Genomic DNA, 56207 nt, shown 5'->3' on the forward strand with positions numbered 1-56207 from the left:
CACCGAAATCGGCCATAACTGCCGGGGCGCCAAGATCAACGGGCGCATCGTGCCGCTCAACTACAGCCTGCAAACCGGTGAACAGGTCGAGATCATCACCAGCAAGCACGGCACGCCGAGTCGCGACTGGCTGAACCCGAACCTGGGCTACATCACCACCTCGCGTGCGCGGGCAAAGATCGTTCATTGGTTCAAATTGCAGGCCCGCGACCAGAACGTCGCGGCCGGTAAAACCTTGCTCGAGCGCGAACTGGCACGCCTGGGCTTGCCGCAGGTGGACTTCGACAAGCTGGCCGAAAAGGCCAATATGAAGATCGCCGAAGACATGTTCGCCGCCCTCGGTGCCGGCGATTTGCGCCTGGCGCAGCTGGTCAACCTGGCGCAGCAACTGGTCGAGCCGGAGCGCGGCAGCGAACAGCTGGAACTGATCCCGCGCAAAGCCACCGGTTACAAACCGGGCAAACGCGGGGACATCCAGATTCAGGGCGTGGGCAACCTGATGACGCAAATCGCGGGCTGCTGCCAGCCGTTGCCGGGCGATGCCATCGTCGGCTACATCACTCAGGGCCGTGGCGTGAGCATTCACCGCCAGGATTGCGCCTCGGTGCTGCAGCTCGGCGGGCGCGAGCCTGAGCGAATCATCCAGGTCAGCTGGGGCCCGGTGCCGGTGCTCACCTATCCGGTGGACATCATCATTCGTGCCTACGACCGTTCCGGTTTGCTGCGCGACGTGTCGCAAGTGCTGCTCAACGAGCGGATCAACGTGCTGGCGGTCAACACCCGCTCGAACAAAGAGGACAACACCGCGTTGATGTCCCTGACCATCGAGATCCCGGGCCTGGACGCGCTGGGTCGGTTGCTGGGGCGGATTTCCCAGTTGCCGAACATCATTGAGACGCGGCGTAATCGCACGCCATGAACATCTGGGTGAACGCGGACTAAAATGTGGGAGGGCTTTTGTGTGAGCGGGCTTGCTCGCGAATGCGGTGGATCAGTCAATACATCGGGTGACTGATCCACCGCATTCGCGAGCAAGCCCGCTCCCACATTTAATCTTCAGCGTTCCCACTTCAGCGGAAAGAGACTGATGTATTCACTTGAAGACCTGCTGCACCTGATGAGCCGCCTGCGCGACCCGCAATACGGTTGCCCGTGGGACATCAAGCAAACCTACGCGACCATCGTGCCGCACACCCTCGAAGAAGCCTACGAAGTCGCCGACGCCATCGAGCGCGGCGACTTTGACCACCTGCAAGGTGAACTCGGCGACCTGTTGTTCCAAGTGGTGTATTACAGCCAACTGGCGCGCGAAGAAGGGCGGTTTGAGTTCGCCGGGGTGATCGACAGCATCACGCGCAAGCTGATCCGTCGCCATCCCCATGTGTTCCCTACCGGCGATTTGTACGCGCCGTTGGATATCCCGCAGCTCAGCGAAGAGCAGGTCAAGGAACGCTGGGAACAGATCAAGGCCGAGGAACGCGCGCAGAAGTCCAGCGCCCCCGAGCAACTGTCCCTGCTCGATGATGTGCCCACTGCCTTGCCGTCCCTGTCGCGGGCCGCCAAGTTGCAAAAGCGCGCCAGCCAGGTCGGCTTCGACTGGCCATCCGCCTTGCCGGTGGTCGACAACGTGCGCGAAGAGCTGGATGAAGTGCTTGAAGCCATGGCCGATAACGACGCGGCGGCCATCGCCGATGAAGTCGGTGACCTGCTGTTTGCAGCGGTCAACCTGGCCCGTCACCTCAAGGTCGACCCGGAAGCTGCGTTGCGTGGCGCCAATGCCAAGTTCGAACGACGTTTCCGATTTATCGAACAGGCATTGCGCGACACGCACCAACCCATAGAAGATTGCACCCTCGAAACGTTGGACGCCCTGTGGGGTGAAGCCAAGCGTCAGGAAAAGAACATGTCCAGCTGCGGTTGAGCGGCTGCCTAAGTGAGTAAGCACCATGAGCATTTCCCTTCGCGACCAGTTGCTCAAAGCAGGGCTGGTCAACCAGAAGCAGGCCAAGCAGGTCGGCAAAGAGAAGCAGAAACAGCAGCGCCTGGTCCACAAGGGTCAGGTCGAAGCCGATGACACCCAGGCGCGCCAGGCCCAGGAAGCCAAGGCCGAGAAGATCAAGCGCGATCAGGAGCTGAACCGTCAGCAACAGGAAAAAGCCGAGGCCAAGGCCCGCACCGCTCAGGTCAAGCAACTGATCGAAACCTCGCGCCTGCCCAAGCTCACCACTGAGGACTACTACAACTTCGTGGATGACAAGAAGGTCAAGCGCCTGTCGGTCAACACGTTGATGCGCAACAAGCTGAGCAACGGTTCCCTGGCGATCGTGCACCACGGTGGCGGTTACGAAGTGATCCCGCGCGAAGCCGCGCTGAAAATTCAGGAGCGCGCGCCGGAGCGCATTATCCAGTTGAACATCCTCACCGAAAGCCAGGTGCCGGATGAAGATGATCCGTACGCCGCCTACCAGATCCCCGACGATCTGATGTGGTAAGGCTTTAGAACACGTTGTGGCGAGCGGGCTTGCCCGCGTTGGGGTGCGAAGCGCCCCCAAAGTCGCAAACCCCATAACACAAACCCCGCTCAAAAGGCGGGGTTTGTGTTTTAGCGCGTAGCGTCAGCCCATCACCAATCCACTGCGTAACTCACGCTGAAGGTACGACCTTCGGCATTCGGGTACGGCGCACGGGCGTTGGCCTGGGCGAACATGTTCTGGTAGTTGCGGTTGGTGAGGTTGTACACCGCACCTTCAAGACGACCGACCGGCAACCTGACCGAACCGAGTAAATCGGCCAGGGTGTAGCCTTTGATGTCGCGGCCGTTGTTGTCCTTGAACGCAGCGTCGTAGTCATCCAGGCGCATGCCCTGCAAGCGCAGGCTGTAGTCGCCATGGTCATAACCGACAAAGGCCGTGGTTTTGGCCGGGGAGATGCGCGTGGCGGGCAGGTCGATCCATTGGCCGTTCTGGCGGGTTTCGCCTTTGGCGTAAGCGTAAGTACCGCCGACCGACCATTGGTCAGTGACGTTGTACGTCAGAGTGGTTTCGACGCCGCGCACGCGCTCTTTCTGATTGACGAGGCGCAGCACACGGTCATTGGCGTCGTAGAACTGCGTGACGTCCGAGGTGTTTTCATACGCCGTGACGTTGGCCAGCCACTTGTCCCAGGTGCCACGCCAGCCCAGCTCGTAGCTGTCGACTTTGAGTGCCTGGGCATTCAGGTTTTGAATGTCGTACTTGCTGTTCACATCCCGCAGGAAGCGTTGGATGTCCGGCAGCGAAAAGCCCTGGCTGAAGTTGAAGAACACATCCTGGTTTTCGCTCAGGTGATAAACCGCACCGAGGTTGTAGAGGGTGTCATCGTATTTGAGCGTGCCGCCCGGCAGTGTGGCGCGATTGCCGGTCTGCACGATTTCGCCATAGGCGATGCTGTCGGAAACCTCGCTTTCGATCCATTCACGACGTACACCGCCGCGCAGGGTCCAGTCATCGATGTCGTAGGACAGCTGACCGAAGATGGCTTTGGTGGTGGTCGCGATGTCGGGGCCGAGTTCGAAGGTGGTACCGGTCTTGGTGTAGTTCAGCCCATTGACCTGGTACTGGTCGCCACGCTGGCGTGAAGTTTCATGATCGTAGTCAGCGCCCCAGACAAGGTTGCCGGTCGCCGGGCCGATGTCCGGCATTTGCGTATCGATGGCTGCACGCAGGCCATACACATCCTGCACGCTGTTGTTGTCGGACACGCCGGCGCGGCCCCGGGACAAATCCGGGAAGAACAGTGCGTCGGCACGCCGCCAGTAACTTTCAACCTGCAAACCCTGGCCGTAGAAGTCCTTGTCGGCGTAGTTAAGGTTGACCGCCTGGTTGTGGGTGAACGGTTGGTCGTCCAGGTCCAGGCCTTTGACGGCGACGGCGGTGTCGGTGATGCGGGGGTTCTTGGTGTAACGGGTGTCTTGCTCGTCCTTGTAGTCTTGCAGCGACAGGCTGATCTTTTTGTCGTCATCCAGCTCATAGCCGAAGCGCCCTTGCAGGTCGTAGGTGTCGGTGTCCATGTTGCTGCCCTGGGACGTGTCCTGGGGAATGCGTTTGCCGTTGCCGTCGAACTGGTCATTACGTTGCACGGTGTTGCCCGAGAGGTACCAATCCACCGGGCCATTGCGCCCGGTGGCGCTTTGGAAGGCGTCGTAGGAAAACCCCTTGTGGCTGAAATTATTGCCGGCGGTCATGCCGATCTTGCTGCTGAAGGCCAGGTCTTCACCTTTGTTGCGCTTGGTGATGATGTTGATGATGCCGCCTGAGGCGCCTGCGCCGTAGACACTGCTGGCGCCGGAAATGACTTCAATGCGCTCGATACTTTCCGGTGCCACGCTGTTGAGCTGGCGGAAGTTGTCGCGCGTTGCGTTCTGGGACACGCCGTCGATCAGGATCAGCGTGTTGCGCCCGCGCAGTGTCTGGCCGAAGTTGCTCATGCCGCCGCTGGAAGGGGCAATGCCCGGTACCAATTGGCCGAGGATATCCGCAACCCGGCGGCCCGTGCCTGCCTGCTGGCGAATCTGTTCTTCGTTGATCACCTGCACTGAGCCTGGAATCTGCGCAATGCTGGTTTCATTGCGTGTGGCCGAGACCACGGTGGCCTGTAGCTGCAGGTTGGCGGGCGCGTCCTGAGTGGCTTCGGTCTGATCGGCCCAGGCCGGGACGCTTATCGACCCGAGTAGCGGTAGCAGCACTGCCAGTTGCGATTTGTTCATGAACTTGCCTTTGAGTTATTAGAAGTATTGACAGAAAAGCGCGATGTCTCAGGTGTTCGGGTGAACGAACGGATGGCGCGGATGCCCACGGCGGCCAGGGCGTACGTCAGTGCGACGAGCCAGAAGCTCTGCGCCAGGCCGACTATTCCCATGCCGATACCGCCGATCAGCGCCCCGCACAGCGCGCCGGCTTTGGCGGCGCTGTTGCCCAGGCCGAGGGCAAACCCTTGCTGGCTGGGTGCAACCGTGTTGGCAATCAGGGTGTAGGCCACGGGCAACAATGCCCCTTGCCACACGCCCCACAGCAGCCGACTGGCGAGAAACCCCAGCCATTCGCTGGCCAGAGCCGTGAAGGCGAGGGTCAAGGCGCAGGCCCACGTGACCCATTCGATAACGCGCAGGGTGTGCGCAGGTTGATGCCGGTCAAACAGGCGGCCCCACAGCGGCGCGGACAGTGCCAGGGTCAGTGCGCTGGCGGCATAGCTGGCGCCGATCAACCACGCAGGCGCGTGCAGCACATCGGCGACGTAGAGGGCGTAAAACGGTTGAGGCATCATCTTGGCGGCTTGAATCAAGACGATGATGCCGAGCATCGCGCCGAGCCAGCCCTTGGGAAGAGCGCCGGGTTTGGCGGTGTTGAGTGGTCGCGATCGTGGCGCATCGCTGGGCAGGAACGCGCTGATCAGCGCGCACACCAGGCAGACGGCGGTAGCGCTGTAGCACAGCAGTGCGAAACCTGAAACGTCCATCAGCCAACCGCCAAGCACCGGCCCGGCCAGCGAGCCCACGGCGGTGGCCGATTGCAGCCGAGCCAGAATGTGCCCGCGCCCGCCCTCACCGCAGCAGGCCAGTGCATACGCTTGCGCCGCCGCGATAAAACCGGCCAGCGCACCTTGCGCCACGCGAATAGCCACCAGCAGCCACGGGTCGTAAGTGATAGCCGCCAGCGCCTGGCACACCGCCAGCGCCAGCAATGCGCGGATGATCATCGGCTTGTGGCCGGTACGGTCACCGAGTCGCCCCCACATTGGCGTGAGGACCATCGCCGCCATCATCGGCCCGGCATACACCAGCGATGACAGCAGGCCGGTGTAGTGGGCATTGTCGGCGCCAAGCAGCTTCTGGATTTGCAGCGGCCAGAAGGGGCCGCTCATTTCCATGGCCCCCATCGACACCAACTGAATCACTACCAGCAGCCGCAGCGCCGTGTTGTTAGCCTGCATCGGCGGCGGCGCTCAGCGGGTTTGGCAGACGCCCGACGATATCGGCGTGGCTCTCCAGCAGGCGCATGCGCATAAACGACTTGGCCGGCCAGTCCTGCTCCAGCAGGGCTTCGCGTTCGGTCGCCCAGCGCTGGGGTTCGACGTCGCTGCGCAGATCGTCGAAACATTGGCTGACCTGCGTCGACAGTTCATGCCAGAGCAATGCCTGGGGGATATCGAAGTGGCGCGCGCCGAGCAACACCAGTTCACCCAAGTGGCACATGAAGACGGTGTGCAGCAGCTTGTCGCGCACGAAGCCTGCGTCGTCGTACAGGGTCATCTTCGGGTCGTGCAGTTCGATGTCCAGGCCGTGGGCGTGCAGGGTTTTGCGGTCGATGCGGATATCACCGAAATCGCGCAACAGCAGGCGGCTCAATTGCCCTTCTGCGCCCATGACCATGAAGGAATTTTGCTGATGCGCCTCGAACGCCACGCCATAACGCAGATACATGCCCAACAGGGCGGGCACGGCGATGGCTGCGTAGTCGCGGAAAAAGGCGAGCATGGCCTGGCCGTCGTCCTGACCCTGGCTCAGGCGAACCCATTGCCTCAGCAACGGCTGCCCGTGCTGGTCGATGGCAAACAGGCTGCCAACGGGCACCGCCATTTCGCCGGGTTGGAGCAGGCTCTGCGGGTTGTCGCGGTACAACACGGCCAGATGGCGTGAGTGTTCATCATTGGCGGGTTGCGGCTTGAAGTGCACGCCGATCCGCTCGGGAACGATGCTGAGGAGTTTCTGAATCTCAGGCTCGCGCTCCAGGATCGTCAACAGCAGATGGCTGATTCTCGGGCCCATGCGCGCCGAACGCGGCGACACCGTGCGCTGCACACTGGTCAGCCGCAGTGAAACCGGAAGTTTGACCATCGGTGCATCGCAGCGGCCTTCCGGCAACACGGTTCTGAAGGACATGGTGGGGTGAGCGGTAAACGCGACGATATCGGTGAGCACCAGCAACTTGTCGCCGATTTCATTGGCGAACAGCTGCGGAAGTTCCTGGCGTGCTTGCCAGGGGTGAGCGGGCAGAGGCAAGTAATCGCCGGCCTCAAGTCCTTGGGCGGTCAGTGCAGCGCTCAGTTGTTGAGCGGCTTGCGGGAAGTGGTTCTGCCACCAAGGCCAGTAATCAGCGGTACCGGCCAATGCTTCAACGTGCGCGTACTGGCGATGCAGCGCACACAGTACGACGGGGAAGCGTGCTTCAAATTCGGGAGAGAAGTTGATGACCTGGTCCGTGGCCAACCCCAGCTTGGTCTTGTAGTTGGGGTGCCATGGATGACCCAGCGTGCCCCACTGCTCAAGCACGGAGGTGGGGTTGGTCACGTCGGGATCGTTTTTGAGATGGCTCAGCAGGTTGTGCTGATGTGCCGGGGCCATGGCGGCCTGCAGCTTGAGCGTCCATTGCTCGTGAAAGGCAAGGCACAAGGTGTCGTTGACGAAGCTGTCGTCGATCTCGGTGTTGAGCCGGTTCAGCACTTGCGGGTCTGCCGATGATTCAAGTGCGCTGTTGAGCAGCGTCAACAGTTGCGACGGGAACTGAATCTTCTGTTCGGGCTGATCATCACGCAGGAGTGTGACGCCGCCGCGCAGGTCCCAGCTCGCCATGCGGCCAGGACGCAGGTGATGGAAGCGCAGGCGGGTGTGGTCAGGCAGGGTCAGCCAGCACTGGCCGTGTTCGTCATAGGTGCGCGTGTCAGGGTCCAGCAGGCCTTCGCGGAACAGCGCCTGAATCAATCGTTGAAAGCTGCGCTCGGCGGCAGGTGCCAGGGTGCTGATCAGAGCATCAAGGGTGATGTGGTTAGCCTGGAACTGCGGGGTGGCGAGTGCTTCGCCCCAACGCTCAAGCAACGACTTTTCCGGCGTACTGTGGTTACCGTGCATCAAATCGAATTCCTTATCCATGAGCCCTGTTGGAAGGTGGCGAATGGTATCGAGAACTATTACCAAATGTCTATTTGTTGTTACGAAATTTGCCGAACCGTTTATTCAGGACGGGCCGGGCGGACTTTTCGGCAGTGAGCTGGCGGTCATGCAAGCGTGTAAGTGTGGGCTGGAGGTGCCTGGAGCAGGCTAATTGACCGAGAAAGATGGGGTTGTAGCGCGGGTCTTCAAACTACGTAAGATGTGTCAGTTTTTTATATTTTTTGCGTAGACGCTTCGGAACGCGGGGGATTGTAAACGAGAAACCCCGCTCACATGGCGGGGTTTTCGGGTGTAGGCGGCCCGGCTGCGGGGACCGGGCGTCTACGCGATTTCAAAGTTTCAGGAGCTTGGTGCCTGGCGTTTCATTTCGAGAGTTTCGAGCTCGTTTTTATAATTGTGGGCTTCGTTCTCGTCATGGAACATGCCGACCAGTTGGTCTTGTTGATGGACATCCCAGATGTGAATCCCATGGCCCAGTGCTTCGTGGGACATGTGTGCATCGTCGCGTTCAGTTACTTTTACAGTCATCTGCTTGCTCCAATCTCTGGTTGATCTGCGGCAAGTCGTCGCAGGCCTTTGTTATATGTTTTGTTAGCTTGCTAAGTAAACCGACTTTTCGCACAACTATTCTTTGCAAGAAACGCAACAGTGCTGCAGGCCGCGTAAACCGTGGTTTGGGGCCGCAGGATGTTGAGTTTTATGACAAAGGTTTCATGTTTGAGTGGGTCTTTTATCTCGTGTTGAGGCTGCTGACGCCTTCGCGAGCAAGCCCGCTCCCACACATGACCGAGCTCCAACATGAGCACGCGGTCGAATGTGGGAGCGGGCTTGCTCGCGAAGGCGGCAGAAGCTTTAACATAGAATCTGCAGACGAAAAAAAGCCCCGCATTCAGCGAGGCTCTTTTTTGACTCATCAGCCCATCAGCTACCTTTGACAGACTTACCGTCAACGGTGCCGTCCAGCAGCATGATGTTGTATTCCTTGCCGTCGGTTTCCACCTGACGCAGGGCAACCAGAATGCCGTCCCAGTCTTTGGCAAACCACATCTGGGTGATGCGCTTGCTTTGCGACGGGTCGCGCACACGCTCAACCTTGATCGCGTCAATGGTGCCGGCTTTGGTCTGGACCTTTTCCGGGCCGATCACGCGGAAGTCGTAGGTGTCGACGTCGGTCCCTTCAGCCACGCGATAGCTCATGCTTTTTTTGCCGGCGGCGACGTCGCGTTGCAAGGCAAGCTGGTATGTCGACTTGTCGAGCATGCCGCTTTCAAGGGTGACGTTCACCGGGTCTTTGTTTTCAAAGCCCGTGATTTTTTTGGTTGCCTGATCGAAATCCAGGTTGATCTTCTTCGCCTTGCCCAGACCGCCGCGTTCGAAGGAGTAGCTCTTCGGTTGCAGGGCGTCCTTGTCGAACAGGATTACGCTGGTTTCGGTGAGGCTGGCGATCATCATGGAAGCCTTGAAATTCAAGGTCCAGGTGCCATCACTGTTCTTGGTCAGGCTGCGTTCGGCCGAACCACTCATGGGCAACTGTTTCCAGTCGGCGGTGTAGCTGGCGGAGAAAGGGTGAAGGTCTGCTGCTTGCACGGCTGGCAAGGCGAACAGCGCAAAAGCGAAGAGCAAGGCGCGACGCATAAAATCTCCTAGGTTCGAATCAAGTGGCCGCTGGCCGCGAGTAACTGACCGTCCAATAATGCACCCTGTTCGCAGAGAATCAACCGGCCCTCGGCGAACCAGCGAACAGCCAGTGGGTAAATCTTGTGTTCCTGGGCGTGAACCCGTTGCGCAAGTGTCTGCGCCGAATCTGCAGACTCTACCGGAACCACTGCCTGTACGACCAGAGGCCCGCCGTCGAGTTCCTCGGTCACAAAGTGCACGCTGCAGCCATGCTCGCTGTCGCCAGCGTCTAGCGCGCGCTGGTGCGTGTGCAAACCTTTGTATTTGGGCAGCAGGGAAGGGTGGATATTGAGCAGGCGCCCTTCGTAGTGCCGCACGAAATCAGCGCTGAGGATGCGCATGAAACCGGCAAGTACTACAAGTTTTGGCTTGAAGGCGTCTATGAGTTCGATCAAGGCGCTGTCGAAGGCCTCGCGGCCCTCGAAAGCCTTGTGATCCAGCGAGCGGGTGTCGATGCCCGCGCCCCTGGCGCGTTGCAGGCCGTAGGCGTCGCTGCGGTTGGAAATCACCGCAGCGATGCGCACCGGGCTGTCGCCGGTACGCGTGCTGTCGATCAGGGCCTGCAAGTTACTGCCGGTGCCGGAAAGCAGCACCACGACATCACAGGTCGCAGACATTAATGAGCCTTGAGGTTTTTCAGTTCAACCTGAGCTGCGCCTTCCGGAGCAGTCGCGATCTGGCCGATGACCCAAGGCTGCTCGCCTGCTTCACGCAGTACGTTCAGCGCGGTGTCCACGTGCTCTTGAGCCACGCAGATGACCATGCCCACGCCGCAGTTCAGCACGCGGTGCATTTCGGTTTCGTTGACGTTGCCTTTTTCTTGCAGCCAGTCGAACACGGCAGGGCGCGTCCAGCTTGCTACGTCAACAATCGCCTGGGCGCCTTTTGGCAGCACGCGCGGGATGTTGTCCAGCAGGCCGCCGCCGGTGATGTGGGCCATGGCTTTGACTGCGCCAGTGTCCTTGATCAGCTTGAGCAGTGGCTTGACGTAGATGCGCGTCGGGGCCATCAACAGGTCGGTCAGCGGCTTGCCGTCGAGCTGGATGGTTTCGATGTCGGCGCCGGACACTTCGATGATCTTGCGGATCAGCGAGTAACCGTTGGAGTGCGGGCCGGAGGATGGCAGCGCGAGCAGGGCGTCACCGGCAGCGACTTTGGAGCCGTCGATGATTTCGGATTTTTCTACAACACCAACGCAGAAGCCGGCCAGGTCGTAGTCTTCGCCTTCGTACATGCCTGGCATTTCAGCGGTTTCACCGCCAACCAGCGAGCAACCCGACAGTTCGCAGCCAGCGCCGATGCCAGTCACAACCTGGGTTGCGGTCTCGACGTTGAGCTTGCCGGTGGCGTAGTAGTCAAGGAAGAACAACGGCTCGGCGCCGCACACCACCAGGTCGTTGACGCACATGGCGACCAGGTCGATGCCGATGCTGTCGTGCTTGTTCAGGTTCAGCGCCAGACGCAGCTTGGTGCCCACGCCGTCGGTGCCGGAGACCAGAACCGGCTGTTTGTAGCCGGCCGGGATTTCGCAGAGGGCGCCAAAACCGCCCAGGCCGCCCATGACTTCGGGGCGCGCAGTGCGCTTGGCGACGCTCTTGATGCGTTCGACCAATGCTTCACCGGCGTCGATGTCTACACCGGCGTCCTTGTAGCTCAGGGAGGGTTGCTTGCTCATGATCCAGGCCTTTAGGGGGGATTTCTGGGTAACGACCGAGCTGGCGGGGCTTTCATTGAAGAGGCTCAGCCGTTGACGGTCTGCGAAGGCGCGCGATTTTATCAGGCTTGAGGGGCAGCGGCCATCCTCGGGCCGACGGGCAGGGCCATATAGGTTAAAAAAATGCTGATTGGGTCTGCCATGGCACCCATTAAGGTATAGCCTTGAATCCGCTATCGTTATGACAGTATGAAAACTTACCAGGACCCCGTGAATGTTTTACCGGTCGCTGCTGTCACAGCCTTGCCAAGCCGAGTTCACGCGGTCTGTTCCAGCCGCTAAATTTGTCGTTCGGGAATCTTCCATGCGTCTGTGTAAATTCTTTTTTGTAGGCTGCTTGTCCTTTGTCAGCCTGGCGAGTCATGCCGAAACCCTCAATGGCCTCTATCAAGTGCTTGAACCGGTCAGCAGCCAGTCGCCCCAAGAGCGCGACCAAGCCACCCAGCATGCCGTGCAAACCCTGGTGATTCGCCTGACGGGCGACGCCAAGGCCGCCGAGGGGCCAGGCCTGGCGGCAATCCGCAAAGACCCGCAACAAATCATCAGCCAATACGGCTACGACGCCGGACCACCGGAAAGCCTGCAAGTGGATTTCGACCCCGTCAGCACCGACCGCGCGTTGCGCGAAGCGGGCTTGTCCATTTGGGGCAGCAATCGGCCATCGATCCTCGGCTGGTGGCTGAACGATTCCACCGAAGGCAGCAGCTTGATCGGTGACGGCCAGGCGGTTGCCCAAGCCCTGCGTCGCGCAGCCCAGCACCGTGGTTTGCCGTTGCGCTTGCCGCTGGGCGACTTGCAGGAGCAGGTTGTGGCCACTGCGCCTAATCTTGAAAGCGCAGATGCCACGCCACTGCGCGCCGCTTCCGAGCGCTACGGCGCCGACGCCTTGCTCGCGGTTCACGCTCGCCAGGAAGGCAGCCAATGGCAGGCCAAATGGCGCCTGTGGTTGGGCGACAAGAGCGAGCAGGGCACTGCGCAAGGTGCCGACACCGGCGCGGTCGCTGACGCGGTGATGCTGGCGGTCAGCCAAAAACTGGCGCCGCGTTTTGCGGTCAAACCGGGCGTCACCACTGAACAATTGCTCGAAGTACAGGGCATGACCCTGGAGCGCTATGCCGCGCTGGGTCATCTGCTGGAGCCGTTTGGCGGTCAGCCGCAGCGCGTGGATGGCAATCGGATTGTGTATCGCGTCAACGGCAGCGCCGATCAGTTACGCACTCAGTTGAGCCTGGCCAAGCTGACGGAGGTGCCTGCAGGTGAGGCGCCTGCTCAGCCACCGGTAGCGGACGGCACTCAGCCGCCTGCCGCTCCCGAGCCTCAGGCGCAACTGCGTTTTCGCTGGTAAGTAAGAAGTGAGTGGTCTTCCTTCTATATATAGAAGTGGGCAATAGATAATCAGAAGGAGTGGTATATGGCGGATACGCGTCGTTGGGTGTGGCTTGGCGGGATTGTCCTGCTGTGCGTGTTTGTGTTCTTGCTGCATTCGATCCTGACGCCGTTTCTGGTGGCGTTGCTGCTCGCTTATCTGTTCGATCCCGTAGTGGATCGCCTGGAGAAAGCCGGCCTGTCACGCACCTGGGGCGTGGTGGCGGTGTTTGCCCTGTTTACCATGATCATCACTGCGCTGGTGTTGGTGTTGGTGCCGATGTTGGCCAAGCAGCTGTTCCGTCTGTATGAACTGGCGCCGCAGATGCTTGATTGGTTGCAGCACACGGCCATGCCGTGGGCCCAGGCCAAGTTGGGGCTGGCGGATGGTTTTTGGAAGTTCGACAAGGTCAAGGCGGCCATCAGCGAGCACATGGGCCAGACCACCGATATTGTCGGTGTGGTGCTCAGTCAAGCCACGGCGTCCAGCCTGGCGTTGATTGGCTGGCTGACCAACCTGGTGCTGATTCCGGTGGTGGCGTTCTACCTGTTGCGCGACTGGGACATCATGATGGCCAAGATCCGCAGCCTGCTGCCGCGCGACCGTGAGGAGCAAGTCGTCTCGCTGGCGGAGGAGTGCCACGAGGTGCTCGGCGCGTTCGTGAGGGGTCAATTGCTGGTGATGCTGGCGCTGGGGATTATCTATGCCGCAGGCTTGATGGCGATTGGGCTGGAGCTGGGTCTATTGATCGGCTTGATCGCAGGCTTGGCCGCTATCGTGCCGTACATGGGGTTCGTGATTGGTATTGGCGCCGCGTTGGTGGCGGGGCTGTTCCAGTTTGGCGGCGACCTGTACCCGATGCTCGGGATTGTCGCGGTGTTCATGGTGGGCCAGGCGCTGGAAGGCATGGTGCTCACGCCGTTGCTGGTCGGCGACCGGATTGGCCTGCACCCGGTGGCGGTGATCTTTGCGATCCTGGCTGGCGGCGAGCTGTTCGGTTTTACCGGCATCTTGCTGGCTCTGCCGGTGGCGGCGGTGATCATGGTGCTGCTGCGCCATCTGCATGATCTGTACAAGCATTCGGATGCGTACGCCGGGGTCGAAGACCCCAAACTGTAACCTTTGCATCACAAACCCGGCTCCGGCCGGGTTTGTCGTTTCTGGGGCAGGCGGCAAGGCTATTTGCGCAAATCGCCCCAAGTAACGCAAACCTTTGATTTTGCTTGCGGTCTGTTGCATTGTGCGCCCAGCGTCACGGGTATAAACTTTGCAAACTTTACACAGAGGCCACCAACGGCTCGTTTGGAGCCGTTCAGTCAGCATGAAACCGATTCAGCTGCCCTTGGGTGTGCGTCTGCGTGACGACGCCACCTTCATCAATTACTACCCAGGCGCCAATGCCGCTGCACTCGGCTATGTCGAGCGGCTCTGCGAAGCCGACGCCGGGTGGACTGAAAGCCTGATCTATCTGTGGGGCAAGCACGGCGTGGGGCGTACCCACCTGTTACAGGCAGCATGCCTGCGCTTTGAGCAGATGGGTGAACGGGCGGTTTACCTACCGCTGGCCGAGTTGATGGATCGCGGTATCGGAATTTTCGACCACCTCGAACAATACGAACTGGTCTGCCTTGATGACCTGCAAGTCATCGCCGGCAAGGCGGAGTGGGAAGAGGCGCTGTTTCACCTGTTCAATCGCCTGCGCGACAGCGGCCGACGTTTGTTGATTGCCGCTTCCACCTCGCCGCGCGAGCTGCCGGTGAAGCTGGCTGACCTCAAGTCGCGCCTGACCCTGGCACTGATCTTCCAGATGCGCCCCTTGTCTGACGAAGACAAATTGCGCGCCCTGCAATTGCGCGCGTCCCGTCGCGGCCTGCACCTGACTGACGAAGTCGGGCACTTTATCCTCACACGTGGCACCCGCAGCATGAGCGCGTTGTTCGACTTGCTCGAACAGCTCGATCAGGCCTCGTTGCAGGCCCAGCGCAAGCTCACCATTCCCTTCCTGAAAGAAACTCTCGGCTGGTAGCCAGCCCAGTCAAACCGGGGCTTTCGGCAAATTTCAGGTGCCAGAAAGCCTGCGTTTGGGCCGGTATTGCCACGCAAATGCCATCAATGGGGAGTTAAGGGCTTAGATGTCATCGTTCAAACCAGAAGTCACATAGATCACGATTGAATTTGCAAATCGATCTGATAGTGGGCATAGTCTCGGCTTCTTTACATACCAGCCACGGTCGTGCCCATGCTAAATCGCTTCGCACCCCTCGTGCCTCTCGCACTTGTAACCCTTTTGTTTGGTTGCGCCTCCCACCCTCAGCAGGTGGTCGAGCAGCAAAAAAGCCAACAACAATCCCAAGCCAAATTCGTTGCATCGCAGTCTTCCTCTGTTTATCAGGAAGCTCTTTACAATGAAGAACGGGCAACCGAAAAAGAATTGGTCAACTTTGCTGGTCGCAAGCCTTACCAGCTTCCCGTTCTGGCTGACAGCATTCTTGAACGCGGCATGTCCCTGATCGGTACCCGTTACCGTTTCGGCGGTACCTCTGAAGCCGGTTTCGACTGCAGTGGCTTTATCGGCTACCTGTTTCGTGAAGAAGCCGGCATGAACCTGCCGCGCTCGACCCGCGAAATGATCAACGTGGATGCACCGTTGGTCGCACGCAACAACCTCAAGCCCGGTGATCTGCTTTTCTTCAGTACAGCAGGCCGTGGCCGTGTCAGCCACGCCGGTATCTACTTGGGCGATAACCAGTTTATCCACTCCAGCAGCCGTCGCAGTGGTGGTGTTCGCGTCGACAACCTGGGTGACAGTTACTGGAGCAAAACCTTCATTGAAGCCAAGCGCGCACTCGCCATGGCCCCGACGACGGTTACCGCTAGTAAGTAAAGTTAAAGTGATACTTGAAGTTTGATGTGTAAGCGCTAGAATCCCTGGATATTGTTGGAATCCGTTCGCGCGAGCTTTGCTTGCGCGTTCTGGTTTTCAGCCTTCGGCAGCGAAAGCCGCATCCAGACCAGGATTGTTCTGCACATGTCGAACTCGGCCCGCCTCATTCTTCTCGTTTGCGCCGCGCTCCTCAGCGCCTGCTCAAGCCGTCCGCCGCCGCCCGCTGCTCCCGTAGCAGTGAAGCCCAAGCCGGTGTTCAACTATTCCGTCCAAAACTATTCGCCTGCGGCTGAAGACGTGCTCTTTCGCGCGCTGGGCCTGGTCGGCACGCCGTATCGTTGGGGCGGCAATACGCCGGACTCCGGGTTTGATTGCAGCGGCCTGATCGGTTTTGTGTTCCGCGACGCCGCCGGGATCTCCCTGCCGCGTACCACCCGTGAACTGATCGTGATGCGTGCGCAAGACGTCAGCGAGCAAAACCTGCAAACCGGTGACTTGCTGTTTTTTGCCACGGGTGGCGGTTCTCGTGTGAGCCACGCCGGGATCTACGTGGGCGAAGGCCGCTTTGTGCATGCGCCGCAGACGGGCGGTACGGTGAAGCTGGACACCTTGTCCAAGGCGTATTGGCAGAATGCCTACCTGAGCGCCAAGCGCGTGTTGCCGGCCAATCTGGCGCGCAACCCGTAAAGGCACACAGAGACCAGTGTGGGAGCTGGCTTGCCTGCGATGCAGTCAACTCGGTGTCTCAGTTGCACTGCGGCGATGCTATCGCAGGCAAGCCAGCTCCCACATTTGCTTTGTGTTGTGCTTGAAATCGGCTACTTAGCCGCCGACACCCGCCACACCTTATTCCCCACATCATCTGCCACCAGCAAATCCCCCTGCTGATCAATCACAACGCCCACCGGCCGGCCCATGGCTTTCTCGTCCTTGTCGAGGAACCCGGTCAGCACATCCACCGGCTGCCCTTTAGGCTGGCCACCTTCGAACGGCACGAAAATCACCTTGTAGCCACTGTGCGGCTTGCGGTTCCACGAACCGTGCTGGCCGATAAACGCGCCGTTGCTGAACTGCGCAGGGAGTTTGCTGCCCTCGGCGAACGTCAGGCCCAGCGATGCGGTATGCGGGCCCACGGCGTAATCCGGCGCAATCGCCTTGGCCACCAGGTCCGGGCTCTGCGGGTTTACCCGCACATCCACGTGCTGCCCGTAGTAACTGAATGGCCAGCCATAGAACGCGCCATCCTTGACCGAGGTGATGTAGTCCGGAACCAGGTCGCTGCCGATCTCGTCGCGCTCATTCACTGCGGTCCACAGCTTGCCGCTTTGTGGTTCCCAGGCCATGCCGTTGGGGTTACGCAGGCCTGAGGCGAAAATGCGGTGCTGGCCCGTGGCACGGTCCACTTCCCAGATCGCCGCCCGACCTTCTTCGGCCGCCAGGCCGTTCTCGCCAACGTTGCTGTTGGAGCCAACGCTCACGTACAGCTTACTGCCGTCCTTGCTCGCCACCACGTTTTTGGTCCAGTGGTGGTTGATGCTGCCACCTGGCAAGTCGACGACCTTTGTACCGGCCTGCTTGATCACGGTTTCGCCCGGTTGGTAGGGAAAACGCAGCAGCTTGTCCGAATCCGCCACATACAGGTCATTGCCCACCAGGGTCATGCCGAAGGGCGAGTTCAGATTTTCCAGAAACACCGTGCGCGTTTCGGCCACACCATCGTGGTCGGCATCGCGCAGCAGCGTGATGCGGTTCGGGCTGGGTACGCCCGCGCCGGCACGGCCCATAACCTTTTCCATTACCCAGCCGCGTATGCCTGCGGAATCATCCGGCTTGGGCGGTGCATTGGTTTCGGCCACCAGCACATCGCCGTTGGGCAGCACATACAACCAGCGCGGGTGATCGAGCCCTTCGGCAAACGCAGCCACCTGGGTGCCTGCGGCGGCGGTCGGCTTCATGCCATCAGGCCAGCCAATTGCCGGGGCGATGTTCACGGTGGGGATCAGGGTTTTGTTCGGCTCCGGCAATTTGGGCGAAGGCCCGGTGCCGTCGGACACCTGCAAGGTAGAGCTTTCACCGCAGGCGGCGAGGGTGCCGGCGACCATGATCAGTAAGGCAAGTCTTGTTTTATGCATGGTTTTCTCCTGAATACCTGTAAGGGTAGAGGAGTGCGGCAGTGGGATGGTTCAAGTGCAAGGCCAGCTTTAATTGACGCTCCACCCCCAACCCACTAACCTTCGCGGCTTGTTCCAGGTGCTCTGTGGCCCGTGGGTCGACAGAGTGAAACAGGGAAGCCGGTGAGTGAGCGCACTTGTACACAGTGCTGCCGCAACTCCGGCGCTGCCCCCGCAACGGTAAATGAGTGAAAACGGTGCTTTTTGCCACTGTATCGCACGCGATATGGGAAGGCGCATCGTCGGTTGCCCTCTCCACGAGAGCGCCACTCATGAGCCCGGAGACCGGCCTGGATCATCCAACAGCATCACGGTGGGCGATGCTTGGCTGTCTGTTTTTGTCTTTTTCCTGCCCGCCGTTTTTGTCCAGCCCCAACGGAGAGCTGCCATGACTGATTCCCCCGACCGCGAAGAACGCCACCTGGCGCGCATGCTGCGCAAAAAAGCCGTGATCGACGAGCGCATCGCCAATTCCCCCAACGAGTGCGGATTGTTGCTGGTGCTCACCGGTAACGGCAAAGGCAAGAGCAGCTCGGCGTTTGGCATGCTCGCCCGCGCCATGGGCCACGGCATGCAGTGCGGCGTGGTGCAGTTCATCAAGGGCCGCCACAGCACCGGTGAAGAGATGTTCTTCCGTCGCTTCCCCGAACAAGTACGTTTCCATGTGATGGGCGAAGGCTTTACCTGGGAAACCCAGGACCGCCAGCGCGACATCGCCGCCGCCGAAGCCGCGTGGGTCGTGTCCCGCGAACTGCTGCAAGACCCCGCCATCGGCATGGTAGTGCTGGACGAGTTGAACATCGCCCTCAAGCACGGCTACCTCGACCTCGACCAGGTGCTCAGCGACCTGCAAGCCCGCCCGCCGATGCAACACGTGGTGGTCACCGGCCGTGGCGCCAAACCTGAGCTGATTGAGCTGGGCGACACCGTCACCGAAATGGGCATGCTCAAGCACGCGTTCCAAGCCGGGATCAAGGCACAGAAGGGCGTCGAACTTTGAATCAGCCCCGTCATTGCCCGGCTGTCCTGATCGCCGCACCGGCGTCCGGCCAGGGCAAAACCACCGTCACCGCCGCACTCGCGCGCTTGCACCGCAACCTGGGGCGCAAGGTGCGCGTGTTCAAATGCGGGCCGGACTTTCTCGACCCCATGATTCACGAGCGCGCCAGCGGTGCGCCGGTGTATCAATTGGACATGTGGATGGTCGGCGAACAGGAAAGCCGCCGCTTGCTGTGGGAAGCCGCAGGCGAGGCCGACCTGATATTGATCGAGGGCGTGATGGGCCTGTTCGACGGCACGCCGTCCAGTGCTGACCTGGCGCGCCACTTCGGCGTGCCGGTACTCGGCGTGATCGACGGCACGGCCATGGCTCAGACCTTTGGCGCGCTGGCCCTGGGCCTGGCGCGTTATCAACCCGACTTGCCGTTCGCCGGCGTGCTGGCCAACCGCGTCGGCACCCTGCGCCACGCGCAACTGCTGGAAGGCAGCCTCACTGAAGGCTTGCGCTGGTACGGCGCATTGTCTCGAGAAACCGGGATCGAATTGCCCAGCCGTCATCTGGGCCTGGTGCAAGCCAGCGAGCTAAATGACCTCGACATGCGCCTGGACGCCGCCGCTCAAGCGCTGGGCAGCAGTTGCGAAGTCGCCGTGCCGCCGCCGGTGACCTTTGCCGTACCGGAAGTGATCAAGGCCGAGCCGTTGCTCACGGGCGTGCGCATTGCTGTGGCCCGCGACGAGGCCTTCGCCTTCACCTACGGCGCCAGCCTCGACCTGTTGCGGGCAATGGGCGCCGAGTTGCACTTCTTCTCGCCGATCCACGACCGCGAGTTGCCCGACGCCGACAGCCTCTATCTGCCCGGTGGTTACCCGGAACTGCACCACACGGCGCTGTCGGAAAATACCCCGATGCTCGATGCGATTCGCGCCCATCACGCCGCCGGCAAACCGTTGTTGGCCGAGTGTGGTGGCATGCTCTATCTGCTCGATTCGCTCACCGATGTCGACGGTACCCGCGCCGAGCTGGTTGGCCTGCTGCAAGGCGATGCGGTGATGCAGAAAAAACTGGCGGCCCTGGCGCTGCAAAGCGTCGAGCTGCCGGAAGGTGTATTGCGTGGCCACACCTATCACCATTCGCTGACCAGCACCGAGTGGGAGCCGATTGCCCGTGGCGTGAGCCCGAATGGCGGGCGCGGTGCCGAATCGGTTTATCGGCAGGGGCGGATGACGGCTTCCTATGTGCACTTTTATTTTCCGTCGAATCCGGCTGCTGTGGCCGCATTGTTTGCGCCTGATCGGGAGGCCGCCATCGCAGGCCAGCCAGCTCCCACACTGGAGGGTGTTTCAACTCGGTCAACTGTGGGAGCGGGCTTGCCCGCGATAGGGCCATGACCGACAACGCCTTCCCTCAAGCCGACCGCGACGCCGTCTACCGCGCCATCGCCGAACGCCGCGACATGCGCCACTTCACCGGTGGCACCGTCGCTCCCGAGTTGTTGCACCGCCTGCTCCAGGCTGCCCACCAGGCGCCCAGTGTCGGATTGATGCAGCCCTGGCGCTTCATTCGCATCAGCGACCGACAACTGCGTGGGAAAATTCAGCAGTTGGTGGAGGAAGAGCGCATCCGCACCGCCGAAGCCCTCGGCGAGCGCTCCGACGCGTTTATGAAGCTCAAGGTCGAAGGCATTCATGACTGCGCCGAAGTGTTGGTAGCGGCGCTGATGGATGATCGCGAGCGTCATATCTTTGGTCGTCGCACCTTGCCGGAAATGGACATGGCTTCACTGTCCTGTGCGATCCAGAATCTGTGGCTGGCGGCGCGCGTCGAAGGCCTTGGCATGGGCTGGGTCTCGCTGTTCGAGCCTCAGGCCCTGGCCGACTTGCTGGGCTTGCCACCCGGCGCAAAACCCCTGGCGGTGTTGTGTCTGGGACCGGTAGAGGCGTTCTACCCGGCACCGATGTTGCAGCTCGAAGGCTGGACCGATCCACGGCCGCTGAGTGACATGTTGTATGAAAATGTGTGGGGAGTGAGTCAATGAGTGTGGCCTTGCTGTGTGTCGCGGCAGTGGCGCTGGACGCGTTGCTGGGCGAGCCCAAGCGCTGGCATCCGCTGGTGGCGTTCGGCAATTTCGCCGGGCGCATCGAGAAACGTTTCAATGCCGGCGGCCGTGGCTGGCGCAGCCATGGCGTGACCGCGTGGTTCATCGCTGTCGTGCCGCTGACATTGCTGGCCACCGCCTTGTCGTGGGCGCCGTACATCGGCTGGGTGCTGGAAATTCTGGCGTTGTACTGCGCCCTCGGCATGCGCAGCCTGGGTGAACACGTGATCCCGGTGGCCCAGGCCCTGCGCAGCGGCGACCTGGACGAAGCGCGCAAACGCGTGAGCTATTTGGTCAGCCGCCAGACCACTGAATTGGATAGCACCGAAGTTGCCCGCGCCGCCACCGAATCAGTGTTGGAGAACGGCAGCGATGCGGTGGTTGCCGCGCTGTTCTGGTTTGTGGTCGCCGGTGTGCCGGGCGTGGTGCTCTATCGCCTGAGCAATACCCTTGACGCCATGTGGGGCTATCGCAACGAACGCTTCGAACGCTTCGGCTGGGCAGCGGCCAAAATCGACGATGTGCTGAACTACATTCCTGCACGTCTGGTGGCGTTGACCTACGCGGTATTGGGCAACACCCGACTGGCACTCAAATGCTGGCGCACCCAGGGCCCGACATGGGACAGCCCGAATGCCGGGCCGGTGATGGCGGCGGGCGCCGGTGCACTGGGAGTCGAACTGGGCGGCGCGGCGATTTATCACGGCGAGTTGCATCAGCGCCCGCAACTGGGAGAAGGCCCGGCAGCCGATGCCGATGCCATCGACCGAGGCTGGCAACTGGTGCAGCGCGGCGTATGGTTATGGCTGCTGATCCTTTGTGCAGGGGCGCAATTTTATGCTTGAACACGGTGGCCGGCTGCGCAAGGCGGCGATGCAGTACGGGATTGCCGAGGCCGACTGGCTCGACCTGTCCAGCGGCCTGGCGCCATGGCCGTGGCCGATCCCCGAAATCCCTCTACGCGCCTGGGCGCGGTTGCCGGAAACCGATGATGGCCTGGAGAAAGCCGCCAGCGAATATTACGGCGCCGCCCATGTGTTGCCGGTGCCAGGTTCCCAGGCCGCGATTCAGCTGTTGCCGCGCCTGCGTCGCACCGGCAAGGTCGGCGTGTTGTCGCCGTGCTATGCCGAGCATGCCGAAGCCTGGCGCCGTGCCGGGTACGTGGTGCGTGAGGTGCAGGAACAGGAAGTCGACTTCTTCCTCGACGGCCTCGACGTGCTGGTGGTGGTCAACCCCAACAACCCCACGGGGTTGAGCCTGGCGCCGCAGCGCCTGCTCGATTGGCACTCGCGGCTGGCGCAGCGCGGCGGCTGGCTGGTGGTGGACGAAGCGTTTATGGACGTCACTCCACAACTGAGCCTGGCGAGCCACGCCCATCAAGTCGGGCTGATTGTGCTGCGTTCCTTCGGTAAGTTCTTCGGCCTGGCCGGTGTGCGCCTGGGCTTCGTGCTGGCCGAGCGCAGGTTGCTCAAATTGCTCGCCGAGCAGGTCGGGCCATGGGCCGTCAGCGGGCCGACGCGGGTAATCGGCCAGGCGTGCTTGCGCGATACCGCTGGGCACACACGCCAACGTCTTCGCTGCATCGAAGCCGGCCAGCGTTTGTTTGAGCTGCTCGAGCGCCACGGCTTTCAACCCCACGGTGGCTGCGCCTTGTTTCAATGGCTGATCACCCCTCACGCCGAACGGCTGCACGAATTCATGGCCCAGCGCGGCATTCTGTTGCGCTTGTTTATCCATGACAGCAGTGTGCGTTTTGGTTTGCCCGACACCGAGGCGCAGTGGCTGCGAGTCGATGAAGCGCTGGCCGCCTACAAGGAAGTCTCATGACTACGTTGATGGTGCAGGGCACCACTTCCGATGCCGGCAAAAGTACCTTGGTCACTGCGTTGTGCCGTTGGCTGGTGCGCCAGGGTGTGGCGGTCGTGCCGTTCAAACCACAGAACATGGCGCTCAACAGCGCAGTCACCGCCGAGGGCGGCGAAATCGGTCGCGCCCAGGCCGTGCAGGCCCAGGCCGCTAACCTGGCGCCGCACACCGACATGAACCCGGTGCTGCTCAAGCCCAACAGCGACACCGGCTCCCAAGTGATCATCCACGGCCGTGCCGTCACCAGCATGAATGCGGTGGCCTATCACGACTACAAAGCCATCGCGATGCAGGCGGTGCTGGCTTCCCACGCGCGGTTAAGCGAAGCGTATCCGGTGGTGATGGTAGAAGGCGCGGGCTCCCCGGCGGAGATCAACCTACGCGCCAATGACATCGCCAATATGGGCTTTGCCGAGGCGGTGGATTGCCCGGTGTTGTTGATCGCCGATATCAACCGTGGCGGTGTGTTTGCCCATTTGGTCGGCACCCTTGAGTTGCTGTCGCCCACTGAGCAGGCGCGGGTCAAGGGGTTCATCATTAACCGCTTTCGCGGCGATATCGCACTGCTGCAACCGGGGCTGGATTGGCTGGAAGCGCGCACCGGCAAACCGGTGGTGGGTGTGTTGCCGTATGTGATGGACCTGCATCTGGAGGCTGAAGACGGTATCGACAGACGTCAGATCGACAAGGCGGCGCAGGTGCTCAAGGTGGTAGTGCCGGTGTTGCCGCGTATCAGCAACCACACCGATTTTGACCCGCTGCGTTTGCATCCGCAGGTGGATCTGCAGTTTGTCGGGCCGGGGCAGGCGATCCCTGCGGCGGACCTGATTATTTTGCCGGGCTCGAAAAGTGTGCGCAGTGATTTGGCGTATTTGCGCGCCAATGGGTGGGACACCGCCGTGGCGCGGCATTTGCGTTATGGCGGCAAGTTGCTGGGTATTTGCGGCGGCTTGCAGATGCTCGGCGAGCAGGTGCATGACCCTCTCGGGCTGGAGGGGCCTTGCGGGTCCAGTGAAGGGTTGGGGCTGTTGGCGTTCAGCACGACCCTTGAAGAAGAGAAGCAACTGCGCAATGTGCGCGGGCGGTTATTGCTTGAAGATGCCGAGGTCAGTGGGTATGAGATTCATGCCGGTGTGACGTCTGGCGATGCGTTGTCCCGAGCTGCGGTGTTGCTGGACGATGGCCGCAGCGACGGTGCTCAGAGTGCGGATGGGCAGATTTTTGGGACTTATCTGCATGGTTTGTTTGAGACGCCTGCGGCGTGCAGTGCTTTGTTGCGCTGGGCTGGGTTACAGGATGTGCAGGAGGTGGATTACCACGCTCTGCGCGAGCGGGATATTGAGCGGTTGGCGGATTTGGTAGAGCACCACCTCGATACCACTTTGTTGCGCACGTTATGTGGAATCTGATGGCCAAGTGTGGGAGCTGGGTTGCGGTGGGCATATCCGTTGCTGCGGTAACGGCGGCTGATGGTTCCGCTCTTACAGCGGGTCACTTTTGGAAAGGCCGGAAGCCGGCCCAGCCAAAAGTAACCAAAAGGCCTTCGCCCCACCACTCGGTGCCTCGCTTAGGCTCGGCATGCCCTCACTCCGGCCATCGTGGTTTACGGGGCGTCTCGGATCAAAATCAAAAGCAAGATCACAAGCACGGCGGCCTGAGAGCCGACCTGAGTGGTTGGATCAAAAGCAGATTGTGTGGGAGCTGGCTTGCCTGCGATGGCCGCGCCCCGTTTTCAGCTGACACCCCACAGTCGGCAGTCCCCGCCTCAGGCTCTGATCTCGCCGATAAAGGAACCTGCACATGCTTCAATTAATTCTCGGCGGTGCCCGTTCCGGGAAGAGCCGTCTTGCCGAAAAGCTCGCCAGCGACAGCGGTTTGCCGGTCGTTTACATCGCTACCAGCCAGCCGCTGGATGGGGAGATGAATGAGCGCGTCGCTCTGCATCGTCAGCGTCGGCCTGACGCTTGGGGGTTGATTGAGGAGCCTGTCGAACTGGCGCGGGTGCTGCGTGAAAACGCCGCGGCGGATCGCTGCCTGTTGGTGGATTGCCTGACCCTCTGGCTCACCAATCTGTTGATGCTGGAAGACCCGGCGCGCCTGGCGTTGGAGCGGGATCAGTTGTTGGAAAGCCTGGCGTCGCTGCCGGGTGAAATCATTTTTGTCAGCAACGAAACCGGTCTCGGTGTCGTGCCGCTGGGCGAATTGACTCGCCGCTATGTGGATGAAGCCGGTTGGCTGCATCAAGCCCTGGCCGAGCGGTGTCAGCGTGTTGTCCTGACGGTTGCCGGCCTGCCCCTGACATTGAAAGGTATCGCGTTATGACTGACTCCTGGTGGTTCAACCCTTGCAAAACCATTGATGTTTCGGCGCATGAACACGCACTGGCGCGTCAGCAGCAATTGACTAAACCGGCTGGCTCCCTCGGCCAGCTGGAAGCGCTGGCGGTGCAATTGGCCGGCTTGCAAGGCCAGGTCAAGCCGTCGGTGGATCAGCTGTGGATCGCGATTTTTGCCGGTGACCACGGCGTGGTGGCGGAGGGCGTGTCGGCGTTCCCGCAGGAAGTGACCGGGCAGATGCTGCATAACTTTGTCAGCGGCGGCGCGGCCATCAGCGTGTTGGCGCGGCAGTTGGGTGCGCAACTGGAAGTGGTCGACCTCGGCACGGTCACGCCGTCGCTGGATTTGCCGGGCGTGCGTCACCTGAATATCGGGGCGGGCACGGCCAATTTTGTTCACGGCCCGGCGATGACTGGGTCTCAGGGGCAGCTGGCGCTGCAAGCGGGCCGGGACAGCGTGCTGCGTGCGCGTGAATCCGGCGCGCAGTTATTTATCGGTGGCGAGATGGGCATCGGCAACACCACGGCGGCGAGCGCGCTGGCGTGTGCCTTGCTCGATTGCCAAGTGAGTGACCTCACAGGCCCCGGCACGGGCCTGAATGCCGAAGGCGTCAGCCGCAAAGTGGCGGTGATCGAGCGCGCATTGGCACGGCATGCCGGGCAACGTGATGACGTGCTGCAAACCCTGTTCAACCTAGGCGGTTTTGAAATTGCTGCACTGGTCGGCGCCTACCTGGCCTGTGCCCAGGAAGGCATCGCCGTGCTGGTGGATGGTTTTATCTGCACCGTCGCCGCACTGGTCGCCACGCGCCTGAACCCGGCGTCGCGCGAATGGCTGCTGTTTGGCCATCGGGGTGCCGAGCCGGGCCATCGTCATGTGCTGCAACACCTCGACGCCCAGCCGCTGCTCGAACTCGGCCTGCGCCTGGGCGAAGGCAGTGGCGCGGCGCTGGCGGTGCCCATGCTGCGCCTGGCCTGTGCATTGCACGGGCAGATGGCGACGTTCGCCGAAGCCGCCGTTGCAGATCGCCCGGCATGACCTTGCGTCTGGACCTGCTGCGCCATGGCGAAACCGAGTTGGGTGGCGGCTTGCGCGGCAGCCTCGATGATGCGTTGACCGCCAAGGGTTGGGAGCAGATGCGCGCCGCCGTGGTGGAGCAGGGGCCATGGGACCGGTTGGTCAGCTCGCCGTTGCAGCGCTGCGCACTGTTTGCGCAGGAATTGGGTGCACGGCTCGACGTGCCGGTCAGCCTCGAAAAAGACCTGCAAGAATTACACTTCGGTGCCTGGGAAGGGCAGAGCGCAGCCGCGCTGATGGAAACCGACGCTGAAGGGCTTGGCCTGTTTTGGGCCGACCCCTACAGCTTCACGCCGCCCGATGGCGAGCCTGTCAGCGATTTTTCCGAGCGTGTTTTGGGCGCCGTCTCACGCCTGCATCAGGCGTATGCCGGCGAGCGGGTGTTGCTGATCAGCCACGGTGGCGTGATGCGTCTGCTGTTGGCACGCGCGCGGAGTTTACCCCGGGAGCAATTGCTGAATGTCGAAGTCGGGCACGGCAGCCTGTTCAGCTTGCAGGTCGAGGCCTGCGGCGCGTTAAAGGAAGGAGTCTGAGGATGCTGCCGTTCTTGATTGCCCTGCAATTTCTCAGCAGCCTGCCCATCAAGTTGCCGGGCATGCCGCAGCCCCAGGAAATCGGCCGTTCGTTGCTGTTTTACCCGCTGGTGGGCGTGCTGTTCGGGCTGCTGTTATGGGGCCTCAACACGCTGTTGATGGGCGCACCGCTGTTGCTGCATGCCGCGTTGTTACTGACGGCCTGGGTGCTGCTCAGTGGCGGTTTGCACCTGGACGGCCTGGCCGACAGTGCCGATGCCTGGCTCGGCGGCTTCGGCGACCGCGAACGCACGCTGACCATCATGAAAGACCCGCGCAGCGGCCCGATTGCAGTGGTTACGTTGGGCCTGGTGTTGCTGCTCAAGTTCACGGCGTTGGTGGCGCTGATTGAGCAGCACAATGGTGCGGCGCTGATCCTCGCGCCACTGATCGGGCGCGCTTCAATGCTCGCGCTGTTTCTCACCACGCGCTACGTGCGCGCGGGCGGTTTGGGTCAGGCGTTGTCGGATCACTTACCAAGAGTTGTCGGCCAGCAGGTGCTGATCCTCAGTGGCCTGGCGTGCATTTTGATCGGCGGTTTCAACGGAGGCATCGCCGTGTTGCTCGCTGCCGTGTGTTTTGTGTGGCTGCGCCAGTTGATGGTCAATCGGTTGGGCGGCACCACCGGCGACACCGCGGGCGCCCTGTTGGAGCTGCTGGAAACGGCGGTTCTGGTCGGTCTGGCGCTGTAACGCTTGCTTGCAATTCCATAATTCCGGGTATATACACGCTCAATGCTAGCCTCCCAATGTTTATGCACCAACCTGCGACGTGCCGCCCGTGGCGTCAGCAGGCATTACGACGGCGCTCTCGACGGCTTCGGGATCAACGTTGCCCAGTATTCTCTGCTGTGCAATCTGCAGCGTCTCGACCAACCGAGTATTTCCAGCCTGGCCGACGCCATGGGTCTGGATCGCAGCACCCTGGGTCGTAATTTGCGCGTACTCGAAGGCGAAGGCCTGGTGCGGTTGGTTGAGGGTGATGACCTGCGTAACCGTTTGGTGCAATTGACTGAAGCGGGCGAAGAGCGCCTGACTGCAGCTCTACCGGCGTGGGAAGCGGCACAACAAAAATTGATCGATCGACTGGGCGCGGAAAAACGCGAAACCCTATTGGCCTTGCTGGACGAACTCGCCTGAACGCGGGTTTGTTCGACTACAAGCGGGTATATACCCGCGAGCGGAGAATAACAAATGACCTCGATGTGGCGCGCCAGTGGCTGGGTTCTTGTGGGGAGTGCGCTGATCCTGGCGTTGTCGCTGGGTGTGCGGCATGGCTTCGGCCTGTTTCTGGCGCCGATGAGCAGCGAATTTGGCTGGGGCCGTGAGACGTTCGCCTTTGCGATTGCCTTGCAGAACCTGATCTGGGGCCTGGCGCAGCCGTTTACCGGCGCCCTGGCGGACCGTTTCGGCGCGGCCAAAGCAGTGTTTGTCGGCGGGGTGCTGTATGCCGTCGGTCTGGTGCTGATGGGCATGTCTGATTCGGCGTGGTCGCTGTCGCTCAGCGCGGGGTTGCTGATTGGTATCGGCCTGTCGGGCACCTCGTTCTCGGTCATTCTAGGGGTCGTCGGCCGCGCCGTGGCGCCGGAAAAACGCAGCATGGCCATGGGCATCGCCAGCGCCGCCGGTTCTTTTGGCCAGTTCGCCATGGTGCCGGGCACTTTGGGCCTGATCAGTTGGCTCGGCTGGTCAGCCGCCTTGCTGATGCTGGGCCTGATGGTGGCGCTGATCTTGCCGCTGGTGGCGATGCTCAAGGACAAACCGCTGCCGGTCATGGTCGGGCAGCAAACCCTGCGCGAAGCGCTGAAGGAGGCAGGTTCCCACTCCGGGTTCTGGCTGTTGGCGTTCGGCTTTTTCGTGTGTGGTTTCCAGGTGGTGTTTATCGGTGTGCACTTGCCCGCGTATCTGGTAGACCAGCATCTGCCGGCAAGAGTTGGCACCACGGTGCTGGCCTTGATCGGCCTGTTTAACGTGTTCGGCACCTACACCGCCGGCTGGCTCGGCGGGCGCATGTCCAAACCGCGTTTGCTCACGGCGTTGTACCTGCTGCGCGCGGTGGTGATCGTATTGTTCCTGTGGGCACCGGTGACAGAAATCACGGCTTACCTGTTCGGCATGGCCATGGGCTTCCTGTGGCTGTCCACCGTGCCACTGACCAACGGTACGGTCGCGACGCTGTTTGGTGTGCGAAACCTCTCGATGCTCGGTGGGATTGTGTTCCTGTTCCACCAGTTGGGTTCGTTCCTTGGCGGTTGGTTGGGCGGGGTGGTCTATGATCGAACCGGCAACTACGATTTGATCTGGCAAGTAGCCGTGCTGTTGAGTGTGCTGGCGGCGGCCCTGAATTGGCCTGTGCGCGAGCGGCCGGTGGCACGCTTGCAGGCGCAGATGGAGGCGGCATGAGTATAGCGGTGCGGTGTTTGGCGCTGGCAGCAGGGCTGGTCCTGTTGCTGCTTGCCTGGTGGGGTTGGCAACACGGTGGCCTTGCGTTGATGCAACTGGGTATGTCGATCTGTTAACTTCATGAACTGAAGAATTTCAAGGACCTTCAACATGCAGATGCGCTGGCTCGCTGTACCCGTCCTGATGGCCATTGGCAGTGTTGCGATGGCTGCCAACTGCCCACCGTTGCTTGAGGGCCAATTGCCCAAGCTTCGCGCCAAGGAATCCATCGACCTGTGCCAGCGCTTTGCCGGCAAACCGCTGGTGATCGTCAATACCGCCAGCTTCTGCGGGTTTGCTCCGCAGTTCAAAGGCCTCGAAGCCTTGTATCAGCGTTATAAAGGCCAGGGGCTGGAAGTGATCGGCGTACCGTCCGACGACTTCAAGCAGGAAGCCAAAACCGGCGAGGAAACCGCCAAGGTGTGTTACGTCAATTACGGCGTGACCTTCACCATGACCGAGCCACAGAAGGTCAAGGGGCCGGATGCGGTGAACCTGTTCAAAGTGTTGGCGCAGCAGGCCAGCGCGCCGAAGTGGAATTTCTATAAGTATGTAGTGGATCGCCAAGGCAACGTGATTGCCAATTTCTCCAGCCTGACCAAGCCGGACAGCCCGGAATTGATCAAGGCGGTGGAACAAGCGCTGGCGTCCAAACCCTGATTGGCGCGCACTAAAAAGCCCCGCCTCCTTTGCAGGAGAGCGGGGCTTTTTTATCGGTTTACATCAGAACTTGTACGTCACGCCCAGGCCGAAACCGTTGGCGCTGTTTTCGTACTTCGACGCGTAGGTCTGGCCCAGCGCGTTCTGCTTGTTAACCTTCACTGGCTCTTCCTTGAGGTAGGAGTAAGCCAGGTCGACGGTCATGTTATCCATCACCGCATAGCCCAGGCCGACACTGAAGATGGTCCGGTCGCCGGTAGGAATGCGCGGCGAACGATCAGTGTTGTTGGTCGGCGACTGGTCGAAAGTCAGACCGGTACGCAGCACCACTTGCTTGGTGACCTGATACGAAGTACCCAGCGCGTAAGCCCAGGTGTCGTGCCAGTCTTGCGGTTCCGAGATGCGGCCGACGATCTGAGGTGCGAGCGCACCGCCCGCACGGGTCACGCCTTCGTTGTTGACGGTGATGTCTTTCAGGCGGCTCCAGCGCGTCCAGGTCGCACCACCGTAAACCTTCCACGCATCGCTCAGGTCTTGAGTGACCGACGCGTCCCAGGATTCAGGGGTGTCAACTTTCAGCGAGGCGTCATAGCGACCGGCACCCAGGTAGGCCGCTGGAACGCCAGTGCCAGGGGTGACGTCGGTGTGGCCTTCGAGTTTGTATTTAACTTTCGAGTGGTAGGTCAGGCCGACGCGGGTGGTGTCAGTGGCTTGCACCAGGATACCAGCGTTGAAGCCAAGGGCTGTGTCGTCGCCTTTGACTTTGATTTTGTTGTCACCGGTGCCCGCCAGGCCAGGCAGTGGCAGCAGGCCCAGGTTTGGCTGCGATTCCAGCGTGCCGGTGATGCGGTTGATGGTCGGGCCAAAACCGATCGACACCTTGTCATTGAAGGCGTAGCTGATAGTCGGCTGGAACGTGATGACCGCCACTTCGCTCTTGTTGCCAAAAGCCCGACCCTGGAAGCCGCGTTCGTAGTCAGTCTTCAGGCCGAACGGTGCGTAAACACCAAAGCCGACAGCCCACTGATCATTGAGTTTATTGGTGTAGAAACCAAACGGAACAGCGGTGAACGGCACCATGTCGCCTTTGTTGCTGCCGCGTGAGCGACCGCTGGCGTCTTTGATGTCGGTGGACGCGTCAATGGCTGCGACACCACCGGTGATTTGCTGGCCGTCAAGGCGAGCCATACCGGCAGGGTTACCATAAACGGTGCTGGCGTTATCGGCAGAAGAAGAGCGGCCGGCGAAACCCGTACCCATGCCGGCGACGTCTTGTTCGTTAAGGGCGAAGCCGCTTGCGAACAGTTGGGAAGATGCCATGGCAACGGCGAGGCTAAGTGTGGTCTTGAGCATTACTTTTTTCATTATTAGAACTCCGTGGTGATCACCGCTGCGGAAAGTAACAATAATTTTAAGTTCGCGCTATAGGCTGTAATGCAGGAGATAGAGCCTTTTTGTAGGACAATCAGACCAGATTCACCGTGTTTAGCCGAATCTTGCAGGATGCCTGATCAACAAGTGACCTGATTCATGGGTGAAACACAGGTTTTCCAGGCGTGGGTGAAATCCCGCAGCCGTCCTTGAGGGTGAAATATTTCTTTCCAGATACGTGCCATGGCCAGCACGTCGCCGGGCGGCGGTAGCGCAGGGCGCTGTTGCTCGACCAGAAGCCATGCGATGGCCGTGGCGTAGCGCAAGTTAACCGTGAGTTCCAGCTGGGGCGCGCTGAGGAAAGCATGTTGGCTGGCCAGCCCGCGCACCAGGCTGGCGCGCTCGGGGTCCAGCGCCAGGTAGTTGTCCCAGAGGGCGCGGTGGCGGGGTTCGGTGATGCTGTAAAGGCCATGACCGCGCCGGTCATGCAAAGCGGAGCCTAATTCCGACTGGCTGGCAGCGATGCCCAGCAGCAGGGATTCCGCTGTCTGGTTATGGCAACCGAAGTACAGCAACGTCGGCCTGATCACATAACGACACAATTCACTGGCGGCGATACCCATACAAGCCTCGGTCCATGAAAGTGGTCGACGGTGCCCGAGAGGGAGGGCTTGGCAGCTGTGAATCGGATCTCAGGCCCGTCGCAAGCGGATCACGCCGCTTCAGTTGAAGTGTAGTGTCATATTTGTGATGTAAAGGACTGTTTTTAAAACATCTTCTTCATTCAGTTATAACGTTTATATCTATTTGAACTTAGTAAAGTCGTGCCAGACTCGAATTTCAGGCAATAAAAAACCCTGTGTTTTAAACAGGGTTTTTTGTGTTTCAGCGACTCGGGTCGATCAGGCAACCAGTGCCTGACGGGTACGCTCGATCACGGCCTGCAGCGGCTCTGCGCTGGAGTATTGATCGGGGTACAGGCGTTCGCTGTGACGAGCGATGCCGTGTTCGTTGACCAGTGTGAAGCTGAAGCAGCCTTTGCGAGCGGCCATGATCAGGCAGTTCATTGGGGCAAAAGCGCTGGTGAGGGTGCGAATGGCATCCTGAGTGTGGATAGTTGACATAATTATGGGTGTTCCTACAAATGACACGGTTAAGAACCGTGCAACGTTAAAACGTTCCAGTGACGTTGATCACCATTGATCGAACGAAGAACCCGACTGGAACAAAGCAGCCAGTTTGAAGCGCTAATAAGTTAGGCGCGCTTGGGCTGGCAGGTAGGTACTTAGGAGGGCAGGCAACACAACAGGGGCAAAGGTTCTGGGCCCGGGGTGAAGATCCTGATCAATTTGCAGGCTGGTTCGGTCAGAGTATTGAGACTTCGCGACACCCTTTGCGTGTTCAAAGGCAGTGTCGTCGCAAGTGATACCTGGAAACCATCTAGGTGGTCGATCCCGTGTTGTTCAGGGGAGTTGTTCGACCAGAATTGACTTTCAGCTTGGTACTAACGCGGCGGATAGTAACGGATTGAAACAGGGAAAGAAAGCGCTCCACCCAAAAAACTTCAGTCAACCGCCCAGCAGCCCGCGATAGACCAGCACCGTCACTGCCGCCGCCAGTGAGCAGCCCAGCCCGTAGGCCGCAAGGGTCAAACGCCAGGAGCGGCCGGTCTCGATGACCTTCATCACGTCGCGCATGTCATTGATTCTGCCTTCACCCAGCTCGATACACAGGCTCACCGCTGTAAACGCGGCCGACAGCAGGATGGCGATAGCAAACAACGCGCCGTCGGGGGAGGGAAGTGCCGCGTTGATGCTCAGTGAGGTCGCACAGATGGCAAACAACAACAGTGCAAATATCAGAATTCCTTTCATCGACCCTTACAGTGTTGTGTGGTGGGTCGACCAGTGTGGCGAGCCTGAGCAGATTTGAAAAGTCCTGCGGTTTTGGCCCACCGGTAACATTTTTCCACCCGGTTGAAGCAAAAAGCCTCGCCCATATAACCAGTGGATGGGTACTTGTGCACATTAGTTGCGCGGTGTGTAGACACGCGACTCCTTGCCCGGTGGCAGCGGCATTTGCCTGCAATGAAAATTTAAGTCAATGAAAAGTATCGCTTTTTTTTATTGGTGAAAAAATCGTCAGTTTGACTGCGGCCCCCGTTCCATGGGCCTTTGCGCGAGTTAAAGCTGGGTTGTCCACTGACTTATCCACAGCTTCTGTGGATTGTCCCGAGCGCTTGCTCTAGAACGGGCGTGCAGGTTTTTTTCAGCTTTACCTGTAGGAAAAAAAGAGTAGAGTGGCGCGCCTTCCGATCTGTCCCACAGTGCTTTATGAAGTTTCGCTCAGTATCACCCGATGTTACCGACACCCCGCACACTGTTACCGCACCCGAGCGGTTGTCCTTGAAAGTTGCCGTATGGCTGCTCGACAGCCCGCGCCTGGGCCAGAACACCAACGTCAAACACTTCGCCGGGCGTTTGCTCAAGCAACCGGCCCGTCACGGTGTCGTGGCCGCGCAGAGCCGCCTGGGCGAATTGATGTGCCGTGAGTGCGGCAGCGCCCGCGACCGCCGCATTGGTCACGACCTGCTGCGCCTGGCCGCCCGCGCCGGTGACCGTCGCGCTCAGCGCGAATTGGGCCAGGTCGAAGACTGAGCTGTCGTCTAGCCTTGTGCTCCGTTAACCTCTCCTTTTTTCGTGATGGCAGAAATGGCGATGGCTTTTGACTGGACAAGTATTGCCGTGGGCCTTGCTGGCGCTGGCGTGCCGTTACTGGCGCTGTGCTGGCAGATTCAACGGCGGCTGACCGCACGCACCACCGGTTGGGAATTGCTTGAAGAGCGCCTTGCCACCGCGCAACTGGCCCAGGAAGGGCTTGCGGCTCAACTTGACGCCAGTCGCGACGAGATCAGCGACCTGAGCCAGGCCAACTCCGCAAAACAAGCTGACTTGGCCGCCATGCGCCGTGAAGTCGAACTGCTGCAGATCGACCGCGATAACGCGCGTGACGCCGCCCATGCCTGGAACCTCGACCGCAGCGCCAAAGAAACCGAGCTGCGTCGCCTCGATGCGCTGTCCGCCGCCTTGCGCGCCGAGCTGCGGGAACAACAGGACAGCCATCAACAACGCCTGACCGACCTGCAAGGCTCACGTGATGAGTTGCGGGCACAGTTTGCCGAGCTGGCCGGGAAGATCTTCGATGAGCGTGAGCAACGCTTTGCCGAAACCAGCCAAGAGCGCCTCGGGCAATTACTTGACCCGTTGAAAGAACGCATCCAGTCGTTTGAAAAACGGGTCGAAGAAAGCTACCAGAATGAAGCGCGTGAGCGTTTTTCCCTGGCCAAGGAACTCGAACGCCTACAGCAACTGAACCTGCGCCTGTCGGACGAAGCCACCAACCTGACCCGTGCACTTAAGGGCCAGAAAACCCAGGGTAATTGGGGTGAACTGATCCTTGAGCGGGTGCTGGAGCACGCCGGGCTGGAGAAAGGCCGCGAGTATCAGACTCAGGTCAGCCTTAAAGGCCCGGACGGCGAGCGCTTTCAGCCGGACGTGTTGATCATGTTGCCCGGCGACAAGCAGGTGGTGGTCGACTCCAAAGTCAGCCTCACGGCCTATCAACAGTACGTTGCCGCCGATGATGACCTGATCGGCCAGGCGGCCTTGAAACAGCATGTGTTGTCGCTGCGCAACCACGTCAAAGGCCTGGCCGGTAAGGATTACAAGCGTCTGGAAGGCCTGCACAGCCTGGATTTTGTGTTGTTGTTTGTGCCGATTGAAGCGGCGTTTTCTGCGGCGTTGCAGGCCGAGCCAAACCTGTTTCAGGAAGCGTTCGACCGCCATATCGTCATCGTCAGCCCGACCACGTTACTGGCTACCCTGCGGGTGATCGACAGCCTGTGGAAGCAGGAACGCCAGAGCCAGAACGCCCGGGAAATCGCCGAGCGCGCCGGCTGGCTGTACGACAAGTTTGTGCTGTTTATCCAGGACCTGGACGAAGTGGGCAACCGTCTGCAACAGTTGGATAAAGCCTACAGCGCGGCGCGGAACAAGCTGACGGATGGGCGCGGGAACCTGGTCAGTCGTACCGAGCAATTAAGGCTGTTGGGAGCCCGCGCGAGTAAAAGCCTGCCACCTGATTTGCTGGAAAAAGCCATGACTGATGCCGACGGTGTGGCGCACGTACCTGAATAACGCCGGATCAAAAATGTGGCAGCTCCCACAAAAACCAGTTCCCACCAGGCATTGAGCCAAGCCTTCCTACAGCGGCAAATGCCGACTGAGCAACGCCCGCAACGCCGCCGGCTTTACCGGTTTGGCCAAGTAGTCCAACCCCGCCGCATGCACCTCGGCCACCATCTCCGGGCGCCCGTCGGCACTGATCACCACCCCTGGAATCGGCTCCGCCAGTTGCGCGCGCAGCCAGCCCATCAACTCAGTACCGGTTTCACCGTGGTCCAAGTGGTAATCCACCAACGCCAATTGCGGGCGTACCCCGTCAGCCAGCAGCGCCGCGCATTGAGCCTGGTCGGTGGCCGTCCACACTTCGCAGCCCCAACGTGTCAGCAGGCTCCGCATGCCTATCAGAATGCTTTCTTCGTTATCGACACACAGCACCTGCGCGCCGCTCAACGGCAGCCCGGTGTCTTGAGCCGCCTTGACCTGAGGGCTGGCCTGATGACGCGCCAACGGCACGCGCACACTGAACACGCTGCCTTTGCCGGGCCAGGAACGGACGCTCAAGCGATGACCCAGCACGCGGCACAAGCCATCGGCGATCGCCAAGCCCAGGCCCAAGCCCTTTTCTGCGCGGGTTTGATGGCTGTCCAGGCGCTTGAACTCTTCAAAGATAACCTTCTGTTTATCTTGCGGAATGCCGGGGCCTCGGTCCCAGACTTCCAGGCACAGTTCGTTCTTGCGCCTGCGTACGCCGAGTAGCACCGGGCCGTCGGCATAGCGGAAGGCGTTGGTCAGAAAGTTCTGCAGAATCCGTCGCAGCAGTTTGATGTCGCTGTCCACGCGCACGCGGCTGCCGCGCAACCGGAAACGCAGGCCTTGCTCTTGGGCCAGTGCCTTGAATTCGGCGCCCAGCGTGTCAAACAACTCGTTGAGCACGAACGGCTGACGCTGGGGGTTGATCTTGCCGTTTTCCAGGCGCGAGATATCCAGCAGGTCGCTGATCAGGTCTTCCGCGGAGCGCAGCGAACTGTCCAGGTGTTGCACCAACTGCCGGGCGTCGGCAGACAGGCCGTCGTTCTGATGGGAGAGGGCGGCAGAGAACAGCCGCGCGGCATTCAGCGGCTGCATCAGGTCATGGCTGACGGCGGCCAAAAAGCGCGTCTTCGACTGGCTGGCGGTTTCGGCCACGCCTTTGGCGTCAGTCAGCGCCACGTTAAGTTGCGACAGCTCATGGGTGCGCTCGGTCACCCGCTGCTCCAGGCCCTCGTTGGCCTCGGTCAATGCCTGCTCGGCCTCGCGAAACGCGGTGATGTCGGTAAAACTCATGACAAACCCGCCGCCGGGCATTGGGTTGCCGATCAACTCAATCACCCGTCCATTCGGAAACAGCCGCTCGGAGGTGTGCGCGCGGCCCTGGCGCATCCAATGCAGGCGTCGCGCCACGTGTACCTCGGCCTCGCCCGGCCCGCACAGGCCGCGTTCGGCGTTGTAGCGAATGATGTCGGCGATCGGCCGGCCCACGCTGATCAAGCCTTCGGGGTAGTTGAACAACTCCAGGTAGCGTCGGTTCCAGGCCACCAGCTTGAGCGACTGGTCGACCACGCTGATGCCCTGGGTGATGTTTTCGATCGCGCCTTGCAGCAGCGCGCGGTTGAACTGCAATACCTCAGAGGCTTCGTCGGCGATGCGTACTACGTCCTCCAGCTGCATTTCCCGACCTTCAATCGCAGCCTTTACCACGGCGCGCGTCGAAGAAGCGCCAAGCACGCCGGCCAACAAGCGTTCGGTGTGCGCGATCCAGTCGTTATCGGCGTTCTGGTTAGGGTTGAAGCCCTTGCCCTGGCGATAGGCGAAGCGAATGAAACTCTGCTGGGCGCGTTCCTCACCGACAAAACGCGCCGCGAGGCTGAGCAGGTCGCTGATCTGCACCGACAACATCGACCGCGCGCTGGCGCGTTGGCTGATTTCCTGGCCGATAAAACGCCCGGCCTGCCAGTGTTCGGAAACCCGCGTGCGCGACAGCATCGACACCCACACAAACAGCGTGAAGTTGCCCGCCAGGGAGAACACCGTGCCCAAGGTCAGTGAGGTGACCGTCAAACCAAACGGGTGGGAATGCATCCACGTGAGGCCGGGGAAAAGGCTGAGCGACCAGCCCAGGCTTTTCGCCGTCACCGGTAAAACCAGCGTGTAGAACCACAAGAACGTGCCCGCTGCCAACCCGGCGAACACGCCGCGCCGGTTCGCCTGCTTCCAGTACAGCGCGCCAAGCATCGCTGGCGCCAGCTGGGTCACGGCGGCAAACGCGATCTGGCCGATGGTCGCCAGGCTCGCGGTGGAACCCAGCAGCCGGTAACTCACGTAGGCCAGCAAGAGGATGATCACAATGCTGACGCGGCGCACCGACAGCATCCAGTGGCGGAACACTTCGAATGGCCGCTCCGCGCTTGAGCGGCGCAACAGCCAGGGCAGCAACATGTCGTTGGAGACCATCGTCGACAAAGCAATGCTGGCGACGATCACCATGCCGGTTGCCGCCGACGCACCGCCGATAAACGCCAGCACGGCGAGGGCCGGGTGCGCTTCGGCCATCGGCAAGCTGATCACGTAGGAATCGGGCAGCACCGAGCCGGGCAGCAGCATTTTGCCGCCGAGGGCGATGGGGATCACAAACAGTGCGGCGAGGATCAGATACGCCGGGAACACCCACTTGGCCAGGCGCAAATCCTGGGGGTCGATGTTTTCCACCACGGTCACATGGAACTGGCGAGGCAAGCAGATAATCGCCATCATCGCCACGCCGGTTTGCACCACCATCGACGGCCAGTTGATGGTCTCCTGCCAGTATTCTTCCAGGCGCGGCGCCAGCATCGCCTGGCTGATCAGGTCGCCGAAACCGTCATACAGGCCGTAGGTTACAAACGCGCCGACCGCGAGAAATGCGAACAGCTTGACCAGCGATTCAAACGCGATTGCCAGCACCATGCCACGGTGGTGTTCGGTGGCGTCGAGGTTGCGCGTACCAAACACGATGGTGAACAGCGCAAGTACCAATGACACGATCAAGGCCGTGTCCTGCGCGCGGGTGCCCGTGGTATCGGCGCCGGCGCCGATCAACAGGTTTACGCCGAGCACGATGCCTTTAAGTTGCAGAGCAATATAGGGCAACACGCCGACCAGGCAGATCAGCGCGACCACCACGGCCAGGGACTGAGATTTGCCGTAGCGCGCGGCGATAAAGTCGGCAATCGAGGTGATGTTTTCCTGCTTGCTGATCAGGATCATCTTTTGCAGCACCCAGGGTGCCAACACCAGCAGCAGGACCGGTCCCAGGTAGATCGGTAAAAATGCCCACAACTGTTCGGCGGCCTGGCCTACAGCGCCAAAGAACGTCCAACTGGTGCAGTACACCGCCAGCGACAGGCTGTACACCCACGCACGCACACGCGGCTGCAGCGGCGCACGGCGGCGGTCACCGTAAAAGGCGATGGCAAACATAATGGCCATATAGGCCAGGGCAACGGCGGCGATCAGCCCGCTGGACAGCGTCATGGTAACTCCGAGCATAAGAACACCCGGGCATTCCACGCCCGGTTGGACAGTCTCGCATGATGCCTGGGGTTAGTCAGTGTCGACCAAGGTCGCGTGAGTTTTTATGTCACAGGGGGTCAAGAGCGTGGCGGCAGGGTCTTTTGGCGCAGGATATAGATCGTCACGAGCACGGCACTGGTCAGCATGAACCCGCGTGCCCATGGCATTTGCACCAGGTAGCAGGAGAAACCAATGCTCAGCCACATCAAGCCGATGGCGTAGACCTTGCCTTTAAGCGGGATGCCATTGCCGTCCAGGTAATCACGAATCCACGGGCCAAGGCGCGGGTGTTGCACCAGCCAGTCGTAAAAGCGCGGGGAGCTTCGAGCGAAGCAGGCGGCGGCGAGAAGCAGGAAAGGTGTGGTCGGGAGTACCGGCAGGAAAATACCGATCACCCCCAAAGCCACGCTTAGCCAGCCGATGGCCAGCAGCACGTAGCGCAGGAGCAGCGAACGATTGCCCATGGGTGTCACGGGCAAACGACTCAGTGGTGACGTGGCTTGAGGATCGCCGGTTTTTCGTCAGGCGCGTTGCACAGCAGGTACAGCGCGGTGAGGGCTTCCGGGATCTGCACGATCATGTCGTCCATCAGGTTGGCGTCGGCGGCGATGTCGGAGAATTCCGGCTGGTCGTCGAACAGGCCCGAGCCGACCATGATCGGCAGCAGCATTTCGCTGACTTCTTCTTCGGCGGTTTCGAACCAGGCAGCTTCGCGCAGGAACACACCTTCCATGAAGCCGATGCACCAGCCGCGCAGGTCGGAATCGTCCGGCTCTTCGCCCAGGTCCAGTTCGCACGGCAGCTCGAATTCTTCATCGGCGGCCAGTTGGCGACCGATGTGAGCCTTGAGGGCCAACAGGGTGGATTCGATTTCTTCGCGTTGAGCATCATCGGCGTAATGCGGTTCTTCAGCGAACAAGGCGTCAATCCACTCACGGTCCGGCACGATGTCGGAACAGATCGACAGGGCGGTCAGATAGCCGTGAGCGGCCACGTAGTCCAGCGCCTCGTCATGCAGCTCATCAGCGTCGAGGAAGGCTTGCAGGCGGGTTAGTTGCTCAGCGAAGGACATTGAAGGATTACCTTGGGAATAAACGATGCTGAATTCTAGGCTTTCTTGAGCGCCCAGGCCAGCCGCCATGCAGATTTGCCACCTTTTAGAGACGGGCTGCAATTCGTCAGCGGCGCCCTTTGAGGGCTGATGCTCGGGTATACTGCCGCGTTTTGCGATGCCCCTGCAGGCCGAGCGGCACTTCGAGAAAACTTCGCTTACGGATTATTTCCCGTGACCGCGTGTTTTTTCGGCCAGCCTGTACAGAGGGATTTCGGCACCATTTTGGAGTTTTACATGCTCGAGCAGGCTCAACGCGTTCTCAAGGACATCTTCGGCTACGACAGTTTTCGTGGCCGTCAGGGTGCGATCATTGAGCGCGTGGCCAATGGCGGTGACGCCCTGGTCTTGATGCCTACCGGCGGCGGTAAATCGTTGTGCTTCCAAGTGCCCGCGCTGTTGCGTAATGGCTTGGCGGTGGTGGTGTCGCCGCTGATCGCGTTGATGGACGATCAGGTCGCCACCCTCGAAGAACTCGGGGTTGCCGCTGCGGCGTTGAACTCTACGCTCAGTGCCGAGCAGCAGCGCGACCTGGCTGCGCGGATCAAGCGCGGTGAAATCAAGATGCTCTACCTGGCGCCCGAGCGCCTGGTGCAGCCGCGCATGCTGGCGTTTTTGCAGAGCCTCGAAATTGCGCTGTTCGCCATCGACGAAGCTCACTGTGTGTCGCAGTGGGGTCACGATTTCCGTCGCGAATATCTGCAACTGGGCCAATTGGCCGAGCTGTTCCCCGATGTGCCGCGCATTGCCCTGACCGCCACCGCTGACAAACGTACCCGCGAAGAAATCGTCGAGCGCCTGCACTTGCAGAATGCCGAGCGCTTTCTGTCGAGCTTCGACCGGCCGAATATTTTCTACCGCATCGTGCCCAAGGAACAGCCGCGCAAGCAGTTGCTGGCGTTCCTCTCCGAACGGCGCAGCGACGCGGGCATCGTGTATTGCCTATCGCGCAAAAAGGTCGATGAAGTCGCCGCGTTCCTGTGTGAGCAAGGCTACCCGGCGCTGCCGTACCACGCCGGTTTGCCCAATGAAACGCGCTCGGCCCACCAGAAGCGCTTCCTCAACGAGGAAGGCCTGATCATGGTGGCGACCATCGCGTTCGGCATGGGCATCGACAAATCCAACGTGCGCTTTGTTGCGCATATGGATTTGCCCAAGTCCCTCGAGGCGTATTACCAGGAAACCGGTCGCGCCGGCCGTGATGGCCTGCCGGCGGATGCGTGGATGGTCTACGGTTTGCAGGACGTGGTGATGCTCAAGCAGATGCTGCAGAACTCCGAGGGCGACGAGCGCCACAAGCGTCTGGAGCAGCACAAGCTCGATGCCATGCTCTCGTTGTGTGAAGAAACCCGCTGCCGCCGACAAACTCTGCTGGCGTACTTCGATGAAGACATGCCCGAGCCGTGTGGCCACTGCGACAACTGCGTCGATGGTGTGCAGACCTGGGACGCTACCGAACCGGCGCGCCAGGGGTTGTCGGCGATCTTCCGCACCGGTCAGCGCTATGGCGTCGGCCATCTGGTGGATGTATTGCTGGGCAAGGACACCGAAAAAGTACGCAGCTTCGGCCACGAAAAGCTCTCGGTCTACGGCGTCGGCAAGGCCCGCGCCGAAGGCGAATGGCGTTCGTTGTTCCGGCAAATGGTTGCACGCAATCTGGTCGATATCGACATCGAAGGGTATGGCGGCCTGCGCTTGAACGACAGTTGCCGGCCATTGCTCAAGGGCGAAGTCAGCCTGGAGCTGCGCCGTGACCTCAAGCCGCAAACCACCGCCAAGAGCAGCAGCACCAGCCAGGCCAGCCAACTGGTGCGCGGCGAAGAACGCGAACAGTGGGAAGCCTTGCGCACCCTGCGCCGCAAACTGGCGCAGGAACACAGCGTGCCGCCTTACGTTATTTTCCCCGACTCCACCTTGCTTGAGATGCTGCGCGAGCAGCCAACCAGCATGGCCGAGATGGCCCGGGTCAGTGGCGTGGGTGCGCGCAAGCTGGAGCGTTACGGCCAGGCCTTCCTCGAAGTGCTCGGCGGCCAGGAGGAAGCGCCGAAGGAAGTGGCCGATATTCGCCACGAGCTGATCAGCCTGGCGCGTGCCGGCATGACCCCGATCCAGATCGCCGGCCAACTGCAATGTTCGGAAAAAAACGTCTACACGCTGCTCGCTGAATCCATTGGCAAGCAGCAATTATCCCTCGAGCAGGCGCTTGATTTACCGGAAGATTTGCTCGGTGAAATCCAGGATGCCTTCCTCGACGGTGAAGGCGAACTGCCACCCGTTTCGGAGATTGCCCCGCTGTTTACCGGGCGTGTTCCAGAGGGCGTTCTTTACTGCGTACGTGCCGCTTTGCAGTCTGAATTCGAGATTTAGTGCATCAATTGCGACAATGTAACGAATCAGTCCATAGCAACTATTGCCTACTGGCATGGCTCATGCTTAGCTGGCTAATAATTAGCCACATCTTATTTCAGTCTAAAACATGAGTTTTTTATGCCGTTAACCGATCAACACCGATTTGGCATGCAGCTGGCGCAAATGTCCCGAGGTTGGCGCGCCGAGCTGGACCGCCGCCTGGCGGGGCTGGGCTTGTCCCAGGCGCGTTGGCTGGTGCTGTTGCACCTCGCTCGTTTCGAAGACGCACCAACTCAGCGCGAACTGGCGCAGAGCGTCGGCGTGGAAGGGCCGACCCTGGCGCGGCTGCTCGACAGCCTTGAGGGCCAAGGCCTGGTTCAGCGCCAGGCAGTGTTGGAAGACCGCCGTGCCAAGCGCATCCTGCTGTGTGACACGGCCCGCCCGCTGATCGAACAGATCGAAACCATCGCCACGGCCCTGCGCCATGAGCTGTTTGTGGGCGTGGACGAAGCAGATTTAAGCGTATGCATGCGCGTGCATGAGCACATTTTGTCGAATCTGGAAAAGCCCTGATCGGAGGCACGCAGCAGATCAAAATGTGGGAGCTGGCAAGCCAGCTCCCACAGTTGATTTGCGTTGCCCTAAAACGTCTGGCCCAGGTTCAGATACACCGCCTGTTCATTGGCATCATTGAACCCGTAGCTGAAATTCAGTGGCCCCAATGGCGTATCAAACCCCAGGAAAACACTCGCCGCGTTGATGTACCCGCTGTCGAACTGATTGTCGTTGTTCCACGCCCGGCCACGTTCCAGCGAGGCTCCGAGGTACAGCGGGAAGTCCAGCGGCAAGTACGAGCGCGGCGTCAGGCGGCGGTAGTACACCGCGCGCATCAGGGCGATGTTTTGCCCCGAGATCGCATCTTCCCTGAAGCCTGACAGCTGCCGCGCACCACCGAGCAGGAAGCTGGAAATCACCACATCGGATTTATCCAGGGTGCGCCCGTAGCGGCCGCCCAGAATCAGCGTGTCCGGGCCGTGGCTCATGGCCTTGTCCAGCTTGAATTCCCATTGGCGATAACGCTGATCCGAGCCCAGGCCCGGTTCGAATTCCCGGTAAGCCAGGCCGATGTCTTCGCCGGTGTGAGGGAAGTACACGTTATCGAAAGAGTCGAAGGAGTACTTCAGTTCGTAGAAGCCTTCATTGAAGCTCACGCTCGGCAGGTCGCGGTCGCCAATGCGCACGTCCGCCTTGCCCCAGGCTTCGCCGACGCCGAAGCGGATCTCGCCGCTGTTGCCAATCTGCCGCCCCACGTTCAGGCCGAAACCGTAGCGCTCCAGGCGGTATTCGGAGATGGGATCGTTGTCCAGAATCAGTTCAACGTTTTGCGCCTGGGCACTGATGTAGGGCGCGACAAAGTAGCGGGAACCGGTGTCCATCGGCTGGTAGAACTCGCTGTACAGCTCTTGGCGGTCACCGATTTGCACCCGCGTCAGCCATTCGGCACCGAGACGGTTGATGCCGTTGATGCGGTAACTGGCGCCGAGGTTAAAGGCGCTGTCGCCACGCATGTCGTCCGACAGGTTCAGGCCCAGGCGCAAGTAATCGGTGCCGCTGCGTTTGCCGCGCGCGCTGATTACCAGGGTGTTGTCCTGGCCCTTTTTCACCACGCGGTATTGCACCTGCTCGAAATAATCCAGGCCGTACAAAGTGCCCATGTCGGTTTGCAGGCGGCCCAGGTTCAGCGGCTCGCCGAGGGTTTGGCGGATGTAATAGCGGATCACGTCGTCGCTGACTTTCGAATCGTTCTCGACGTTGATCGCGGTGATCACCGGCGTGCGTTCGCCCGGGGTGCGCGCCGCCACCAGTTCCGGGTCGATCGGTTGGGCGGGGCGCAAATGCGCCAGGCGTACATCGAGGGCGCGCGTGGCGCGGTAGCCGGCGTCAATCATGTCCTTGGCGCGACCAAAATCCGTCACGCCGTAGGCCGCCAAGGGAGGCTGGATCAGTACATCTTTTGGATTCAGGGCCTTGAGCTGCTCCTCTGAATTGCGCCGGGTCATCAGGGTGATCGACTGGTTGAGCACATCCACCACGGTGTTGAGCTGTTTGCGCGAACGCAGCGGGGTGCCGATGTCGACCACGATGGCGATGTCGACGCCCATTTCCCGCGCCACATCCAGCGGAATGTTGTCGGTCATGCCGCCGTCCACCAGCAGGCGGCCATCTATCTCCACCGGAGCAAACACGGCGGGGATCGACATGCTGGCGCGAATCACCTGGGGCAGATGGCCCTTGTTGAACACCACTTTTTCGCCGGTGGTGATGTCGGTGGCAACGGCGCGGAACGGGATCGGCAGCTTGTCAAAATTGCGCGTGTTACTGCTATGGGCAAACATGCTTTCCAGCAGCAGGGCGAGGTTCTGGCCCTGGATCACGCCGAGTGGCAGGCCAAGGCTGCCGTCGTCGCGAAAGCTGAGCTTCTGCTTGACCAGGAAATCCCGGTCATCCTGTTTGCGCCTGAACGGCACATCTTCCCGAGGCGGCGCGTCGGACAGCGCCTGCTGCCAGTCGATACTCAGCGCGAGCTTTTCCAGCTCATCAATCTTGTAGCCCGATGCATACAGCCCGCCAATCACCGCGCCCATGCTGGTGCCGGCAATCGCATCGATCTGGATGCCTTGCTCTTCCAGCGCCTTGAGCACACCAATGTGCGACAGGCCACGGGCGGCACCTCCAGACAGCACCAAGCCGATTTTCGGGCGAGGTGTTTCAACGGCGTCGGCAAGAAGGGGGAGCAAGCACAGGAACAGGCAGGACAGCAGGCGGCGCATCATGAATCTCGGGGCTGGGCAATAAAGGCCGGTATTATAGCCGCTCGATCCACCGAGCCCGTTACGCAGGAACCTCTCAAATTATGTCGCCGAGCAAACCCGAGATCGTCATCACTTATTGCACACAGTGCCAGTGGCTGCTGCGCGCCGCGTGGCTGGCTCAGGAATTGCTCAGTACGTTCAGCGACGACCTCGCCCGCGTTGCGCTGGAACCGGCGACTGGCGGAGCGTTTCGCATCACCTGCGATGGCGTGCAAATCTGGGAGCGCAAGGCGGACGGCGGCTTCCCGGAAGCCAAGGTGCTCAAGCAGCGTGTGCGTGACCAGATCGACCCGCAACGCGACTTGGGGCACAACGACCGTACTGCCGGATAATCAGGCGGTGGCCGCCGGTTGCTTGGCCTGGCTGGCGCTGCCCATCAGGCCGGACAGCACGATGGCGACGATGATCAGTGCGCCGCCTAGCAGCATGCGCAGGGTCGGCGTTTCGGCGAACAGCAGCCAGGCGACGGTAATGCCGTAAAGCGGCTCCATCGCAAACACCACCGACGCCGTGCGTGCCTTGATCACCGCGAGGCTGGCGACGAACAGGCTGTGGGCCAGGCCGGTGCAGAACACACCGAGCAGCCCGATCCATAACCAATCCAGCGCACGCACATCCGCCAGCCCCGGCGCCGCCACGGGCAACAGGCAGGCGGCGACCACCACGTTCTGGCACAGCGCAGCCTGTACCGCCGGAATTCGCCCGGCGCTGGCGCGGTTGTTCAGTGACAGCAACGAGAACAACAACCCCGACGCGATGCCCCACAGCAGCCCGCCCGTGGCTTCGCTGGCCAGGTTGAAATCTGGCGTCACCAACACCAAACCAACGGTAACCAGCGCCACCAACAACACTTCGTTGGCGCGAATGCGCTCGCGAAAGATCAACCCTTCAAGGATCACGGTAAAGGCCGGGAAGGCGGTAAACCCAAGCGTGGCGACCGCGACGCCGGCGACTTTGACCGCGATGAAAAATGTTACCCAATGTGCTGCGAGCAATACGCCGCTGATCAACAAACGGCGCCAGTCGCGTATCTCGAGTTTTTTCCAGGGCGTGTTGCTGGCGAATCGCGCAAACACGGCGAGCGCCACCACGGCAAAGGCGGCGCGGCCAAACACGATGATGGCCGGCGATGCCGCGGCCAGCTTGCCGAATACGCCGGTGAGGCCAAACATCAGTGCGCCGATATGCAGGGCGCCGAGGGCTGTGCGGGGAGTCATTGCGATCCTTGAACAGGCGGGGTCAAAGAATCGCAGTCTAGAGGGTAGTGGGGGCGTGCGTCTGTCGTCCGGCTCGCGATTTTTAGCGCAGGACTCTTCCTACACAGCACGTCGCAGTGCGCCACGGCGCCTTGCTGGACGATCAGCGGATCGTTCACCTGGCTGCCACGGCCATCGACTTCCAGGTCCAGGTGCCCGGACAGGCCGAACACCAGCTGCGCATGGTCCTGGCTGTGGGCCAGAGGCGCTTCGATGTAGTGGCGTAGCGTGAGGGTCGGGCTCATCGCGGTCTCCTGGGAGGCGAGCCGCCAGTCTACAGCGCTTCTCAGCAGTTACGCGCTGTCATCAGACTGACGCACGGCTGTCATGGGCTATTAACCGCGAGGGCGCAAGCTCGCGAAAACACCGTCGAGGGATGCCCATGACCAGTGCCGAGTTCACTAAGCCCAGCCGCAAGCAACGGGTTCGTACCCTGTGGATTTCCGATGTGCACCTGGGTACCCGGGATTGCCAGGCCGAACACTTGTCGCAGTTTCTAAAGGGCTACCATGCCGACAAGGTTTACCTGGTGGGCGACATTATCGACGGCTGGAAAATGCGCGGTGGCATGTACTGGCCCCAGGCGCACACCAACGTGATCCGCCGCCTGCTGACCATGGCCAAGCGCGGCACCGAGGTGATCTACGTCACTGGCAACCATGACGAGTTTCTGCGCCGCTATTCCAAGCTGATTCTGGGCAACATCCAGTTGGTGGACGAGGCGGTGCATGTGACCGCCGATGGCCGGCGTTTGCTGGTGATCCACGGCGATCAGTTTGATGTGATCACCCGTTACCATCGCTGGCTGGCATTCCTTGGTGACTCGGCCTACGAATTTACCCTCACGCTGAACCGCTGGCTCAATCATTGGCGCGCGCGGTATGGCTATGGCTACTGGTCGTTGTCGGCTTACCTCAAGCACAAGGTGAAGACGGCGGTGAGCTTTATCAGCGATTTCGAAGAGGCAATCGCCCACGAAGTGACCAAGCGGGGCTTGCAGGGTGTGGTGTGCGGGCATATTCACCATGCGGAGATTCGCAAGGTGGGCGAGGTGGACTACCTCAATTGCGGGGATTGGGTTGAGTCGTGCACGGCGTTGATCGAACACTGGGATGGAAGTATTGAGCTTTACCGGTTGGCGGATGCGCAGGCGCGGCAAGCGCAGCTCAAAGCCGAGCTGGTGACAGGCTAAGGCCGTACCTGGTCCAACTGTGGGAGCGGGCTTGCTCGCGAAGGCGGTGAATCAGCCGATGAACCCGTCGACTGACACTGCGTATTCGCGAGCAAGCCCGCTCCCACATTGGTTTTGTGTTTATTCAGTTAAATATGGGAAACGTCGGCGATGGCTTGGGCTAGTAGCGTCAGCCGTGTGGCATCAATACCGGCCACATTCGCTCGTCCAGAGCTGACCATATACACGCTGTGTTTCTCGCGCAGTTGCTTCACTTGTTCGGCACTCAAACCGGTATAGGAAAACATCCCGCGCTGCGCCCCGATATGCGCAAACTGCTCGGCCAGCCCGTGTGGCGCCAGCGCTTCTACCAGCCCGGAGCGCAGCTGTGCAATCCGCGAGCGCATGGCTTCCACTTCGCCACTCCACAGGTTTTTCAGCTCGGTATCGCCGAGGATGGTCGCGACCACTGCCGCGCCATGATCCGGCGGCGTCGACCACAGGTTACGCGCGGTGTTAGCAAGCTGGCTGCGCACATCAGTGAGCTTCTCGGCATCCGCCGCACACACAATCAATGCACCGACGCGGTCGCTGTACAGGCCGAAGTTCTTCGAGCAGGAACTGGTGATCAACACTTCCGGCAACTCGGCGGCAAACAGCCGCACAGCCCAGGCATCCTGCTCCAGGCCGTCGCCAAAGCCCTGGTAGGCGAAGTCGATCAACGGCAGCAACTGGCGCTCGCGTACGATCTGCAACACCTGGCGCCAGTCATCCTGGGACAGGTCGAAGCCGGTCGGGTTGTGGCAGCAGGCGTGCAACAACACCACGTCACCTTTCGGTACGGTGGACAGGCTCGCCAGCATCGCCGCCACATCCAGGCGATTGTCAGCGCCCACGTACGGGTAGTGGCTGACCTTGAGCCCGGCCTTGGCAAAGATGGTTTCGTGGATCGGCCAGGTTGGGTTGCTCAGCCACACGCCACGGCCAGGCAGGTTGTGGGCGATGAAGTCGGCACTTAAACGCAGCGCGCCGGTGCCGCCTGGCGTCTGGGTCGCGCCGGCACGGCGTTCGCGGATCAGCGCAGAGTCGGCGCCGAGCACCAGTTCGCTGATCAGTGTGCCGAACGCGGCGTTGCCGTGGCCACCGATGTAGGTCTTGGTGGTTTGAGTGTCGACCAGGCGCTGCTCGGCGAGTTTTACCGCATGTGGAATCGGCGTCAGGCCTCTGTCGTCTTTATAGACGCCCACGCCGAGGTCGAACTTGTTCGGGTTGGCGTCTGCGGCGTACAGATCCATCAGCCCGAGGATCGGGTCGCCGGGCACGCGGCCAATCGCATCAAAATGCATTACTTGCGGCCCTCGGCGCTCTTGGCGACTTCGTCGGTGCGCGCGGCCATGATGAAGTCGTTGCGGTGCAGGCCCTTGATGGAGTGGCTCCACCAGGTCACGGTGACTTTGCCCCACTCGGTGAGCAGGCCAGGGTGATGGCCTTCGGCTTCGGAAATGTCACCCATGGCGTTGGTGAAGGCCAGGGCGAACTTGAAGTTCTTGAACAGAAACACCTTTTCCAGCTGCATCACGCCATCGCGCACTTCGATGTTCCAGTCGGGAATCTGCTTGATCAGTACCGGCAACTCTTCATCGCTGACTTGTGGGGCGTCGGCGCGGCAGGCTTCGCAGTGGGCTTGGTTCAAGGTGGTCATGGAAGGTGTCCTGAATTCGAATGTGTGAAGGTCAGTAGCGTCACCCTAAAGCAACGCGGGGCCAGGGGACAGACTCACCTGGTCTCAAGATGTAAGGTTCACGCAGCTTTTGGCTTCGGTGGAAACTTGGGTGCGTGCAGGCCAAGCTGCATGCCGCGCTCGACCATGCCCATGATGTCTTCCTGCGCCACTTCGAACAGGCGCTTGAGCTCGGGCAGGACGAAATACAGCGGTTGCAGGATGTCGATGCGATACGGCGTGCGCATCGCTTCCAGCGGGTCGAAGGCCTGATGCTCGGGCTCGGACGACAGGCAGTACACCGTCTCCTTGGGCGACGACAGAATGCCGCCACCGTAGATGCGCCGACCCTGGGGCGTGTCCACCAGGCCGAACTCAATGGTCATCCAGTACAAGCGAGCCAGGTACACCCTTTGCTCTTTAGTGGCGGCGAGGCCGAGCTTGCCGTAGGTGTGGGTGAACTCGGCAAACCAGGGGTTGGTCAGCAGCGGGCAGTGGCCGAAGATCTCGTGGAAAATATCCGGCTCTTGCAGGTAGTCCAGTTCTTCACGGGTACGAATAAACGTCGCCACCGGAAACTGTTTGTTGGCGAGCAATTCGAAAAACGTCTGGAAGGGGATCAGCGCCGGCACGCGGGCAACTTGCCAGCCAGTGGTTTCGGCCAGCACTTTATTGATTTCGCCCAGTTGCGGGATGCGGTCCATGGGCAGGCCGAGCTTGTCGATGCCGTCCAGGTATTCCTGGCAGGCACGGCCCTCGATCACTTTCAACTGACGTGTGATCAAGGTGTTCCACACCGCGTGTTCTTCCGGCGGGTAGTGGATAAAACCACTCGCATCGGGCTCGCGGGCCACGTAGTGGGTCTGCTTCATACGGCTCTCCTGCTAGGCATTCGTTTTTGTTATGTCCTGGGATGTGCCTATTGATAGCGCGGACGGTACCGGATTCCATCCATCGGTGAACTGACGCTGTAGGAAAAATCACTGTTTTTCGTAAAGATTTCGTTACGAATTTGTCGTTGGTCGGTGCCTTGGGCTGGGAAAAGGTCACGCGCTGTCACATAATCTTGACGACTATCTGCGCCAGGCGACAAAAAGTCGCGGCGCCTTACCACCTTTCGGGCCTTTTCATGCGTATCAAAGTGCATTGCCAGAACCGCATCGGCATCCTGCGGGACATCCTCAACCTGCTGGTGGAATACGGCGTCAACGTCGCCAAGGGCGAGGTCGGCGGCGAGCATGGCAACGCCATTTACCTGTTTTGCCCGAACCTGGTGAACATGCAGTTCCAGGCATTGCGCCCGCAGTTCGAAGCCATTGGCGGGGTATTTGGCGTCAAGCGGGTAGGGCTTATGCCCAGCGAGCGTCGGCATATGGAGCTCAACGCGCTGCTCGGCGCGCTGGAGTTTCCGGTGTTGTCCATCGACATGGGCGGCTCGATTGTCGCCGCCAACCGCGCGGCGGCGCAGTTGCTCGGGGTGCGCGTGGACGAAGTGCCGGGCATCCCGTTGTCGCGCTATGCCGAAGATTTTGACCTGCCGGAACTGGTGCGCGCGAGCAAATCACGCATCAACGGCCTGCGGGTCAAGGTCAAGGGTGACGTGTTTCTGGCGGACATCGCGCCGCTGCAATCTTCCGAACACGATGACAGCGAAGCCATGGCCGGCGCCGTGCTCACCCTGCACCGCGCCGACCGCGTCGGTGAGCGCATCTACCACGTACGCAAACAAGAGCTGCGCGGCTTTGACAGCATCTTCCAAAGCTCCAAAGTCATGGCTGCGGTGGTGCGTGAAGCCCGGCGCATGGCGCCGCTGGATGCACCTCTATTAATAGAAGGCGAAACCGGCACCGGCAAAGAGCTGTTGGCGCGCGCCTGCCACCTGGCCAGCCCGCGCGGGCAATCGCCGTTGATGGCGCTCAACTGCGCCGGGTTGCCTGAGTCGATGGCCGAGACCGAACTGTTCGGCTACGGCCCCGGCGCGTTTGAAGGTGCGCGCGCCGAGGGCAAGTTGGGGCTGCTGGAACTCACGTCGGGCGGTACGTTGTTTCTCGACGGTGTGGGGGAAATGAGTGCGCGGTTGCAGGTGAAGTTGCTGCGCTTTTTGCAGGACGGTTGCTTTCGCCGTGTAGGCAGTGATGAAGAGGTGTATCTGGATGTGCGGGTGATTTGTGCAACGCAGGTGGATTTGTCTGAGCTGTGCGCCCGTGGTGAGTTTCGTCAGGACCTTTATCACCGCTTGAACGTGCTGTCGCTGCACATTCCACCTTTGCGCGATTGCCTGGATGGGTTGGCGCCGTTGGTGGAGCATTTTCTGGATCAGGCCAGTCGGCAAATTGGCTGCCCGCTGCCCAAGTTGGCGCCAGCAGCGATGGAGCGGCTGAGTCATTACCACTGGCCGGGGAATGTGCGGCAGCTGGAAAATGTGCTGTTTCAGGCGGTGTCGCTGTGTGAAGGCGGGACGGTCAAGGCCGAGCATATTCGCTTGCCGGATTATGGCGTGCGTCAGCCGCTTGGGGACTTTTCGCTGGAGGGTGGGCTGGAAGATATCGTCGGGCGGTTTGAAAAGGCGGTGCTGGAGGCCTTGTATGCCGAGCACTCCAGCAGCCGGCAGTTGGGCAAGCGGCTGGGCGTGTCCCACACCACCATCGCCAATAAGTTGCGCGACTACGGGATTCTCAAGGCTGAGCGCGGGTAATACGGTGGTGGCTTGCCTGCGAAAGCGGTCGTTCAGTTGGCTCCTGGGTCACTGATACACCGCCATCGCAGGCAAGCCAGCTCCCACATTTGTTCTGCTTCGTTGCCGCAGGCGGCAGTAGTCCGCCGTTTTTTCGACTCTCGCCCTCCGGGCAAAACGCCAAGCCGCCCGCAAACCCCCGGCCCACCTGCACTTCAACCTCTTTTCAAAAGTTGGTTCGCAAATTGCTTATGCCTTGTCAGTACAGCGGTGGACGGCAAGCGTTCGTCAGAAAGAGGATACAGCGTGGACAAATACCTTTACGTGGCAATGACCGGCGCCAGCCAGAACGCACTGGCTCAGAAGGCCCACGCCAACAATCTGGCGAACATCTCCACCAACGGTTTTCAGCGTGACCTCGAGCAGGCGCGTTCGATGCCGGTGTTTGGCGACAGCTTTCCGGCGCGGGCATTTGCCCTGAGCGAACGCCCAGGCACCGACTTCTCTCCGGGCGCCATGATCGAAACCGGTCGTGACCTCGACGTGGCCGTCAGCGGCGACGGCTGGATCGCGGTGCAAACCCCCGATGGCGGCGAATCCTACGTGCGCAGCGCCAGCATGAACATCGATGCACTCGGCGTATTGCGTACCGGCAACGGCATGCCGGTGATGGGCAACGGTGGCCCGATTGCCGTGCCGCCCGAGCAGAAAGTCGAAGTGGGTGCCGACGGCACCATCAGCATCCGCGCCATGGGCGAAGGCCCGCGCGTGATGGCTGAAGTGGACCGCATCAAGATGGTCCACCCCGACCTCAAGAACATGACCAAAGGCTTGGACGGCACCATCCACACCAAGGATGGCAAGCCAGCCCAGGCTGACGCGAAAGTCACGCTGACCTCGGGTTTCCTGCAGGCGAGCAACGTCAACGCGGTTGAAGAAATGACCGCGGTACTGGCGCTTTCCAAGCAGTTCGAGCTGCACATCAAGATGATGAACAGCGCGAAGGAAGACGACCAGGCCATGACCCGCGTCATGGCGATGAGCTGATAGCCGCGTCACTGAACGACCACTAATTTTGCAGCGCAGCGCCAACAAACAGGCGCACGAAGGAGAAAGGCATGCTTCCGGCTCTATGGGTTGCCAAAACAGGTTTGTCCGCCCAGGACACCAACCTGACCACCATTTCCAACAACCTGGCGAACGTGTCGACCACGGGTTTCAAACGTGATCGCGCCGAGTTCCAGGACTTGCTCTATCAGATCAAGCGCCAGCCAGGCGCCCAGTCGACCCAGGACAGCGAATTGCCGTCGGGCCTGCAACTGGGTACCGGTGTGCAGATCGTCGGCACCCAGAAAAACTTCACCGCCGGTAACCTGCAGCAAACCGGTCAGCCGCTGGACATGGCCATCAACGGCAAAGGCTTCTTCCAGATTTTGCAACCGGACGGCACCACCACCTACACCCGTGACGGTACCTTCCACCTGGACGCCAACGGCCAGGTTGTAACGGCCAACGGTTTCGCTCTGGAACCGGCCATCGTCGTGCCGAACAACGCCCAGACCTTTACCGTCGGCAACGACGGCACCGTGTCCATCACCGTCGCCGGCAACCCCGCGTCGCAAGTGATCGGCAACCTGCAAACCGCCGACTTCATCAACCCGGCCGGCCTGCAGGCCGTGGGTAATAACCTGTTCCTGGAAACCGCCTCCAGCGGCGCGCCGCAAATCGGCACCCCTGGCTTGAACGGTTTTGGTACCACGCTGCAAAGCACCCTGGAAACCTCCAACGTGAGCACGGTTGAGGAGATGGTCAACATGATCACCACCCAGCGCGCCTACGAGATGAACTCCAAGGTGATTTCCACCGCCGACCAGATGCTTTCGTTCGTAACGCAGAATCTGTAATCAAGTCTATGGGGCGCCCTTTCTGGCGCCTGCAACACCGTGAGGTAAGGGTCATGAATCGCTACGTTTCTGTTTTGGCATTGAGTGGGATCGCCGTGCTTGCGGGCTGTGTCGCCCCCGCGCCGAAACCCAATGACCCGTACTACGCGCCGGTGTTGCCACGCACGCCGTTGCCGGCGGCTGCCAACAATGGCTCGATCTATCAGGCCGGTTTCGAACAGAACCTGTACAGCGACCGCAAGGCGTTCCGGGTCGGTGACATCATCACCATCACCCTGAACGAGAAGACCCAGGCCAGCAAGAACGCCAACTCGCAGATCGGCAAGACCAGCAAGACCAGCATTGGCCTGACCTCGTTGTTCGGTGGCGGCCTTAACACCAATAACCCGTTGGGCAGCGGCGATTTGAGCCTGGACGCCGGCTACAGCGGCGACCGTGCCACCAACGGCAAGAGCGCGGCGGGGCAGGGCAACAGCCTGACCGGTTCGATCACCGTGACCGTCGCCGATGTGTTGCCCAACGGCATCATCGCCGTACGCGGTGAGAAGTGGATGACGCTCAATACCGGCGACGAGCTGGTGCGCATCGCAGGCATGGTGCGTGCCGATGATATTTCCACCGACAACACCGTGCCTTCAACGCGGATTGCCGACGCACGCATTACCTACTCGGGTACGGGTTCGTTTGCAGATGCTAGTCAGCCGGGCTGGTTCGACCGGTTCTTCCTTAGCCCGCTGTTCCCTTTCTAGGTGGCCACTTTGAAACTCAAACAACTGATGGCGGCGGCACTCCTGCTGAGCCTGAGCGCAGTCGCCCAGGCAGAACGCCTGAAAGACATCGCCAGCATCTCCGGCGTGCGCTCCAACCAGTTGATCGGCTACGGCCTGGTGGTGGGGCTCAACGGTACGGGTGACCAGACCACGCAGACCCCGTTTACCCTGCAGACCTTCAACAACATGCTTTCGCAGTTCGGCATCAAGGTACCGCCGGGCTCGGGCAACGTACAGTTGAAGAACGTGGCCGCAGTGTCGATCAGCGCCGATTTGCCGCCGTTCGCCAAGCCGGGGCAGGTGGTGGATATCACCGTGTCGTCCATGGGCAACTCGAAAAGCCTGCGCGGTGGCACTTTGCTGATGACGCCTCTTAAAGGTATCGACGGTAACGTCTACGCCATCGCCCAGGGCAACCTGGTGGTGGGCGGTTTTGACGCTGAAGGTCGCGACGGTTCGAAGATCACCGTTAACGTGCCATCGGCCGGGCGAATTCCAGGCGGTGCCTCGGTAGAGCGCACCGTGCCGAGCGGTTTCAACCAGGGCAACAGCCTGACCTTGAACCTCAACCGTTCGGACTTCACCACCGCCAAGCGCGTGGTCGACAAAATCAACGACATGCTCGGCCCTGGCGTGGCGCAAGCCATCGACGGTGGCTCGATTCGCGTCACTGCGCCGCTCGACCCAAGCCAGCGCGTCGACTACCTGTCGATCCTGGAAAACCTTGAGGTAGACCCAGGCCAGGCCGTCGCCAAAGTCATCATCAACTCGCGTACCGGTACCATCGTGATCGGCCAGAACGTCAAGGTATCGCCGGCGGCCGTGACCCACGGCAGCCTGACCGTGACTATTACCGAAGACCCGATCGTCAGCCAGCCGGGGCCGCTTTCCAATGGCCAGACCGCTGTGGTGCCGCGTTCGCGGGTGAATGCTCAGCAAGAAGCCAAGCCGATGTTCAAGTTCGGCCCCGGCACCACCCTGGATGAGATTGTCCGTGCGGTGAACCAGGTGGGCGCAGCGCCAGGCGACTTGATGGCGATCCTTGAAGCCTTGAAACAGGCCGGCGCCTTGCAAGCCGACCTGATCGTGATCTGAGGCCATGGCCATGGACATGCGTAAAAGCGGGCTCAGCAGCACTGCGGACTCTGGGTCTTACTCCGACCTGAACCGGCTGAACCAGCTTAAAGTCGGCGACAAGAACAGCGAAGGCAACATGCGCAAAGTGGCGCAGGAGTTCGAGTCGCTGTTCTTGAGTGAGATGCTCAAGTCGATGCGTTCGGCCACCGAAGCGCTGGGCAAGGACAACCCGATGAATACGCCGGCGGCCAAGCAGTACCAGGAAATGTACGACCAGCAACTATCGGTTTCGATGTCCCGCGAGGGCGGTGGTATTGGCTTGGCCGACGTGCTGATGCGCCAGATGCAGAAGAACAAACCCGTGGACGCTCAGGCG

At 60.7% G+C, this 56207-nt stretch carries 53 protein-coding genes, 1 pseudogene and 1 riboswitch (2 of these 55 running past the window's edge); of the genes and pseudogenes, 33 read left to right on the forward strand and 21 right to left on the reverse strand.

Annotation, left to right across the window (positions count from 1 at the left end; translation table 11 throughout):
• The 3 genes from relA to Q7C20_RS10275 all read left to right on the forward strand — a co-directional run.
• Window positions 1-919, forward strand: the end of a protein-coding gene (relA, locus tag Q7C20_RS10265; RefSeq protein ID WP_348059503.1) for a GTP diphosphokinase. Its footprint begins 1325 nt before the window's first position; only the last 919 of its 2244 coding nucleotides appear in the window; the start codon falls outside the window, past its left edge; its stop codon occupies window positions 917-919.
• A 168-nt stretch (window positions 920-1087) separates the two neighbouring features.
• Window positions 1088-1921 carry a nucleoside triphosphate pyrophosphohydrolase gene (gene mazG / locus Q7C20_RS10270; RefSeq protein ID WP_375067099.1) on the forward strand — a complete coding sequence of 278 codons (834 nt, stop codon included), beginning with the start codon at window positions 1088-1090 and terminating at the stop codon, window positions 1919-1921.
• Between the two features lie 25 nt (window positions 1922-1946).
• Complete coding sequence (locus Q7C20_RS10275) at window positions 1947-2492, forward strand: DUF2058 domain-containing protein (protein ID WP_348059499.1); 546 nt, start codon at window positions 1947-1949, stop codon at window positions 2490-2492.
• A gap of 131 nt (window positions 2493-2623) precedes the next feature.
• On the opposite strand, the gene Q7C20_RS10280 is transcribed toward Q7C20_RS10275, so the two are convergent.
• The 7 genes from Q7C20_RS10280 to purM all read right to left on the reverse strand — a co-directional run bounded on the left by Q7C20_RS10280 (window position 2624) and on the right by purM (window position 11276).
• Window positions 2624-4744 carry a TonB-dependent receptor gene (locus tag Q7C20_RS10280; RefSeq protein ID WP_375067101.1) on the reverse strand — a complete coding sequence of 707 codons (2121 nt, stop codon included), beginning with the start codon at window positions 4742-4744 and terminating at the stop codon, window positions 2624-2626.
• Entirely contained in the window at window positions 4741-5967 is a 1227-nt protein-coding gene (locus Q7C20_RS10285) for an MFS transporter (RefSeq protein ID WP_375067103.1), read from the reverse strand. Before Q7C20_RS10285 ends, Q7C20_RS10280 begins: the two co-directional genes overlap by 4 nt.
• The gene (locus Q7C20_RS10290; protein ID WP_375067105.1) at window positions 5957-7882 is read right to left on the reverse strand and encodes an IucA/IucC family protein; all 1926 of its coding nucleotides are present in this window, start codon (window positions 7880-7882) and stop codon (window positions 5957-5959) included. Before Q7C20_RS10290 ends, Q7C20_RS10285 begins: the two co-directional genes overlap by 11 nt.
• Window positions 7883-8263: 381 nt before the next feature.
• Window positions 8264-8452: a hypothetical protein gene (locus Q7C20_RS10295; RefSeq protein ID WP_348059493.1), complete on the reverse strand. Its 189-nt coding sequence runs from the start codon at window positions 8450-8452 to the stop codon at window positions 8264-8266.
• A 393-nt stretch (window positions 8453-8845) separates the two neighbouring features.
• Window positions 8846-9559, reverse strand: a complete 714-nt coding sequence (locus tag Q7C20_RS10300; RefSeq protein WP_348059491.1) for a DUF3108 domain-containing protein — start codon at window positions 9557-9559, stop codon at window positions 8846-8848.
• An 8-nt stretch (window positions 9560-9567) separates the two neighbouring features.
• Complete coding sequence (gene purN / locus Q7C20_RS10305) at window positions 9568-10218, reverse strand: phosphoribosylglycinamide formyltransferase (protein WP_375067107.1); 651 nt, start codon at window positions 10216-10218, stop codon at window positions 9568-9570.
• The gene (gene purM, locus Q7C20_RS10310) at window positions 10218-11276 is read right to left on the reverse strand and encodes a phosphoribosylformylglycinamidine cyclo-ligase (RefSeq protein WP_071482944.1); all 1059 of its coding nucleotides are present in this window, start codon (window positions 11274-11276) and stop codon (window positions 10218-10220) included. Before purM ends, purN begins: the two co-directional genes overlap by 1 nt.
• A gap of 343 nt (window positions 11277-11619) precedes the next feature.
• Here purM and Q7C20_RS10315 point away from each other — a divergent pair, with 343 nt between their 5' ends.
• The 5 genes from Q7C20_RS10315 (at window position 11620) to Q7C20_RS10335 (ending at window position 16252) form a co-directional block, all read left to right on the forward strand.
• On the forward strand, window positions 11620-12660 hold the full coding sequence (locus tag Q7C20_RS10315; RefSeq protein ID WP_375067109.1) for a DUF2066 domain-containing protein: 1041 nt from the start codon (window positions 11620-11622) through the stop codon (window positions 12658-12660).
• 66 nt (window positions 12661-12726) lie between these two features.
• On the forward strand, window positions 12727-13800 hold the full coding sequence (locus Q7C20_RS10320) for an AI-2E family transporter (RefSeq protein WP_375067111.1): 1074 nt from the start codon (window positions 12727-12729) through the stop codon (window positions 13798-13800).
• A gap of 202 nt (window positions 13801-14002) precedes the next feature.
• Window positions 14003-14707, forward strand: coding sequence for a DnaA regulatory inactivator Hda (gene hda, locus Q7C20_RS10325; protein ID WP_348055668.1), 705 nt, complete (start codon window positions 14003-14005; stop codon window positions 14705-14707).
• Between the two features lie 213 nt (window positions 14708-14920).
• Window positions 14921-15565 carry a C40 family peptidase gene (locus Q7C20_RS10330; protein ID WP_375067113.1) on the forward strand — a complete coding sequence of 215 codons (645 nt, stop codon included), beginning with the start codon at window positions 14921-14923 and terminating at the stop codon, window positions 15563-15565.
• A gap of 144 nt (window positions 15566-15709) precedes the next feature.
• Window positions 15710-16252, forward strand: a complete 543-nt coding sequence (locus tag Q7C20_RS10335; protein ID WP_375067115.1) for a C40 family peptidase — start codon at window positions 15710-15712, stop codon at window positions 16250-16252.
• A gap of 131 nt (window positions 16253-16383) precedes the next feature.
• Here the strand turns inward: Q7C20_RS10335 and Q7C20_RS10340 are convergent, their stop codons facing one another.
• On the reverse strand, window positions 16384-17697 hold the full coding sequence (locus Q7C20_RS10340; RefSeq protein ID WP_375067116.1) for a PQQ-dependent sugar dehydrogenase: 1314 nt from the start codon (window positions 17695-17697) through the stop codon (window positions 16384-16386).
• A gap of 99 nt (window positions 17698-17796) precedes the next feature.
• Window positions 17797-18045: riboswitch (cobalamin riboswitch) on the forward strand.
• A gap of 79 nt (window positions 18046-18124) precedes the next feature.
• Between Q7C20_RS10340 and cobO the strand changes: the two genes are divergently transcribed.
• The 13 genes from cobO to Q7C20_RS10405 all read left to right on the forward strand — a co-directional run bounded on the left by cobO (window position 18125) and on the right by Q7C20_RS10405 (window position 29783).
• Complete coding sequence (cobO, locus tag Q7C20_RS10345) at window positions 18125-18736, forward strand: cob(I)yrinic acid a,c-diamide adenosyltransferase (protein WP_375067118.1); 612 nt, start codon at window positions 18125-18127, stop codon at window positions 18734-18736.
• Window positions 18733-20124 carry a cobyrinate a,c-diamide synthase gene (locus Q7C20_RS10350; protein WP_375067120.1) on the forward strand — a complete coding sequence of 464 codons (1392 nt, stop codon included), beginning with the start codon at window positions 18733-18735 and terminating at the stop codon, window positions 20122-20124. The genes cobO and Q7C20_RS10350 overlap by 4 nt, the downstream gene beginning before the upstream one ends.
• Window positions 20121-20771, forward strand: a complete 651-nt coding sequence (gene bluB / locus Q7C20_RS10355) for a 5,6-dimethylbenzimidazole synthase (protein WP_375067122.1) — start codon at window positions 20121-20123, stop codon at window positions 20769-20771. The genes Q7C20_RS10350 and bluB overlap by 4 nt, the downstream gene beginning before the upstream one ends.
• Window positions 20768-21676 carry an adenosylcobinamide-phosphate synthase CbiB gene (cbiB, locus tag Q7C20_RS10360; RefSeq protein WP_375067123.1) on the forward strand — a complete coding sequence of 303 codons (909 nt, stop codon included), beginning with the start codon at window positions 20768-20770 and terminating at the stop codon, window positions 21674-21676. The genes bluB and cbiB overlap by 4 nt, the downstream gene beginning before the upstream one ends.
• On the forward strand, window positions 21669-22658 hold the full coding sequence (cobD, locus tag Q7C20_RS10365; RefSeq protein ID WP_348055653.1) for a threonine-phosphate decarboxylase CobD: 990 nt from the start codon (window positions 21669-21671) through the stop codon (window positions 22656-22658). The genes cbiB and cobD overlap by 8 nt, the downstream gene beginning before the upstream one ends.
• On the forward strand, window positions 22655-24106 hold the full coding sequence (locus Q7C20_RS10370) for a cobyric acid synthase (protein WP_375067125.1): 1452 nt from the start codon (window positions 22655-22657) through the stop codon (window positions 24104-24106). The genes cobD and Q7C20_RS10370 overlap by 4 nt, the downstream gene beginning before the upstream one ends.
• Window positions 24107-24497: 391 nt before the next feature.
• Window positions 24498-25019 carry a bifunctional adenosylcobinamide kinase/adenosylcobinamide-phosphate guanylyltransferase gene (gene cobU / locus Q7C20_RS10375; protein ID WP_375067127.1) on the forward strand — a complete coding sequence of 174 codons (522 nt, stop codon included), beginning with the start codon at window positions 24498-24500 and terminating at the stop codon, window positions 25017-25019.
• Window positions 25016-26071 carry a nicotinate-nucleotide--dimethylbenzimidazole phosphoribosyltransferase gene (cobT, locus tag Q7C20_RS10380; RefSeq protein ID WP_375067129.1) on the forward strand — a complete coding sequence of 352 codons (1056 nt, stop codon included), beginning with the start codon at window positions 25016-25018 and terminating at the stop codon, window positions 26069-26071. Before cobU ends, cobT begins: the two co-directional genes overlap by 4 nt.
• Window positions 26068-26643: an alpha-ribazole phosphatase family protein gene (cobC, locus tag Q7C20_RS10385; RefSeq protein ID WP_375067131.1), complete on the forward strand. Its 576-nt coding sequence runs from the start codon at window positions 26068-26070 to the stop codon at window positions 26641-26643. Before cobT ends, cobC begins: the two co-directional genes overlap by 4 nt.
• A gap of 2 nt (window positions 26644-26645) precedes the next feature.
• Window positions 26646-27374 (forward strand): adenosylcobinamide-GDP ribazoletransferase, encoded by a 729-nt coding sequence (locus Q7C20_RS10390; RefSeq protein ID WP_375067133.1) that lies wholly within the window; start codon window positions 26646-26648, stop codon window positions 27372-27374.
• A 42-nt stretch (window positions 27375-27416) separates the two neighbouring features.
• Complete coding sequence (locus tag Q7C20_RS10395) at window positions 27417-27821, forward strand: MarR family transcriptional regulator (RefSeq protein ID WP_348055641.1); 405 nt, start codon at window positions 27417-27419, stop codon at window positions 27819-27821.
• Between the two features lie 63 nt (window positions 27822-27884).
• The gene (locus Q7C20_RS10400) at window positions 27885-29084 is read left to right on the forward strand and encodes an MFS transporter (RefSeq protein WP_375067181.1); all 1200 of its coding nucleotides are present in this window, start codon (window positions 27885-27887) and stop codon (window positions 29082-29084) included.
• 150 nt (window positions 29085-29234) lie between these two features.
• Window positions 29235-29783: a glutathione peroxidase gene (locus Q7C20_RS10405; RefSeq protein WP_375067135.1), complete on the forward strand. Its 549-nt coding sequence runs from the start codon at window positions 29235-29237 to the stop codon at window positions 29781-29783.
• Window positions 29784-29846: 63 nt separating this feature from the next.
• On the opposite strand, the gene Q7C20_RS10410 is transcribed toward Q7C20_RS10405, so the two are convergent.
• From Q7C20_RS10410 to Q7C20_RS10425, 4 genes are all read right to left on the reverse strand, one after another.
• On the reverse strand, window positions 29847-31148 hold the full coding sequence (locus Q7C20_RS10410) for an OmpP1/FadL family transporter (protein WP_375067137.1): 1302 nt from the start codon (window positions 31146-31148) through the stop codon (window positions 29847-29849).
• A gap of 146 nt (window positions 31149-31294) precedes the next feature.
• Window positions 31295-31777, reverse strand: a complete 483-nt coding sequence (locus Q7C20_RS10415; protein WP_375067139.1) for a hypothetical protein — start codon at window positions 31775-31777, stop codon at window positions 31295-31297.
• A gap of 279 nt (window positions 31778-32056) precedes the next feature.
• Window positions 32057-32281, reverse strand: a complete 225-nt coding sequence (locus tag Q7C20_RS10420; protein ID WP_375067183.1) for a hypothetical protein — start codon at window positions 32279-32281, stop codon at window positions 32057-32059.
• A gap of 441 nt (window positions 32282-32722) precedes the next feature.
• Window positions 32723-33028, reverse strand: coding sequence for a hypothetical protein (locus Q7C20_RS10425; protein ID WP_375067141.1), 306 nt, complete (start codon window positions 33026-33028; stop codon window positions 32723-32725).
• Between the two features lie 459 nt (window positions 33029-33487).
• On the opposite strand from Q7C20_RS10425, the gene Q7C20_RS10430 reads away from it, so the two are divergent.
• Together Q7C20_RS10430 and rmuC are read left to right on the forward strand one after the other, a co-directional pair.
• Window positions 33488-33811: a sel1 repeat family protein gene (locus tag Q7C20_RS10430; RefSeq protein WP_375067142.1), complete on the forward strand. Its 324-nt coding sequence runs from the start codon at window positions 33488-33490 to the stop codon at window positions 33809-33811.
• Window positions 33812-33985: 174 nt separating this feature from the next.
• The gene (gene rmuC, locus Q7C20_RS10435) at window positions 33986-35350 is read left to right on the forward strand and encodes a DNA recombination protein RmuC (RefSeq protein WP_348055675.1); all 1365 of its coding nucleotides are present in this window, start codon (window positions 33986-33988) and stop codon (window positions 35348-35350) included.
• A gap of 66 nt (window positions 35351-35416) precedes the next feature.
• Here the strand turns inward: rmuC and Q7C20_RS10440 are convergent, their stop codons facing one another.
• The 3 genes from Q7C20_RS10440 to Q7C20_RS10450 all read right to left on the reverse strand — a co-directional run bounded on the left by Q7C20_RS10440 (window position 35417) and on the right by Q7C20_RS10450 (window position 39998).
• Complete coding sequence (locus tag Q7C20_RS10440) at window positions 35417-38887, reverse strand: NahK/ErcS family hybrid sensor histidine kinase/response regulator (RefSeq protein ID WP_375067144.1); 3471 nt, start codon at window positions 38885-38887, stop codon at window positions 35417-35419.
• A gap of 116 nt (window positions 38888-39003) precedes the next feature.
• On the reverse strand, window positions 39004-39390 hold the full coding sequence (locus Q7C20_RS10445; protein ID WP_348055627.1) for a YbaN family protein: 387 nt from the start codon (window positions 39388-39390) through the stop codon (window positions 39004-39006).
• Window positions 39391-39410: 20 nt separating this feature from the next.
• Window positions 39411-39998, reverse strand: coding sequence for a YecA family protein (locus tag Q7C20_RS10450; RefSeq protein ID WP_348055625.1), 588 nt, complete (start codon window positions 39996-39998; stop codon window positions 39411-39413).
• Between the two features lie 276 nt (window positions 39999-40274).
• On the opposite strand from Q7C20_RS10450, the gene recQ reads away from it, so the two are divergent.
• Both recQ and Q7C20_RS10460 read left to right on the forward strand, forming a co-directional pair.
• Window positions 40275-42404, forward strand: a complete 2130-nt coding sequence (recQ, locus tag Q7C20_RS10455) for a DNA helicase RecQ (protein WP_348055623.1) — start codon at window positions 40275-40277, stop codon at window positions 42402-42404.
• A 120-nt stretch (window positions 42405-42524) separates the two neighbouring features.
• Entirely contained in the window at window positions 42525-42959 is a 435-nt protein-coding gene (locus Q7C20_RS10460; protein WP_348055621.1) for a MarR family transcriptional regulator, read from the forward strand.
• Between the two features lie 68 nt (window positions 42960-43027).
• Here the strand turns inward: Q7C20_RS10460 and Q7C20_RS10465 are convergent, their stop codons facing one another.
• A complete protein-coding gene (locus tag Q7C20_RS10465; protein ID WP_375067186.1) occupies window positions 43028-45217 on the reverse strand; it encodes a patatin-like phospholipase family protein in 2190 nt (729 codons plus the stop codon).
• A gap of 83 nt (window positions 45218-45300) precedes the next feature.
• On the opposite strand from Q7C20_RS10465, the gene Q7C20_RS10470 reads away from it, so the two are divergent.
• Window positions 45301-45591: a SelT/SelW/SelH family protein gene (locus tag Q7C20_RS10470; protein ID WP_375067147.1), complete on the forward strand. Its 291-nt coding sequence runs from the start codon at window positions 45301-45303 to the stop codon at window positions 45589-45591.
• Here the strand turns inward: Q7C20_RS10470 and Q7C20_RS10475 are convergent, their stop codons facing one another.
• Together Q7C20_RS10475 and Q7C20_RS10480 are read right to left on the reverse strand one after the other, a co-directional pair.
• Window positions 45592-46476, reverse strand: a complete 885-nt coding sequence (locus tag Q7C20_RS10475) for a DMT family transporter (RefSeq protein ID WP_375067149.1) — start codon at window positions 46474-46476, stop codon at window positions 45592-45594. It lies immediately after the preceding gene.
• A gap of 137 nt (window positions 46477-46613) precedes the next feature.
• Window positions 46614-46760: pseudogene (locus Q7C20_RS10480) on the reverse strand (AraC family transcriptional regulator); the annotation flags it as partial.
• A 137-nt stretch (window positions 46761-46897) separates the two neighbouring features.
• Between Q7C20_RS10480 and Q7C20_RS10485 the strand changes: the two are divergent.
• A complete protein-coding gene (locus Q7C20_RS10485) occupies window positions 46898-47707 on the forward strand; it encodes a UDP-2,3-diacylglucosamine diphosphatase (RefSeq protein WP_375067151.1) in 810 nt (269 codons plus the stop codon).
• 128 nt (window positions 47708-47835) lie between these two features.
• On the opposite strand, the gene Q7C20_RS10490 is transcribed toward Q7C20_RS10485, so the two are convergent.
• From Q7C20_RS10490 to phhA, 3 genes are all read right to left on the reverse strand, one after another.
• Window positions 47836-49032 (reverse strand): amino acid aminotransferase, encoded by a 1197-nt coding sequence (locus Q7C20_RS10490; protein ID WP_375067153.1) that lies wholly within the window; start codon window positions 49030-49032, stop codon window positions 47836-47838.
• Window positions 49032-49388, reverse strand: coding sequence for a 4a-hydroxytetrahydrobiopterin dehydratase (locus tag Q7C20_RS10495; protein WP_375067155.1), 357 nt, complete (start codon window positions 49386-49388; stop codon window positions 49032-49034). Before Q7C20_RS10495 ends, Q7C20_RS10490 begins: the two co-directional genes overlap by 1 nt.
• Window positions 49389-49486: 98 nt before the next feature.
• The gene (phhA, locus tag Q7C20_RS10500) at window positions 49487-50278 is read right to left on the reverse strand and encodes a phenylalanine 4-monooxygenase (RefSeq protein ID WP_348055609.1); all 792 of its coding nucleotides are present in this window, start codon (window positions 50276-50278) and stop codon (window positions 49487-49489) included.
• Between the two features lie 257 nt (window positions 50279-50535).
• Here phhA and Q7C20_RS10505 point away from each other — a divergent pair, with 257 nt between their 5' ends.
• From Q7C20_RS10505 to flgJ, 6 genes are all read left to right on the forward strand, one after another.
• Complete coding sequence (locus Q7C20_RS10505) at window positions 50536-52101, forward strand: sigma-54-dependent transcriptional regulator (RefSeq protein ID WP_375067157.1); 1566 nt, start codon at window positions 50536-50538, stop codon at window positions 52099-52101.
• A gap of 285 nt (window positions 52102-52386) precedes the next feature.
• Window positions 52387-53127, forward strand: coding sequence for a flagellar basal body rod protein FlgF (locus tag Q7C20_RS10510; protein ID WP_348055605.1), 741 nt, complete (start codon window positions 52387-52389; stop codon window positions 53125-53127).
• Between the two features lie 71 nt (window positions 53128-53198).
• Window positions 53199-53984: a flagellar basal-body rod protein FlgG gene (gene flgG, locus Q7C20_RS10515; protein WP_348055603.1), complete on the forward strand. Its 786-nt coding sequence runs from the start codon at window positions 53199-53201 to the stop codon at window positions 53982-53984.
• 53 nt (window positions 53985-54037) lie between these two features.
• A complete protein-coding gene (gene flgH, locus Q7C20_RS10520; RefSeq protein ID WP_375067160.1) occupies window positions 54038-54733 on the forward strand; it encodes a flagellar basal body L-ring protein FlgH in 696 nt (231 codons plus the stop codon).
• A 27-nt stretch (window positions 54734-54760) separates the two neighbouring features.
• Window positions 54761-55849, forward strand: a complete 1089-nt coding sequence (locus Q7C20_RS10525) for a flagellar basal body P-ring protein FlgI (RefSeq protein WP_078738632.1) — start codon at window positions 54761-54763, stop codon at window positions 55847-55849.
• Window positions 55850-55853: 4 nt separating this feature from the next.
• Window positions 55854-56207, forward strand: partial view of a flagellar assembly peptidoglycan hydrolase FlgJ gene (gene flgJ / locus Q7C20_RS10530; RefSeq protein ID WP_375067162.1) — the start only. 915 nt of this gene lie beyond the right edge of the window; only the first 354 of its 1269 coding nucleotides appear in the window; the start codon lies at window positions 55854-55856; its stop codon lies off the right edge, out of view.

Source organism: Pseudomonas sp. AMR01, from assembly GCF_041946035.1.
Classification (GTDB): domain Bacteria; phylum Pseudomonadota; class Gammaproteobacteria; order Pseudomonadales; family Pseudomonadaceae; genus Aquipseudomonas; species Aquipseudomonas antarctica_B.

Bases quoted from the DNA above. Each gene is read 5' to 3' on its own strand.
- mazG (WP_375067099.1), top strand. From the start codon at position 1,088: ATGTATTCACTTGAAGACCTGCTGCACCTGATGAGCCGCCTGCGCGAC.
- Q7C20_RS10275 (WP_348059499.1), top strand. From the start codon at position 1,947: ATGAGCATTTCCCTTCGCGACCAGTTGCTCAAAGCAGGGCTGGTCAAC.
- Q7C20_RS10280 (WP_375067101.1), bottom strand. From the start codon at position 4,744: ATGAACAAATCGCAACTGGCAGTGCTGCTACCGCTACTCGGGTCGATA.
- Q7C20_RS10285 (WP_375067103.1), bottom strand. From the start codon at position 5,967: ATGCAGGCTAACAACACGGCGCTGCGGCTGCTGGTAGTGATTCAGTTG.
- Q7C20_RS10290 (WP_375067105.1), bottom strand. From the start codon at position 7,882: ATGCACGGTAACCACAGTACGCCGGAAAAGTCGTTGCTTGAGCGTTGG.
- Q7C20_RS10295 (WP_348059493.1), bottom strand. From the start codon at position 8,452: ATGACTGTAAAAGTAACTGAACGCGACGATGCACACATGTCCCACGAA.
- Q7C20_RS10300 (WP_348059491.1), bottom strand. From the start codon at position 9,559: ATGCGTCGCGCCTTGCTCTTCGCTTTTGCGCTGTTCGCCTTGCCAGCC.
- purN (WP_375067107.1), bottom strand. From the start codon at position 10,218: ATGTCTGCGACCTGTGATGTCGTGGTGCTGCTTTCCGGCACCGGCAGT.
- purM (WP_071482944.1), bottom strand. From the start codon at position 11,276: ATGAGCAAGCAACCCTCCCTGAGCTACAAGGACGCCGGTGTAGACATC.
- Q7C20_RS10315 (WP_375067109.1), top strand. From the start codon at position 11,620: ATGCGTCTGTGTAAATTCTTTTTTGTAGGCTGCTTGTCCTTTGTCAGC.
- Q7C20_RS10320 (WP_375067111.1), top strand. From the start codon at position 12,727: ATGGCGGATACGCGTCGTTGGGTGTGGCTTGGCGGGATTGTCCTGCTG.
- hda (WP_348055668.1), top strand. From the start codon at position 14,003: ATGAAACCGATTCAGCTGCCCTTGGGTGTGCGTCTGCGTGACGACGCC.
- Q7C20_RS10330 (WP_375067113.1), top strand. From the start codon at position 14,921: ATGCTAAATCGCTTCGCACCCCTCGTGCCTCTCGCACTTGTAACCCTT.
- Q7C20_RS10335 (WP_375067115.1), top strand. From the start codon at position 15,710: ATGTCGAACTCGGCCCGCCTCATTCTTCTCGTTTGCGCCGCGCTCCTC.
- Q7C20_RS10340 (WP_375067116.1), bottom strand. From the start codon at position 17,697: ATGCATAAAACAAGACTTGCCTTACTGATCATGGTCGCCGGCACCCTC.
- cobO (WP_375067118.1), top strand. From the start codon at position 18,125: ATGACTGATTCCCCCGACCGCGAAGAACGCCACCTGGCGCGCATGCTG.
- bluB (WP_375067122.1), top strand. From the start codon at position 20,121: ATGACCGACAACGCCTTCCCTCAAGCCGACCGCGACGCCGTCTACCGC.
- cbiB (WP_375067123.1), top strand. From the start codon at position 20,768: ATGAGTGTGGCCTTGCTGTGTGTCGCGGCAGTGGCGCTGGACGCGTTG.
- cobD (WP_348055653.1), top strand. From the start codon at position 21,669: ATGCTTGAACACGGTGGCCGGCTGCGCAAGGCGGCGATGCAGTACGGG.
- Q7C20_RS10370 (WP_375067125.1), top strand. From the start codon at position 22,655: ATGACTACGTTGATGGTGCAGGGCACCACTTCCGATGCCGGCAAAAGT.
- cobU (WP_375067127.1), top strand. From the start codon at position 24,498: ATGCTTCAATTAATTCTCGGCGGTGCCCGTTCCGGGAAGAGCCGTCTT.
- cobT (WP_375067129.1), top strand. From the start codon at position 25,016: ATGACTGACTCCTGGTGGTTCAACCCTTGCAAAACCATTGATGTTTCG.
- cobC (WP_375067131.1), top strand. From the start codon at position 26,068: ATGACCTTGCGTCTGGACCTGCTGCGCCATGGCGAAACCGAGTTGGGT.
- Q7C20_RS10390 (WP_375067133.1), top strand. From the start codon at position 26,646: ATGCTGCCGTTCTTGATTGCCCTGCAATTTCTCAGCAGCCTGCCCATC.
- Q7C20_RS10395 (WP_348055641.1), top strand. From the start codon at position 27,417: ATGCTAGCCTCCCAATGTTTATGCACCAACCTGCGACGTGCCGCCCGT.
- Q7C20_RS10400 (WP_375067181.1), top strand. From the start codon at position 27,885: ATGTGGCGCGCCAGTGGCTGGGTTCTTGTGGGGAGTGCGCTGATCCTG.
- Q7C20_RS10405 (WP_375067135.1), top strand. From the start codon at position 29,235: ATGCAGATGCGCTGGCTCGCTGTACCCGTCCTGATGGCCATTGGCAGT.
- Q7C20_RS10410 (WP_375067137.1), bottom strand. From the start codon at position 31,148: ATGAAAAAAGTAATGCTCAAGACCACACTTAGCCTCGCCGTTGCCATG.
- Q7C20_RS10415 (WP_375067139.1), bottom strand. From the start codon at position 31,777: ATGGGTATCGCCGCCAGTGAATTGTGTCGTTATGTGATCAGGCCGACG.
- Q7C20_RS10425 (WP_375067141.1), bottom strand. From the start codon at position 33,028: ATGAAAGGAATTCTGATATTTGCACTGTTGTTGTTTGCCATCTGTGCG.
- Q7C20_RS10430 (WP_375067142.1), top strand. From the start codon at position 33,488: ATGAAGTTTCGCTCAGTATCACCCGATGTTACCGACACCCCGCACACT.
- Q7C20_RS10440 (WP_375067144.1), bottom strand. From the start codon at position 38,887: ATGACGCTGTCCAGCGGGCTGATCGCCGCCGTTGCCCTGGCCTATATG.
- Q7C20_RS10445 (WP_348055627.1), bottom strand. From the start codon at position 39,390: ATGGGCAATCGTTCGCTGCTCCTGCGCTACGTGCTGCTGGCCATCGGC.
- Q7C20_RS10450 (WP_348055625.1), bottom strand. From the start codon at position 39,998: ATGTCCTTCGCTGAGCAACTAACCCGCCTGCAAGCCTTCCTCGACGCT.
- recQ (WP_348055623.1), top strand. From the start codon at position 40,275: ATGCTCGAGCAGGCTCAACGCGTTCTCAAGGACATCTTCGGCTACGAC.
- Q7C20_RS10460 (WP_348055621.1), top strand. From the start codon at position 42,525: ATGCCGTTAACCGATCAACACCGATTTGGCATGCAGCTGGCGCAAATG.
- Q7C20_RS10465 (WP_375067186.1), bottom strand. From the start codon at position 45,217: ATGCGCCGCCTGCTGTCCTGCCTGTTCCTGTGCTTGCTCCCCCTTCTT.
- Q7C20_RS10470 (WP_375067147.1), top strand. From the start codon at position 45,301: ATGTCGCCGAGCAAACCCGAGATCGTCATCACTTATTGCACACAGTGC.
- Q7C20_RS10475 (WP_375067149.1), bottom strand. From the start codon at position 46,476: ATGACTCCCCGCACAGCCCTCGGCGCCCTGCATATCGGCGCACTGATG.
- Q7C20_RS10485 (WP_375067151.1), top strand. From the start codon at position 46,898: ATGACCAGTGCCGAGTTCACTAAGCCCAGCCGCAAGCAACGGGTTCGT.
- Q7C20_RS10490 (WP_375067153.1), bottom strand. From the start codon at position 49,032: ATGCATTTTGATGCGATTGGCCGCGTGCCCGGCGACCCGATCCTCGGG.
- Q7C20_RS10495 (WP_375067155.1), bottom strand. From the start codon at position 49,388: ATGACCACCTTGAACCAAGCCCACTGCGAAGCCTGCCGCGCCGACGCC.
- phhA (WP_348055609.1), bottom strand. From the start codon at position 50,278: ATGAAGCAGACCCACTACGTGGCCCGCGAGCCCGATGCGAGTGGTTTT.
- Q7C20_RS10505 (WP_375067157.1), top strand. From the start codon at position 50,536: ATGCGTATCAAAGTGCATTGCCAGAACCGCATCGGCATCCTGCGGGAC.
- flgG (WP_348055603.1), top strand. From the start codon at position 53,199: ATGCTTCCGGCTCTATGGGTTGCCAAAACAGGTTTGTCCGCCCAGGAC.
- flgH (WP_375067160.1), top strand. From the start codon at position 54,038: ATGAATCGCTACGTTTCTGTTTTGGCATTGAGTGGGATCGCCGTGCTT.
- Q7C20_RS10525 (WP_078738632.1), top strand. From the start codon at position 54,761: ATGGCGGCGGCACTCCTGCTGAGCCTGAGCGCAGTCGCCCAGGCAGAA.